Annotated in this window: 58 protein-coding genes and 1 tRNA gene (1 of these 59 cut by a window edge); 24 read left to right on the top strand and 35 right to left on the bottom strand. The window is 62.4% G+C overall.

The features are described from left to right. Positions 1 to 273: 273 nt before the first annotated feature. The 6 genes from gstA to ubiE form a co-directional block, all read right to left on the bottom strand. A complete protein-coding gene (gene gstA / locus AC1DLV_RS01125; protein ID WP_476800390.1) occupies positions 274 to 879 on the bottom strand; it encodes a glutathione transferase GstA in 606 nt (201 codons plus the stop codon). 119 nt (positions 880 to 998) lie between these two features. After that, positions 999 to 2,216, bottom strand: coding sequence for a bifunctional phosphopantothenoylcysteine decarboxylase/phosphopantothenate--cysteine ligase CoaBC (coaBC, locus tag AC1DLV_RS01120; protein WP_476800391.1), 1,218 nt, complete (start codon positions 2,214 to 2,216; stop codon positions 999 to 1,001). Between the two features lie 18 nt (positions 2,217 to 2,234). Then, positions 2,235 to 2,636, bottom strand: coding sequence for a type II toxin-antitoxin system VapC family toxin (locus AC1DLV_RS01115; protein WP_476800392.1), 402 nt, complete (start codon positions 2,634 to 2,636; stop codon positions 2,235 to 2,237). Further along, positions 2,633 to 2,893: a FitA-like ribbon-helix-helix domain-containing protein gene (locus tag AC1DLV_RS01110; RefSeq protein ID WP_476800393.1), complete on the bottom strand. Its 261-nt coding sequence runs from the start codon at positions 2,891 to 2,893 to the stop codon at positions 2,633 to 2,635. The genes AC1DLV_RS01115 and AC1DLV_RS01110 overlap by 4 nt, the downstream gene beginning before the upstream one ends. A gap of 85 nt (positions 2,894 to 2,978) precedes the next feature. Continuing rightward, complete coding sequence (gene ubiB / locus AC1DLV_RS01105; RefSeq protein WP_476800394.1) at positions 2,979 to 4,553, bottom strand: 2-polyprenylphenol 6-hydroxylase; 1,575 nt, start codon at positions 4,551 to 4,553, stop codon at positions 2,979 to 2,981. Between the two features lie 13 nt (positions 4,554 to 4,566). Then, on the bottom strand, positions 4,567 to 5,343 hold the full coding sequence (ubiE, locus tag AC1DLV_RS01100) for a bifunctional demethylmenaquinone methyltransferase/2-methoxy-6-polyprenyl-1,4-benzoquinol methylase UbiE (RefSeq protein ID WP_476800395.1): 777 nt from the start codon (positions 5,341 to 5,343) through the stop codon (positions 4,567 to 4,569). Between the two features lie 110 nt (positions 5,344 to 5,453). Here ubiE and AC1DLV_RS01095 point away from each other — a divergent pair, with 110 nt between their 5' ends. From AC1DLV_RS01095 to AC1DLV_RS01085, 3 genes are all read left to right on the top strand, one after another. Continuing rightward, a complete protein-coding gene (locus tag AC1DLV_RS01095) occupies positions 5,454 to 6,428 on the top strand; it encodes an adenosine deaminase (RefSeq protein ID WP_476800396.1) in 975 nt (324 codons plus the stop codon). 102 nt (positions 6,429 to 6,530) lie between these two features. Further along, positions 6,531 to 7,157 carry a uracil phosphoribosyltransferase gene (upp, locus tag AC1DLV_RS01090; protein WP_476783011.1) on the top strand — a complete coding sequence of 209 codons (627 nt, stop codon included), beginning with the start codon at positions 6,531 to 6,533 and terminating at the stop codon, positions 7,155 to 7,157. A gap of 100 nt (positions 7,158 to 7,257) precedes the next feature. Further along, the gene (locus tag AC1DLV_RS01085; protein ID WP_476800397.1) at positions 7,258 to 7,800 is read left to right on the top strand and encodes a TIGR02281 family clan AA aspartic protease; all 543 of its coding nucleotides are present in this window, start codon (positions 7,258 to 7,260) and stop codon (positions 7,798 to 7,800) included. Positions 7,801 to 7,804: 4 nt separating this feature from the next. On the opposite strand, the gene AC1DLV_RS01080 is transcribed toward AC1DLV_RS01085, so the two are convergent. After that, complete coding sequence (locus tag AC1DLV_RS01080) at positions 7,805 to 8,761, bottom strand: AraC family transcriptional regulator (RefSeq protein WP_476800398.1); 957 nt, start codon at positions 8,759 to 8,761, stop codon at positions 7,805 to 7,807. A gap of 72 nt (positions 8,762 to 8,833) precedes the next feature. Between AC1DLV_RS01080 and AC1DLV_RS01075 the strand changes: the two genes are divergently transcribed. Continuing rightward, complete coding sequence (locus AC1DLV_RS01075) at positions 8,834 to 10,048, top strand: MFS transporter (protein WP_476800399.1); 1,215 nt, start codon at positions 8,834 to 8,836, stop codon at positions 10,046 to 10,048. A 29-nt stretch (positions 10,049 to 10,077) separates the two neighbouring features. Here the strand turns inward: AC1DLV_RS01075 and deoA are convergent, their stop codons facing one another. The 6 genes from deoA to AC1DLV_RS01045 all read right to left on the bottom strand — a co-directional run bounded on the left by deoA (position 10,078) and on the right by AC1DLV_RS01045 (position 16,628). Continuing rightward, positions 10,078 to 11,397 carry a thymidine phosphorylase gene (deoA, locus tag AC1DLV_RS01070; protein ID WP_476800400.1) on the bottom strand — a complete coding sequence of 440 codons (1,320 nt, stop codon included), beginning with the start codon at positions 11,395 to 11,397 and terminating at the stop codon, positions 10,078 to 10,080. 229 nt (positions 11,398 to 11,626) lie between these two features. Further along, a complete protein-coding gene (locus AC1DLV_RS01065; protein WP_476800401.1) occupies positions 11,627 to 12,433 on the bottom strand; it encodes a purine-nucleoside phosphorylase in 807 nt (268 codons plus the stop codon). After that, positions 12,430 to 12,822, bottom strand: coding sequence for a cytidine deaminase (cdd, locus tag AC1DLV_RS01060; protein ID WP_476800402.1), 393 nt, complete (start codon positions 12,820 to 12,822; stop codon positions 12,430 to 12,432). Before cdd ends, AC1DLV_RS01065 begins: the two co-directional genes overlap by 4 nt. A gap of 161 nt (positions 12,823 to 12,983) precedes the next feature. After that, positions 12,984 to 13,955: an ABC transporter permease gene (locus tag AC1DLV_RS01055; RefSeq protein WP_476800403.1), complete on the bottom strand. Its 972-nt coding sequence runs from the start codon at positions 13,953 to 13,955 to the stop codon at positions 12,984 to 12,986. Between the two features lies 1 nt (position 13,956). After that, positions 13,957 to 15,099 carry an ABC transporter permease gene (locus tag AC1DLV_RS01050; protein ID WP_476800404.1) on the bottom strand — a complete coding sequence of 381 codons (1,143 nt, stop codon included), beginning with the start codon at positions 15,097 to 15,099 and terminating at the stop codon, positions 13,957 to 13,959. Continuing rightward, complete coding sequence (locus tag AC1DLV_RS01045) at positions 15,096 to 16,628, bottom strand: ABC transporter ATP-binding protein (RefSeq protein WP_476800405.1); 1,533 nt, start codon at positions 16,626 to 16,628, stop codon at positions 15,096 to 15,098. Before AC1DLV_RS01045 ends, AC1DLV_RS01050 begins: the two co-directional genes overlap by 4 nt. A 166-nt stretch (positions 16,629 to 16,794) precedes the next feature. On the opposite strand from AC1DLV_RS01045, the gene AC1DLV_RS01040 reads away from it, so the two are divergent. After that, the gene (locus AC1DLV_RS01040; protein WP_476800406.1) at positions 16,795 to 17,004 is read left to right on the top strand and encodes a SlyX family protein; all 210 of its coding nucleotides are present in this window, start codon (positions 16,795 to 16,797) and stop codon (positions 17,002 to 17,004) included. A gap of 61 nt (positions 17,005 to 17,065) precedes the next feature. On the opposite strand, the gene AC1DLV_RS01035 is transcribed toward AC1DLV_RS01040, so the two are convergent. The 4 genes from AC1DLV_RS01035 to AC1DLV_RS01020 all read right to left on the bottom strand — a co-directional run bounded on the left by AC1DLV_RS01035 (position 17,066) and on the right by AC1DLV_RS01020 (position 20,082). After that, on the bottom strand, positions 17,066 to 18,055 hold the full coding sequence (locus tag AC1DLV_RS01035; RefSeq protein ID WP_476800407.1) for a BMP family lipoprotein: 990 nt from the start codon (positions 18,053 to 18,055) through the stop codon (positions 17,066 to 17,068). A 197-nt stretch (positions 18,056 to 18,252) separates the two neighbouring features. Further along, positions 18,253 to 18,918, bottom strand: a complete 666-nt coding sequence (gene msrA, locus AC1DLV_RS01030; protein ID WP_476800408.1) for a peptide-methionine (S)-S-oxide reductase MsrA — start codon at positions 18,916 to 18,918, stop codon at positions 18,253 to 18,255. Between the two features lie 59 nt (positions 18,919 to 18,977). Then, positions 18,978 to 19,298 carry a hypothetical protein gene (locus tag AC1DLV_RS01025; protein WP_476784105.1) on the bottom strand — a complete coding sequence of 107 codons (321 nt, stop codon included), beginning with the start codon at positions 19,296 to 19,298 and terminating at the stop codon, positions 18,978 to 18,980. 91 nt (positions 19,299 to 19,389) lie between these two features. After that, the gene (locus tag AC1DLV_RS01020; RefSeq protein WP_476800409.1) at positions 19,390 to 20,082 is read right to left on the bottom strand and encodes a hypothetical protein; all 693 of its coding nucleotides are present in this window, start codon (positions 20,080 to 20,082) and stop codon (positions 19,390 to 19,392) included. A 373-nt stretch (positions 20,083 to 20,455) separates the two neighbouring features. On the opposite strand from AC1DLV_RS01020, the gene AC1DLV_RS01015 reads away from it, so the two are divergent. Together AC1DLV_RS01015 and AC1DLV_RS01010 are read left to right on the top strand one after the other, a co-directional pair. After that, positions 20,456 to 20,545 (top strand) — tRNA-Ser (locus AC1DLV_RS01015). A gap of 204 nt (positions 20,546 to 20,749) precedes the next feature. Then, positions 20,750 to 21,334, top strand: coding sequence for a hypothetical protein (locus tag AC1DLV_RS01010; protein ID WP_476800410.1), 585 nt, complete (start codon positions 20,750 to 20,752; stop codon positions 21,332 to 21,334). Positions 21,335 to 21,465: 131 nt separating this feature from the next. Here the strand turns inward: AC1DLV_RS01010 and AC1DLV_RS01005 are convergent, their stop codons facing one another. Continuing rightward, positions 21,466 to 22,164, bottom strand: coding sequence for a TetR/AcrR family transcriptional regulator (locus tag AC1DLV_RS01005; protein WP_476800411.1), 699 nt, complete (start codon positions 22,162 to 22,164; stop codon positions 21,466 to 21,468). Positions 22,165 to 22,468: 304 nt separating this feature from the next. On the opposite strand from AC1DLV_RS01005, the gene AC1DLV_RS01000 reads away from it, so the two are divergent. The 6 genes from AC1DLV_RS01000 (at position 22,469) to AC1DLV_RS00975 (ending at position 30,786) form a co-directional block, all read left to right on the top strand. After that, positions 22,469 to 24,394 (top strand): alpha/beta hydrolase family protein, encoded by a 1,926-nt coding sequence (locus AC1DLV_RS01000; protein ID WP_476836095.1) that lies wholly within the window; start codon positions 22,469 to 22,471, stop codon positions 24,392 to 24,394. Positions 24,395 to 24,418: 24 nt separating this feature from the next. After that, a complete protein-coding gene (locus AC1DLV_RS00995; protein WP_476800413.1) occupies positions 24,419 to 25,675 on the top strand; it encodes an NAD(P)/FAD-dependent oxidoreductase in 1,257 nt (418 codons plus the stop codon). Between the two features lie 69 nt (positions 25,676 to 25,744). Then, positions 25,745 to 26,746, top strand: a complete 1,002-nt coding sequence (locus tag AC1DLV_RS00990) for an ABC transporter permease (RefSeq protein WP_476800414.1) — start codon at positions 25,745 to 25,747, stop codon at positions 26,744 to 26,746. Beyond that, positions 26,743 to 27,570 carry an ABC transporter permease gene (locus AC1DLV_RS00985; protein ID WP_476800415.1) on the top strand — a complete coding sequence of 276 codons (828 nt, stop codon included), beginning with the start codon at positions 26,743 to 26,745 and terminating at the stop codon, positions 27,568 to 27,570. The genes AC1DLV_RS00990 and AC1DLV_RS00985 overlap by 4 nt, the downstream gene beginning before the upstream one ends. Next, positions 27,563 to 29,188, top strand: coding sequence for an ABC transporter ATP-binding protein (locus AC1DLV_RS00980; protein WP_476800416.1), 1,626 nt, complete (start codon positions 27,563 to 27,565; stop codon positions 29,186 to 29,188). Before AC1DLV_RS00985 ends, AC1DLV_RS00980 begins: the two co-directional genes overlap by 8 nt. A 20-nt stretch (positions 29,189 to 29,208) precedes the next feature. After that, positions 29,209 to 30,786: an ABC transporter substrate-binding protein gene (locus AC1DLV_RS00975; RefSeq protein WP_476800417.1), complete on the top strand. Its 1,578-nt coding sequence runs from the start codon at positions 29,209 to 29,211 to the stop codon at positions 30,784 to 30,786. A gap of 171 nt (positions 30,787 to 30,957) precedes the next feature. On the opposite strand, the gene AC1DLV_RS00970 is transcribed toward AC1DLV_RS00975, so the two are convergent. The 3 genes from AC1DLV_RS00970 to AC1DLV_RS00960 form a co-directional block, all read right to left on the bottom strand. Beyond that, the gene (locus AC1DLV_RS00970) at positions 30,958 to 31,278 is read right to left on the bottom strand and encodes a hypothetical protein (protein WP_476836117.1); all 321 of its coding nucleotides are present in this window, start codon (positions 31,276 to 31,278) and stop codon (positions 30,958 to 30,960) included. Between the two features lie 191 nt (positions 31,279 to 31,469). Then, entirely contained in the window at positions 31,470 to 31,901 is a 432-nt protein-coding gene (locus AC1DLV_RS00965) for an OsmC family protein (RefSeq protein ID WP_476800419.1), read from the bottom strand. Between the two features lie 105 nt (positions 31,902 to 32,006). Continuing rightward, a complete protein-coding gene (locus AC1DLV_RS00960) occupies positions 32,007 to 33,053 on the bottom strand; it encodes an AI-2E family transporter (protein ID WP_476800420.1) in 1,047 nt (348 codons plus the stop codon). Between the two features lie 377 nt (positions 33,054 to 33,430). Here AC1DLV_RS00960 and AC1DLV_RS00955 point away from each other — a divergent pair, with 377 nt between their 5' ends. The 3 genes from AC1DLV_RS00955 to AC1DLV_RS00945 are packed head-to-tail and all read left to right on the top strand — an operon-like array spanning position 33,431 to position 38,285. Beyond that, the gene (locus AC1DLV_RS00955; RefSeq protein WP_476800421.1) at positions 33,431 to 35,380 is read left to right on the top strand and encodes a PrkA family serine protein kinase; all 1,950 of its coding nucleotides are present in this window, start codon (positions 33,431 to 33,433) and stop codon (positions 35,378 to 35,380) included. Positions 35,381 to 35,402: 22 nt separating this feature from the next. Then, on the top strand, positions 35,403 to 36,719 hold the full coding sequence (locus tag AC1DLV_RS00950) for a YeaH/YhbH family protein (protein WP_476800422.1): 1,317 nt from the start codon (positions 35,403 to 35,405) through the stop codon (positions 36,717 to 36,719). 9 nt (positions 36,720 to 36,728) lie between these two features. Next, positions 36,729 to 38,285 carry a SpoVR family protein gene (locus AC1DLV_RS00945; RefSeq protein WP_476836094.1) on the top strand — a complete coding sequence of 519 codons (1,557 nt, stop codon included), beginning with the start codon at positions 36,729 to 36,731 and terminating at the stop codon, positions 38,283 to 38,285. Here AC1DLV_RS00945 and AC1DLV_RS00940 read toward each other — a convergent pair. Beyond that, on the bottom strand, positions 38,282 to 39,007 hold the full coding sequence (locus tag AC1DLV_RS00940) for a copper homeostasis protein CutC (protein WP_476800424.1): 726 nt from the start codon (positions 39,005 to 39,007) through the stop codon (positions 38,282 to 38,284). The two genes, AC1DLV_RS00945 and AC1DLV_RS00940, sit on opposite strands and share 4 nt — an antisense overlap. After that, a complete protein-coding gene (locus AC1DLV_RS00935) occupies positions 39,000 to 39,914 on the bottom strand; it encodes an ROK family protein (RefSeq protein WP_476800425.1) in 915 nt (304 codons plus the stop codon). The genes AC1DLV_RS00940 and AC1DLV_RS00935 overlap by 8 nt, the downstream gene beginning before the upstream one ends. A gap of 84 nt (positions 39,915 to 39,998) precedes the next feature. Between AC1DLV_RS00935 and AC1DLV_RS00930 the strand changes: the two genes are divergently transcribed. Continuing rightward, positions 39,999 to 40,997, top strand: coding sequence for a LacI family DNA-binding transcriptional regulator (locus AC1DLV_RS00930; protein ID WP_476800426.1), 999 nt, complete (start codon positions 39,999 to 40,001; stop codon positions 40,995 to 40,997). A 168-nt stretch (positions 40,998 to 41,165) separates the two neighbouring features. On the opposite strand, the gene AC1DLV_RS00925 is transcribed toward AC1DLV_RS00930, so the two are convergent. Genes AC1DLV_RS00925 through AC1DLV_RS00905 form a run of 5 tightly spaced genes read right to left on the bottom strand, consistent with a single transcriptional unit; the run spans position 41,166 to position 44,982 of the window. Then, complete coding sequence (locus AC1DLV_RS00925) at positions 41,166 to 41,963, bottom strand: transporter substrate-binding domain-containing protein (protein ID WP_476800427.1); 798 nt, start codon at positions 41,961 to 41,963, stop codon at positions 41,166 to 41,168. Positions 41,964 to 41,982: 19 nt separating this feature from the next. Continuing rightward, positions 41,983 to 42,906 carry an isoaspartyl peptidase/L-asparaginase gene (locus AC1DLV_RS00920; RefSeq protein ID WP_476800428.1) on the bottom strand — a complete coding sequence of 308 codons (924 nt, stop codon included), beginning with the start codon at positions 42,904 to 42,906 and terminating at the stop codon, positions 41,983 to 41,985. A 2-nt stretch (positions 42,907 to 42,908) separates the two neighbouring features. Then, entirely contained in the window at positions 42,909 to 43,640 is a 732-nt protein-coding gene (locus AC1DLV_RS00915) for an amino acid ABC transporter ATP-binding protein (protein ID WP_476800429.1), read from the bottom strand. Then, positions 43,640 to 44,311, bottom strand: coding sequence for an amino acid ABC transporter permease (locus AC1DLV_RS00910; RefSeq protein ID WP_476800430.1), 672 nt, complete (start codon positions 44,309 to 44,311; stop codon positions 43,640 to 43,642). Before AC1DLV_RS00910 ends, AC1DLV_RS00915 begins: the two co-directional genes overlap by 1 nt. Continuing rightward, entirely contained in the window at positions 44,311 to 44,982 is a 672-nt protein-coding gene (locus AC1DLV_RS00905) for an amino acid ABC transporter permease (protein ID WP_476800431.1), read from the bottom strand. The genes AC1DLV_RS00910 and AC1DLV_RS00905 overlap by 1 nt, the downstream gene beginning before the upstream one ends. Before the next feature lie 340 nt (positions 44,983 to 45,322). Here AC1DLV_RS00905 and AC1DLV_RS00900 point away from each other — a divergent pair, with 340 nt between their 5' ends. Next, a complete protein-coding gene (locus tag AC1DLV_RS00900; protein WP_476800432.1) occupies positions 45,323 to 45,910 on the top strand; it encodes a transglutaminase-like cysteine peptidase in 588 nt (195 codons plus the stop codon). A gap of 9 nt (positions 45,911 to 45,919) precedes the next feature. Here AC1DLV_RS00900 and AC1DLV_RS00895 read toward each other — a convergent pair whose 3' ends face one another. The 3 genes from AC1DLV_RS00895 to nth all read right to left on the bottom strand — a co-directional run bounded on the left by AC1DLV_RS00895 (position 45,920) and on the right by nth (position 47,642). After that, positions 45,920 to 46,453: a GNAT family N-acetyltransferase gene (locus tag AC1DLV_RS00895; protein WP_476800433.1), complete on the bottom strand. Its 534-nt coding sequence runs from the start codon at positions 46,451 to 46,453 to the stop codon at positions 45,920 to 45,922. A gap of 92 nt (positions 46,454 to 46,545) precedes the next feature. Further along, complete coding sequence (locus AC1DLV_RS00890) at positions 46,546 to 46,773, bottom strand: YdeI/OmpD-associated family protein (protein ID WP_476800434.1); 228 nt, start codon at positions 46,771 to 46,773, stop codon at positions 46,546 to 46,548. Positions 46,774 to 46,847: 74 nt separating this feature from the next. Next, on the bottom strand, positions 46,848 to 47,642 hold the full coding sequence (gene nth, locus AC1DLV_RS00885) for an endonuclease III (protein ID WP_476800435.1): 795 nt from the start codon (positions 47,640 to 47,642) through the stop codon (positions 46,848 to 46,850). A gap of 22 nt (positions 47,643 to 47,664) precedes the next feature. Between nth and AC1DLV_RS00880 the strand changes: the two genes are divergently transcribed. The 4 genes from AC1DLV_RS00880 to AC1DLV_RS00865 all read left to right on the top strand — a co-directional run bounded on the left by AC1DLV_RS00880 (position 47,665) and on the right by AC1DLV_RS00865 (position 50,775). Further along, positions 47,665 to 48,159: a DUF2244 domain-containing protein gene (locus tag AC1DLV_RS00880; RefSeq protein ID WP_476800436.1), complete on the top strand. Its 495-nt coding sequence runs from the start codon at positions 47,665 to 47,667 to the stop codon at positions 48,157 to 48,159. 62 nt (positions 48,160 to 48,221) lie between these two features. Then, a complete protein-coding gene (locus AC1DLV_RS00875) occupies positions 48,222 to 49,115 on the top strand; it encodes a methylated-DNA--[protein]-cysteine S-methyltransferase (RefSeq protein WP_476800437.1) in 894 nt (297 codons plus the stop codon). Positions 49,116 to 49,193: 78 nt separating this feature from the next. Next, entirely contained in the window at positions 49,194 to 50,093 is a 900-nt protein-coding gene (locus AC1DLV_RS00870; protein ID WP_476800438.1) for a ribokinase, read from the top strand. Between the two features lie 67 nt (positions 50,094 to 50,160). Next, on the top strand, positions 50,161 to 50,775 hold the full coding sequence (locus AC1DLV_RS00865; protein WP_476788526.1) for a LysE family translocator: 615 nt from the start codon (positions 50,161 to 50,163) through the stop codon (positions 50,773 to 50,775). Between the two features lie 68 nt (positions 50,776 to 50,843). On the opposite strand, the gene AC1DLV_RS00860 is transcribed toward AC1DLV_RS00865, so the two are convergent. Next, on the bottom strand, positions 50,844 to 51,785 hold the full coding sequence (locus tag AC1DLV_RS00860) for a nucleoside hydrolase (RefSeq protein ID WP_476836093.1): 942 nt from the start codon (positions 51,783 to 51,785) through the stop codon (positions 50,844 to 50,846). A 130-nt stretch (positions 51,786 to 51,915) separates the two neighbouring features. Between AC1DLV_RS00860 and AC1DLV_RS00855 the strand changes: the two genes are divergently transcribed. Both AC1DLV_RS00855 and AC1DLV_RS00850 read left to right on the top strand, forming a co-directional pair. Continuing rightward, entirely contained in the window at positions 51,916 to 52,341 is a 426-nt protein-coding gene (locus tag AC1DLV_RS00855; RefSeq protein ID WP_476800440.1) for an Hsp20 family protein, read from the top strand. A gap of 62 nt (positions 52,342 to 52,403) precedes the next feature. Continuing rightward, positions 52,404 to 52,661, top strand: a complete 258-nt coding sequence (locus AC1DLV_RS00850) for a BQ00720 family protein (protein WP_476782833.1) — start codon at positions 52,404 to 52,406, stop codon at positions 52,659 to 52,661. Positions 52,662 to 52,776: 115 nt separating this feature from the next. On the opposite strand, the gene ptsN is transcribed toward AC1DLV_RS00850, so the two are convergent. From ptsN to rpoN, 3 genes are all read right to left on the bottom strand, one after another. Continuing rightward, positions 52,777 to 53,241 carry a PTS IIA-like nitrogen regulatory protein PtsN gene (ptsN, locus tag AC1DLV_RS00845; RefSeq protein WP_476782832.1) on the bottom strand — a complete coding sequence of 155 codons (465 nt, stop codon included), beginning with the start codon at positions 53,239 to 53,241 and terminating at the stop codon, positions 52,777 to 52,779. A gap of 66 nt (positions 53,242 to 53,307) precedes the next feature. Beyond that, complete coding sequence (gene hpf, locus AC1DLV_RS00840) at positions 53,308 to 53,892, bottom strand: ribosome hibernation-promoting factor, HPF/YfiA family (RefSeq protein ID WP_476782831.1); 585 nt, start codon at positions 53,890 to 53,892, stop codon at positions 53,308 to 53,310. Between the two features lie 280 nt (positions 53,893 to 54,172). Continuing rightward, positions 54,173 to 54,303, bottom strand: the end of a protein-coding gene (gene rpoN, locus AC1DLV_RS00835; RefSeq protein ID WP_476800441.1) for an RNA polymerase factor sigma-54. 1,402 nt of this gene lie beyond the right edge of the window; 131 of the gene's 1,533 nt are visible here — the last part of the coding sequence; its start codon lies off the right edge, out of view; its stop codon occupies positions 54,173 to 54,175.

The following is a 54,303-nucleotide window of genomic DNA, read 5'->3' as shown; positions in this document are numbered from 1 at the left end:
AAGGCTCCTGTTCCGTTGAGACCTTGCACCGAGGGCGCAAGGACCATGGCCACGCGCCAAACGACGGCGTCAGGCATGCTGACGACGTTGGCCGGGCTCTGGATTTCAGGAGGGAATATGGCGTCGAACCGCATTAAGGTTCGAGAGAGCGGGGCATGCAAAGAAATAGGAATTGCATAAAGAAAACGGCCCTCAGGCGGGTGCCTGAGAGCCGTCATGTCGTCAAATTGGTAGCTGCCGGTTCAGTAGCGGCGGCAGCTGTTCAGGCCGGGCTTAGGCCAGGCCTTCGGCGCGCAGGGCCTTCTGCACGGCCGGACGGGCGGCTACGGTGCCGAGATAGCGCTGGATGTTGGCGAAGGACGACAGGTCGATGCGGACATGCTTGGCCCAGCCGAGAACCGTCCAGAGATAGGCGTCAGCGGCGGTGAAGACGTCGCCCATCAGATAGGAGCGGCCGTCGAGCTTGCCGTCGACATAGGCGAGGCGCCTGGCAAGGAGCTCGCGGTTGATCTCCTTGGTGGCCTCGGGCGTGTTGGGCTTGAAGAAGGCGCCAAAAACCTTGTGCAGCTCGGTGGCAACGAAGGCCAGCCACTGCTGGACGCGGTAGCGCGCCATGTCGCCTGCCTTGGGCATCAGGCCGCTCTCCGGCTTCTGGTCGGCGAGGTACTGGACCAGCACCGAGGCTTCGGTCATCAGTTCACCATCGCCGAGCACCAATGCCGGCACGTAGCCATTGGGATTGGTGGCGAGGAAATCCTGCTGGGCTTCGGTGGTCTTGGTCTTGCCGTCGACCTTGACCAGATCGAGGTCGATGCCAACTTCATTGGCGACGATGTGCGGTGCCAGCGAGCAGGCGCCGGGCATGTAGAAAAGCTTCATGTCGTGGGAGACTCCGAATGTTGATGCCTCCCTCTCGCACGCGCGGGCAATGCCTCCAAGCGCCCAATCAGTGAACACTATGTTACCGGTGCCGGATGCTGCCTTGGAACGGCGACGGTTCAGACAGTGATCGTCTTGAGGCGCTCGGCGATCAGGCTTGCCAGCCTGCCAGCGACCTCTTCCTTGGAAAGGTCCGGCCACTCGTCGACACCGCTTTTGCTGACGATGCGGACGCTATTGCGATCGCCGCCCATGACGCCGCCCTCGTGGCTGACGTCATTGGCAACGATGAAATCGGCGCCCTTCCTGGCAAGTTTTGCCTGGGCGTTCTTGAGCACGTCCTGGGTCTCGGCAGCGAAGCCGACGACAAGATAGGGGCGCTGCTTGTGATGGCCGACGCCAGCCAGAATATCGGGATTTTCGACCATCTTCAGGCTCGGCGCGCCCTCGCCCGCCACCTTCTTGATCTTCTCGCCGGCGGCATTGTCGGTGCGCCAGTCGGCGACGGCCGCCACAAACACAGCGGCGTCGGCAGGCAGAAGCTGCTCGACCGCGTCGTGCATCTCGCGCGCGCTTTCGACATGGACCGTCTTGACCCCAGCCGGATCGGCAATGGTGACCGGGCCAGAGACCAGGCGGACATCGGCGCCCAGCCTGGCTAGGGCTGCGGCGATGGCGTGACCCTGCTTGCCCGACGAGCGGTTGGCGATGTAGCGCACCGGGTCGATGGGCTCATGCGTCGGGCCGGAGGTGACGATAATCTTCTTGCCCGACAGCGGCTTGGGCTTGGAATCGAGCAGCGCTTCGATGGCAGCGACAATCTCCAGCGGTTCGGCCATGCGGCCCTCGCCCGCTTCGCCGCTTTCAGCCATCTCGCCGCTCTTTGGGCCGACGAAATGGATGCCGTCTTTTTCCAGCGTCGCGCGATTGCGGCGCGTCGCTGGATGCGCCCACATCTTCGGGTTCATGGCAGGCGCCAGAAGCACCTTCTTGTCAGTGGCGAGCAGCACGGTCGAAGCAAGGTCGTTGGCATGGCCATTGGCAAGCTTGGCCATCAGGTCGGCGGTAGCGGGTGCGACAACCAGAAGATCCGCCTCGCGCGACAGCCTGATGTGGCCGATGTCGTGCTCGTCCTGGCGGTCGAACAGGTCAGAAAAGACGTGGTCAGCGGTCAGCGCGCCCACCGACAAAGGCGTGACGAATTCCTGCGCAGCCGAGGTCATGACCGCGCGCACCGAAGCGCCGCGTTCGCGCAGGCGCCGGATCAGGTCGAGCGACTTGTAGGCCGCGATGCCGCCGCCGATGATGAGCAGGATGCGCTTGCCGTTGAGGATCATGCCTGGTCCGCCGTCTCGTCAGGCCGGCTTCAGCGCCGGCTGGATGTCGGTATGGATGAAATCGTCGCCCTTGAAAAGCAGCGGCAGGTTCCGGGTCTTGGCAAGGGCGTAGGCGAAGCAGTCGCCGAAATTGAGGTTGGCGGGATGCCCGGAGCCTCGGCCGAAGCGACGATGTGCATTGACGGCAGCATCCGCGAGGTCACGGTCGAATGCGACAATGTCGAACTGCAGGGCGCTTGCCAGTTGTTGCAGCCGGTCCAGCCCGTCCAATCCGAGCCCATTCGCAACGACTATGCCGGTTTCGGCCCATGTCGGAGCGCAGACCAATACCGGTTCGCCGTACATACGCCGCGCCACGTCCTCAGCCTCGGGTTCTCCGGCGAGAAATGCGAATATCGCAGAGGTATCGACAGCAATCATGCAGGACGACCATCCTCGTAGAGATAGTCCCAGACCTCTTCTTGCGCCCGCTTCAAATCAAACGGTTCGTCGGGTTTACGCGACAGCCGCATGATTTCGTCAAAGGATGCTTTCGGCCGCCGCCGGTCGCCCTGAAGGACGTCGCGCGTGATCAGGTCCCGAACTTCCTGCTCCATCGACACGCCGCGCGCCGCCGCACGCTTTCGAAGCTCCTGCTTCACGTTGTCGTCGAGGTTGCGGATAGTCATCGCGCTCATGGCTCTGCTCCTATCCCCAAAAGATAGCGCGGCTAAGTCACGCATTCAATGACTGCAATGACAGCATTGCTGTCATTGCATGCACTCAGGTTATTTGCCAGGCAAGGAACACAAGCGTCAGCGCAATGACCCAAATCGCGACCCGGCCGGAGCGGGTGTAGCGGGCTTCGGCCTTGCCGATAGCCCTGGCGGTTTCGGCATCGAAACGCAGCCCGTTTTCCGCCATGAGGTCGATCTGCCGCGACAGGCGCTCGGTGCGGGCGGCGAGATCGGGGGCCTGTCGAATGAGCGACATCAGCGCGCCAAGGCCGTCGCGGGCGTCGATGAGCAGCCCCTGAGGACCAAGATTACCTGCGATCCAGTGGCTGACCACCGGCTCGGCGGTCTTCCACATGTTGAAAGCCGGATCGAGCGTGCGGGCAACGCCTTCGACCACGACCATGGTCTTTTGCAGCAGCACCAGTTCGGGCCGCGTCTGCATGTCGAACAGTTCGGTGACTTCGAACAGCAACGTCAGGAGCTTGGCCATCGAGATGGTTTCGGCCGGCTGGCCGTGGATCGGCTCGCCGATGGCGCGGATCGCCTGGGCAAAGGCCGCGACGTTATGGTGGCGCGGCACGTAGCCGGCTTCGAAATGCACCTCGGCGACACGCATATAGTTGCGGGTGATGAAGCCATAGAGAATCTCGGCGAGGAAGCGCTGCTCCTTCTTGCCGAGCCGGCCCGAAATGCCGAGATCGACGGCGACGATGTCGCCCTTAGCGTCGACGAACATGTTGCCGGGGTGCATGTCGGCGTGGAAGAAGCCGTCGCGCAGCGTGTGACGCAGGAACGACTGGACGAGCGTCGCGGCGATCGCCTTGAGATCGTAGCCGCCGGCGCGAAGCCCGTCGATGTCGTTGAGCTTGACGCCGTCGATCCACTCCATGGTGAGCACGTCGCGGCCGGTGCGTTCCCAGTCGACTGCCGGCACGCGGAAGCCGGGATCGTCCTTGGTGTTTTCGCCAAGCTCGGAATAGGCGGCCGCCTCGAGCCTAAAATCCATCTCGATCTTGGTGGTCTGGGCCATCGTCTCGGTGATCTCGACCGGGCGCAGCCTACGGCTCGACGGGACGAAGCGCTCCTGCAGCCGGGCGGCGAGGAAATAGCTTTCAAGATCCTGGAAAAAGCGTCGGCGCACGCCGGGGCGGATGACCTTGACGGCGACCTTGCGCGGGCCATCCGGTGTGGCGACCTCTGCGGGGTGAACCTGGGCGATGGAGGCAGCAGCCACCGGCTCGCCGATACTGACATAGAGATCGGAAACCTTGCGGCCGAGCGAACCTTCGATGGCTTCGACCGCCTCCGACATCGGAAAGGTCGCCATGCTGTCTTGCAGAAGCGCCAGGTCGAGCGCGATGTCGTCGCCGACGACATCGGGACGTGTCGCCAGGAACTGGCCGAGCTTGACGTAGGACGGCCCGAGCCGGGCAACGGCATTGGCTAAGCGGTCGCTGCGCACGCTTTTCCTTGCACGGCGGCGGGTGAACAGCTTGGCTACGCGCCAGCCGAATTTCGGCAAACCGGTCAGCTGGTCGCCCGGCAAAGCCGCGACCACTCCCTCACGCACCAAGACCCAGCCCGCGCGCGCGAGCCGGAAAGACGCCCCGAGACTGCTCATCGCGCGCCGTCCGTCAAAGCTTCCAGCCCGAGTGAAGGGCTGCGATGCCGCCGGTGTAGTTGCGGAAGGTGACGCGGTCGAAGCCGGCGCGTGTGATCATCGCGGCAAAGTTCTGCTGATTGGGAAACTTGCGGATCGATTCGACGAGATAAGCATAAGGCTCGCCGTCGCCGGTGACGGCCTGGCCGATGCGCGGGATGGCGTTGAACGACCAGGCTTCGTAGACCTTGTCGAGCAGCGGCATGTCGACCTCGGAGAATTCGAGGCACAGGATGCGACCACCGGGCTTCAGCACGCGATAGGCTTCCGACAGCGCAACATCGATGCGCGGCACATTGCGGATGCCGAAAGCGATCGTATAGGCGTCGAAGGTCTCGTCAGCGAAGGGCAGTTCCTCGGCATTGGCTTCGACAAAATCGGTCTTGTCGGCAAGGCCGCGTTTTTCGGCCCGCTCGCGGCCGACGCCGAGCATCGAACCGTTGATGTCGAGCACGGTGGCGTGCGCATTGCCATGCGAGGCATCAATGATGCGGAAGGCGACGTCGCCGGTGCCGCCGGCAACGTCGAGCACTTTCCAGCCCGGACGCCTGGGCGGATTGAGCCAGGCAACCATGGCATCCTTCCACACCCGGTGCAGGCCGCCCGACATCAGGTCGTTCATCATGTCGTAGCGGTTGGCGACCTTGTGGAAGACCTCGTTGACGAGGCCTTGCTTGTCGCCTGCGCCGACATTTCGGAAACCGTATGAAGTTTCCATGCCGCCGACAGCTGTCGTCCGTTGTTCTGACATTTTCTTGTCCAATCAAATCCGGCGGGACCATAGCCGATCACACCAGCGGGCGCTATTGTTTGAGGCGCGGTTTTCGGCCGCGCCCGCGCCGACACGACGAGGAACAGAGAATGCCTTTGAAAGCCGAGCTGCACTGCCACATAGAAGGTGCGGCTGCACCCGAACTCGTCATCCGCCAGGCCCAAAAATACAACAAGGACGTTTCGCCCTTCATCAAGGACGGCTCCTTCGTGTGGAACGATTTCACCTCGTTCCTAGCCGCCTATGACTTTGCCGCCGACCTTTTCCGCACTGAAGAGGACTATGCCAGGCTGTCCGAACACTATCTGACGAGCCTTGCGCGCGACGGCGCGATCTATTCTGAGGTGTTCACCTCGCCCGACCACGCCACGAAAGCTGGCCTGTCGCCCATGGCCTACACCAGTGCGCTCGGCGAAGGCATGGCACGGGCCAAGGCCAAGACCGGCATCGAAGGCCGCATGATCGTGACCGGCGTGCGCCATGTCGGCGTCGAATCGATCGAGGCTGCCGCCCGCTTCGCCGCCAAATGCAACCATCCACTGGTAACCGGCTTCGGTGTTGCCGGCGACGAACGCATGGGCGAGTTCGAAGATTATGTGCGCGCCTTCGAGATCGCGCGCGAAGCCGGCCTCGGCATCACGATCCATGCCGGCGAGCTGATGGGCTGGGAGAGCGTTGCCGCAGCACTCGACCACATCCGCCCAGCGCGCATCGGCCATGGCGTGCGCGCCATCGAAAACCCTGACCTGGTCAAGCGCATCGCCGACGAGGGCGTGGTGCTCGAAATCTGCCCGGGCTCGAACATCGCGCTCAAGGTGTTCGACAGCTTTGGCGACCACCCCTTCCCCAAGCTGCGCGATGCCGGCTGCAAGGTGACGCTCAACTCCGATGATCCGCCCTATTTCTGGACGACGCTGAAGCGCGAATACGACATCGCGGCCGAGCATTTCGGCATGGACGACAAGGCGCTTTTAGCGACCACGAAGACGGCGATCGAGGCGGCCTTTGTCGACAAGAAGACCAAGGCAGCCCTTCTTGCGCGGCTCGACGGCCAAAAACGCTGAATTTCGGCCGACAAAACTGTGGTTCAAGGCGGCAAGTCATTGGTTGGCGGCGGGCCAGCCGATAGAATGCCGCCAATTATCCGAGTTCTAGGAGCGTAAGCCATGACCGTGACCGTCGTCGACCATCCGCTTGTCCAGCACAAGCTGACCATCATGCGCGACAAGGAAACTTCGACGGCCGGCTTCCGGCGCCTGCTGCGCGAGATCTCGCTGTTACTCGGCTATGAGGTGACGCGCGACCTCGAACTGACCACCAAGATGATCGAAACGCCGATCGAGACGATGGAAGCGCCGACGCTCGAAGGCAAGAAGCTGGTGTTCGCTTCGGTGCTGCGCGCCGGCAACGGCCTGCTCGAAGGCCTGCTTGATCTGGTGCCGGCGGCGCGCGTCGCCCATGTCGGACTCTACCGCGACCACGAGACGCTGCAGGCGGTCGAGTATTTCTTCAAGGCGCCGAGCGACCTCGGCGACCGGCTGGTGATCGTCGTCGACCCGATGCTGGCAACCGCCAATTCGGCGATCGCCGCCATCGACATGCTGAAGGGCCGCGGTGCCACCAATTTGCGCTTCCTGTGCCTTTTGGCTTCGCCCGAAGGCATCGAGCGCTTCACCAAGGCGCATCCCGACGTGCCGGTGTTCACGGCCTCGATCGACCGCGAGCTCAACGAGAAGGGCTACATCATCCCCGGCCTCGGCGACGCCGGCGACCGCATGTATGGCACCAAGTAGGCGCTAACCAGCCATTTACCGCCTTTGACAATGGGGCCGCGCCGTTAAAGGCGCGATCACCATCAGCTCCTAGGGTGATGCCTGAATTCGAGGCGTCACCATGTTGCGTAAGATCATCATATTCAGCCTTTGCGCCAGTGCGTCGGCATCGCTGCCGTCGCTGTACGAAAAACACGGTGGCGCCGTGCAGGCACTTCTGGGGACGAGCGTAGACAGCGGTCCAACCGTGCCTCAGGTCATCGAGGCGAGCGCAGCCACAGCATCGACGGCAGGCCGGCGCGTGACGATCGACGCCGATATGCGCGGCCATTTCAGCGCGAGCTTCAAGGTCAATGGGCGCGCAGTCGACGCCATGGTCGACACCGGCGCCACTCTGGTTGCAATCAACATGTCGACGGCGCGGTTGGCCGGGGTGAAGGTTTCGTCCGCCGACTTCACCCAGAAGGTCAATACCGCCAATGGCACCGCCCGCGCCGCACTTGCCCGCATCGACAGGCTGCAGATCGGCCGGATCAGCGTCGACGACGTGCCGGTGGTCGTGCTTGAAGACAAGGCGCTCGACGGCACCTTGATCGGCATGAGCTTCCTGTCGCGGCTGAAGAAATACCAGGTCGAAAACGGCGCGCTGCTTTTGGTGCAGTGATCGCTCAGGAGGTGCTCGCCTGGTCCGCTGTCCTGAAGTGGCCCGGCGGCTGGCCGATGACACGCTTGAAGGCGCGGCTGAAAGCGGCTTCCGAATCGTAGCCCAGCCGCGAGGCAACGACTGAAATCCTCAGGCGATCACGGACAAGCCACTGTCGCGCCTGGTGCATCCTGACCTGTGTGACGTATTTCGCCGGCGTTTCGCCCACAATGGCAGCAAAGCGCTCGGCGAAACCCGAGCGGGAGACGCCCATCATCCGTGCAAGAGCCTCCACCGACCAGTCTCGGCTTGGTTCAAGGTGGATCGCAGCCAGGACCTTGCCGACCTTGGGATCCCTGACAGCGGCAATCCAGCCGCTCGAATCGCCACAACCGCGCTCGACCCATGAGCGGATGATGATGGCGGCGAGCACGTCGGCAAGGCGGGCGACAATGCCGCCGGAGCCGACGCGCTCGAGCTTGACTTCGCGCGCCATGGTTTCGAGCATGTGTGTGATGCCGGGGTCATGGGCCTCGAGCTCGGTGGTGCGCATGACATCGGGCATCATGCCGAGCAGCGGGTGCAGGCCGTCGAGGTTGAAGTACATGCTGCCGCAGAAAAGCAGCGTGCCCGGCCGGCAGCCTTCGGTCGACAGGCAAAAGACCTTCTCGCAGATTTGCTTGATCTCGTAGCCGTTGATCGGCGACGACTTGGCGCCCGGCTCGCTGGCCAGCGCGTGTGCTAAGCCGCGCGGCAGCAGCACGGCGTCGCCGCAGCGAAGCTCGACCCATTCGCCGCTGGGCTGGCGCAGCCAGCACGCCTTTTGGCTGACGAAGTAGAAGCGCGCCGTGGCCTGGGCCGGGAACTCGATGTTCCAAGGCTCCTTCAGCTCCCAGCGACCGTATTCGACGCCTTCGAGGCGCAAGCCGCGCAGGATGTCGGTCAGCGGATCGCCGACAAGTTTGGACGAATGGTCATTCATGATGGCGTTTCTAGCATGGAAACTCCAGACGGTCACTCCCACCTTGCATTGCATTCAAATCGGAGACTGACCATGATCGAACCTGCGACAGCCGTAATGGACGGCGTTCCGCTCGACCGCTCGATACCCCAGGAACGATCCGATCCAGCGTGGGGGGCTGTCGTTTCCCTTGCGCTCGGCGTGTTCGGACTGGTCACGGCGGAGTTTCTGCCGGCGAGCCTGCTGACGCCACTGGCGCAGGATCTCCGCATTAGCGAAGGCACCGCCGGGCAGGCGGTGACGGCAACGGCAATCGTTGCCGCGATCGCCGCGCCCACCATGGCGATCGCCACCAAACGCGTCGACCGCCGGCACGTCATGGTGGGCCTGACGCTCTTGCTGATCGCCTCAAGCATACTTGCCGCCGTTGCCTGGTCCTTGCCCTCGCTTTTGTTTGCGCGGGTCGTGTTGGGCATAGCGCTCGGCGGCTTCTGGTCCATGTCGGCAGCCATCGCGATGCGGCTCGTGCCGAGCGATGTCTTCCCGCGCGCCATGTCCATCATCCTGACCGGCGTATCCGTCGCCACCGTCTGCGCGGCCCCTGTCGGGGCCTATGTCGGCGATGTCTGGGGCTGGCGCACCGCTTTCATGCTTGCGGCCGCAGTCGGCGTCGTGACGCTGATCGTCCAGGTTGCGACCCTTCCGAAGTTGCCGCCTGTGGGCGTCGCCAGCTTCCGCGCCCTGCTGGATGTTTCGAAGAACCCGATGATCAAGGTCGGACTGCTGGTGATCCTTCTGACTGCATCCGGGCACTTTGCCGGCTTCACCTATTTCCGCGCCTTCCTGGAACAGGTGCCGGCATTCGGCATCGAGTCCATCTCGCTGGTGCTGCTGGCCTTTGGCATAGGCGGCTTCTTCGGCAATTTCGCCGGCGGCTTCATGGCCGAACGCAGCCTCAAAGCCGCCGTGACACTCGCTCCCTTGCTTATCGCGATCGCCGCGTTTGCCCTGTTGCTGGACGGGTCATCGCCTGCGGTCTCGACAATTGCGATTGCAGCCTGGGGCTTTGCCTTCGGTGCGGTGCCGGTCGGCGTGCAGACGTGGATGGTGCGCGCCGCGCCCGAACAAGCGGAAAGTGCTGGCGGCCTGATGGTCGCGACCTTCCAGGTGGCGATTGCAATGGGAGCCGTTTTCGGTGGGCTTTTGGTCGACAATTCCGGCGTTGCCAGCGCATTCGCCTACAGCGGCATCGCGACCCTGCTCGCAGCGCTTGCTGTCTTCTGCCTCGGCCCGAAGCGGGTGGCGTAGTCCGCTTCAGTAACCCTCATCGCGCGGCCCTAGCCGCGCGGTGAAATTCGCCTGACGATCGCCTTGGCGGCAGCGGGCTTTGCCTCGCCGATGTTGTATGCGGCGCGTATCACCGCTGCGGCCACTTCCACTTGCGAAGCGTTGCGGGCATGGATCAGCGCGAGCGGCTCGCCCGCTCGCACCTCAGCTCCCACGGGCAACAGCCTGGTGATGCCGACAGCGTGGTCGACCTTGTCTTCCGGCCGCTTCCGCCCGCCGCCAAGGGCTACAACCGCAAGACCGATATCGCGCGTGGAAATGCCTGACACAAAGCCGCCGCGCGGCGCCTTCACGGCAAGCTCGACATCCGCCCGAGGCAGATATGTCTCAGGTCTGGAGACAAAGTCCTTGGGACCGCCAAGCACGGCTACCATGCGGCCGAAGATTTCGGCGGCGCGGCCATCGTCCAGTGCTGCCCGCGCCAAACGAGATGCCTGCTGGTTGGACACAGCGATCCCTGCTGAAACCAGCATCTCGGCGGCGAGCGCCAGCGTGACCTGCTCGAGGCGCGGGTCGCGGAAACGGCCAGTGAGGAAATCAACCGCGCTAGCGACCTCGACAGCGTTGCCGGCGGAGGATGCCAGCGGCTCGTTCATGCCGGTGATCAGGGCGGTGGTCTTGAGACCGGCGCCATTGGCGACCTCGACCAGGCTGGTGGCAAGCGCTGCGGCGTCGCGCGCGCTTTCCATGAAGGCGCCGTTGCCGATCTTGACGTCGAGCACCAGCGATTGCAGCCCGGCGGCGAGCTTCTTGGACAGGATGGAGGCAGTGATCAGCGGCACGGACTCGACGGTCGCGGTGACGTCGCGCACGCCATAGAAACGTTTGTCGGCAGGTGCCAGGTCGGCGGTCTGGCCGATGATGGCGCAGCCTGTCTCGCGCACCGTGCGCCTGAACAGCGCAAGGTCCGGCTGGCTGGCATAGCCAGGGATCGAATCCATCTTATCGAGCGTGCCGCCGGTATGGCCAAGGCCGCGCCCAGAGATCATCGGCACATAGGCGCCGCAAGCAGCAACGATGGGTGCCAGCATCAGCGAGACATTGTCGCCGACGCCGCCGGTGGAGTGCTTGTCAGTGACCGGCCCGGGCAGCTCCGACCAGTCGAGCACGTCGCCTGAATCGCGCATGGCAAGGGTGAGTGCCACCGCTTCGTTGCGGTTCATGCCGTTGAAGAAGATCGCCATGCCGAAAGCCGCGATCTGGCCTTCGGAGACCGTGCCCTTGGCGATGCCCTTGACGAAGGCGGCGATCTCTTCGGAGGCAAGTGGTTTGCCGTCGCGCTTGCGGCGGATGATTTCCTGCGGGAGCATCTAGAGGGTGCTCGCAAGGAGGTGCTGGCGCTCGACGTTGCCCCCCTCTGGCCTGCCGGCCATCTCCCCCACAAGGGGGGAGATCAGCTGCGGGACCGGCGTTCGCCAACCTGCAATGCTGGAAAGAGAGGGATAAGGCCGGAGCTGCCGATCTCCCCCCTTGAGGGGGAGATGGCCGGCAGGCCAAAGGGGGGCGCGAAGGAACGCAGTGCTCACTCCAGCCCACGCCTCACTCATCATTGATGCCTTTTTCGAACATCTTGCGCAGAACAGTCGCGAGGCGCCCGCCGCCGATCGGCGCCATGTCCTTGGTCTCGCGATGCGAAAGCTCGGCCCCGGTCATGCCGGCGGCAAGATTGGTGATGACCGAGCAGGCGAGCACCTTGAGGCCGAGAAACCGCGCTATGATCACTTCGGGCACCGTCGACATGCCGACCGCATTGGCACCGAACATGCGCGCCATGCGGATCTCGGCAGGGGTCTCGAAGGAAGGGCCCGAGAACCACATGTAGACGCCCTTGTGCAGCTCGATGCCGGCGGCAGTGGCAGCAGCCTCGAAGGATTTGCGCAGGCGGGCGTCATAAGCCTCGGTCAGGCCGACGAAACGGCGGTCGGTCGGCTCGCCGAACAAGGGATTGGTCCCGGAGAAATTGATGTGGTCCTCGATCAGCATGACCGAACCGGGCAGCATTTCGGGATCAACGGAGCCGGCGGCATTGGTCAGCACCAGCTGGGTGACGCCGATACCGGCGAGCGTCTCGAGTGCCGGGCGCATCGCCGAAGCGTCGCCTTGTTCGTAGTAGTGTGCGCGGCCGGCCATCATGATCACTGGCTGGCCACCGAAGATACCGGCAACAAGCTCACCGGCATGGCCGGTGACACCGCTTCTCGGGAAGCCCGGCAGGGCGGCATAAGGAATGCGGACAGCGTTTTCGACCTCGTCGACGAGGCCACCGAGACCGGAGCCCAGCACCATGGCGGTGGCGGGTGCCAACCCGTCGAGCTGCTCAACGAGACGGTCGACGGCTTCCTTCATTTGAGCATCTCGCCTTCAAAGCCATAAGGCAGCATCTGGCCCATGGTCACCGTTTCAACGATACCCGCGTCGTCGCAAAGATAAAGCTTGGTGTCGGCACTGGTGAATTCGGCCAGCCTCTGGCGGCAGCCGCCGCAGGGCGTGATGCGGGCCATGCGTTCGGCGACGACGGCGATCTCGGTGATCTTACCGCCGCCTGCCATGATGTAGTGCCCAAGTGCCGTGGTCTCGGCGCACCAGCCTTCCGGATAAGACGCGACCTCGATATTGGCGCCGGCAAAGACCCGGCCGTCATCGGTGCGCAGTGCCGCGCCGACCGGGAATTTCGAATAGGGCGCATAAGCCTTGGCCATGGCGGTGCGGGCGGCAAGGAACAGATCATGAGACATGTTTGCACCCTGAAGTCTGCCCCTCACCCTTACCCTCTCCCCGTGAAGAACGGGGAGAGGGAGGCGTCAGCGTCGCAACTGCCCCCTTCTCCCCGTCATTCACGGGGAGAAGGTGCCGGCAGGCGGATGAGGGGCGATTTGGAAGTTCGATCATCCGACGCTCAACGCTCCTTCACGTAGGGCACGCCACCGGCACGCGGCGGGATGGCCTTGCCGATGAAGCCGGCGAGCAGGATGACGGTGAGGATGTAGGGCAGCGCCTGCATCAGCTGCACCGGCACCTTGCCGATGAGCGGTAGCGGCGTGCCCTGCAGGCGGATCGACAGCGCGTCGAGGAAGCCAAAAAGCAAGCAGGCAAACATCGCTGGCACAGGCTTCCACTTGGCGAAGATCAGGGCTGCCAGCGCGATGTAGCCACGACCGGCGGTCATGTCCTTGACGAAGCCGGCATTCTGGGCGAGCGCCATGTAGGAACCGGCAAGGCCAGTCAGGATACCGGTGCAGATGACGGCACGATAGCGTAGCCAGGCGACCGAGATGCCGGCGGTGTCGACCGCGGCAGGGTTTTCGCCGACAGCACGCAGGCGCAGCCCGAAGCGGGTGCGAAACAGCACCCACCATGTGAAGGGCACGGCGAGGAAGGCGACGTAGGTCAGAAGCGAATGGCCAGACAGCAGGCCGGAATAGAGCTGGCCGATGATCGGCACGTCGCGGAGCGCGTCGGCACCGGGCAAATTGATGGCGCCGAAGCGGGCTTCAGGCGGCAGCGACGGCGTGCGGCCACCCTGCTGGAACCAGGCCTGTCCGAGGATGATGGTCGAGCCGGCGGCGATGAAATTGATCGCCACGCCCGAGACGATCTGGTTGCCACGATGGGTGATCGAGGCAAAGCCATGGACCAGCGCCATGCCGATCGAGACAAGAACCGCAACGAGCAGGCCGATCCAGGCCGAGGCAAAGACGGCCGCCGCCGCAGCCCCGGCAAAGGCACCGGCCAGCATCTTGCCTTCCAGGCCGATGTCGAAGACGCCGGCGCGTTCGGAATAGAGGCCGGCAAGGCAAGCGAGCAGCAGCGGCACCGAAACGCGGATGGTCGAGTTCAAGATGTTGATGAGCGCGTCAACGAATTCCATCTCAGGCACGCTCCCCTTTGGTCGCCGAAATTCCGACCGATCGCGGACTGAAGCTCGCGAAAATGCCCTGGATCGTCGGGCGGAACATGTTTTCCAGCGCACCGGCGAACAGAATTACCAGGCCCTGGATGATGACGATCATGTCGCGGGAGATGTTGGGCATCTCGAAGGCGAGCTCAGCGCCGCCCTGATAGAGCATGCCAAACAGGATCGCCGCCGGCACGATACCGGCGGGATGCGAACGGCCCATCAGCGCCACAGCGATGCCGACGAAACCGGCGCCGGAGACGAAATCCAGCGGCACGTTGTGCTGATCGCCCATGATCGGGTTGAGCGCCATCATGCCGGCCAGTGCTCCTGAGATGACCATGGTGACGATGATGATGCGGGTTTCAGAGATGCCCGCGTAACGCGCTGCCTTTGAGCTGAAGCCGTAGGTGCGGATCTCGTAGCCAAGCTTGGTGCGCCAGATCAGTACCCAGACAAGGAAGGCCATCACAAGCGCGAGCAGGAACGAGATGTTGAGCGGCGCCGATGGCCTGACCTTGAGGCCGAATTCGGCCAAAAGCCAGCCAAGCTTGGGCAATTGTCCGCCTTCGAGGAACTGGCGCGTCTGCGGTGCCATCGAGCCCAGCGGCTTCAGCACGTTGACCAGCATATAGACCATCACGCTGGCGGCGATGAAGTTGAACATGATGGTGGTGATAACGATGTGCGAGCCGCGCTTGGCCTGGAGATAGGCCGGGATCAGCGCCCACAGGCCGCCAAAGAGCGCCGAGGCCACGATCGCCAGCGGAAAGAGCAGCCACCAAGGCAGCGTGCTGTCGAAAGACAGGGCGACGATGGCGATGCCGAGGCCGGCGATATAGGCCTGGCCCTCGCCACCAATGTTGAACAAGCCGCAATGGAAGGCGACAGCCACGGCAAGGCCGGTAAAGATGAAGTTGGTGGCGTAGTACAGCGTGTAGGCAATGCCCTGCCCGCTGCCGAAAGCGCCTTCGACGAGTATGACGGCGGCACGCAGCGGGTTTTCGCCGACGAGCAGCACCACAAGACCAGCTACGGCAAAGGCAACAAGCAGGTTGATGAGTGGGATGAGCCCGTAGTCGGCCCAGGCCGGCAATTTTGCGTAAGGCGTGCTCATTCGGCGGCTTCCTTGTGCTCGACGCCGGCCATCAGCAGACCAAGCTCGCCTTCGCTGGTTTCGGGTCCGCGCTCGCCGACGATGCGGCCGGCGAACATCACCAGGATGCGGTCGGACAGCGAGCGGATTTCGTCGAGCTCGACAGAAATGAGCAGCACCGCCTTGCCCTGGTCGCGCATGTCGATGAGCCGCCTGTGGATGAATTCGATGGCGCCGACATCGACGCCGCGGGTTGGCTGGCCGACGATCAGCACGCCGGGGTCTTGTTCGATTTCGCGTGCGAGCACAATCTTCTGCTGGTTGCCGCCGGAGAAATTGGCGGTCTTGAGCCGGGGATTGGCCGGGCGGATGTCGTATTTCTCGATCTTTTGCTGCGCATCCTTCTGGATCGCATCGAGATTGAGGAACGGGCCTTTGAGATATTGCGGCTTGTCATGATAGCCGAGGATCGAGTTTTCGCTTTCGTCGAAGGCGAGCACCAGCCCGACATGGTGGCGGTCCTCCGGCACATGGGCCAAACCACGATCGCGCAGCTCGCCGGGGTCGGCCTGGCCTGTCAGGTCGATCGGCTGACCGTCGAGCAATACCGTACCGGAGACCGCCTTGCGGATGCCGGAGACGGCTTCCATCAATTCGGACTGGCCGTTGCCGGCAACACCTGCGATGCCGACGATCTCGCCGGCGCGCACATCGAGCGACACATTGTCGACCATGGTGACGCCGCGCGAATCCTTGACCGTCAGGTTTTTCACCAAAAGCTTGACGTCGCCGGGCGAAGCCTCGCCTTTTTCGACCCGCAGCAGCACGCGACGGCCAACCATCAGCTCGGCCAGTTCCTCGACTGTGGTCTCGCTGGTCTTGCGCGTCGCCACCATCGTACCCTGGCGCATGACCGAGACATTGTCGGTGATCGCCATGATCTCGCGCAGCTTGTGCGTGATCAGCACCACCGTCTTGCCCTGCTCCTTGAGCTGCTGGAGGATGCGGAACAAATGGTCGGCCTCGGCGGGCGTCAAAACGCCCGTCGGCTCGTCGAGGATCAAGATCTCAGCACCGCGATAGAGCGCCTTGAGGATCTCGACTCGCTGCTGCAGGCCGACGGGCAGCTCTTCGATGATCGCATCGGGATCGACCTCGAGGCCGTATTCCTGTTCCAGCCGGCGCAGCTCCGAGCGCGCCTTGGCGATGGACTTGTTGAGCAGCGCCTCGCCTTCGGCGCCGAGGATGACGTTTTCCAAAACCGAGAAATTCTCAACCAGCATGAAGTGCTGGTGCACCATGCCGATGCCGGCGGCAATCGCATCGTTGGGCGTCTTGATCGCTGTCGGCTTGCCGTTGACGCGGATTTCGCCGCTGTCGGCCTGGTAGAAGCCGTAGAGGATCGACATCAGCGTTGACTTGCCCGCGCCGTTTTCGCCGATGATGCCGTGAATGGTGCCGCGCGGGATTTCGAGCGCGATGTCGCGGTTGGCGCGGACAGCACCAAAGCTCTTGTTGATGCCGATCAGCTCGATAGCCATTTCCGCCATACGACCGTCCACCTCAGGTTTCTTATGTTCTTGTTATGGCTTGCCGAAAGAGCTAGCACGCCCATACTGACCTGCCAATCGGCTCGGCCAAAGGCCCCCGACAATTGGCAGATACATCGCCCATTTCGACATAACGACCGAAAGTCCGGACCCAAGAGGATAGCCCATGACAACGCCCCAGGACCGGCTGACGACGCTTGAAATCCGCGCCGCCGAACAGGAACATACTATCGAGGAGCTTTCCGGCCAGATCGCCGAACAGTGGAAGGTGATCGACCGCATGCAAAAGAAGCTCGACGCGCTGACCGAGCGTTTTCTCGCGCTCGAAGAGCAGTCGGCGTCCGACACGCCGGTGACCAAGCCGCCCCACTGGTAGCCCTAGCTAACGAAAGCGCCGCCGGACCTTCGCCCGGCGGCGCATTTCATTCAGGCAAGGATCAATAGGGGCACTTGTCGTCCGAGGTGTAGTCATGCACCTGGACAGTGCCGGCGATGATGTCGGCCTTTGCCTTTTCGACTGCAGCCTTCATCTCGTCGGTGACGAGCGCCTTGTTGTTGTCGTCCATGGCATAGTCGACGCCACCTTCCTTGAGACCGAGATTGTTGATGCCGCCTTCGAACTTGTCGTTCTTGGCATCCATGAAGGCGTTGTAGACGGCGACATCGACGCGCTTGAGCATCGAGGTCAGCACCTTGCCCGGCTGCAGGCCGTTCTGGTTGGAATCGACGCCGATGCCGAGCTTGCCGCCATCGGCAGCAGCCTGGAGCACGCCGACGCCGGTGCCGCCGGCCGCGGCGTAGATGACGTCCGCACCCTGCGAGATCTGGGTCTTGGTGATTTCGCCGCCCTTGGTCGGGTCGTTCCAGGCGGCAGGGGTGTCGCCGGTCATGTTCTGGATGACTTCGGTCGCACCGGCTGCCTTGGCGCCGCCGACATAACCGCAGCCGAACTTACGGATCAGCGGAACGTCCATGCCGCCGACAAAGCCGACCTTCTTGGACTTGGAAGCGAGAGCGGCCATGACGCCGACGAGGTAGGAGCCCTCATGTTCCTTGAACACGATCGACTTCACATTGGGCTTTTCGACGACCATGTCGATGATGGCGAACTTGAGGTCCGGATAGTCGACGGCGACCTTGTCGAGTGCTTCGGACCAGGCGAAGCCGGCCATGACGATCGGGTTGCGGCCATCCTCGGCGAAGCGGCGTAGCGCCTGGTCGCGCTGCGAGGCGTTGGAGACTTCGAACTCGACATAAGGAATGCCGGTCTCGGCCTTGAACTTTTCGGCGCCGTTGAAGGACGCTTCGTTGAACGACTTGTCGAACTTGCCGCCGAGATCGTAGAGCAGCGCCGGCTTAACATCAGCGGCAAGCGCCGGAAGGCACATGGCGGTGGCCGCCAGAAGGCCGAGAACGATACGTTTCATGTGATCCACACCCTGTCGGTTGTCTTTTCTTGCGATTGCCGCGCGAGCCGTTCCTCGGGCTCGCGCACAGCACATGGCAGGGTCTTAACTCCCCCCGCGCATCGGCATATCTTGCACGGGCCAAGACAAAATTCACGCGGAATCTTGACCTTTTGGAAAAATGCACAGGCGTTGCAAATGGATCGTGAAACGAATGCCTAAACGGTGGCCTGCTGGGGGATTGCGCAAGCAACGCCGGTGCCCTTGAGGCCACAATAGCCATAGGGATTCTTGGCCAGATATTGCTGGTGGTCTTCTTCGGCGAAATAGAACTCAGGCGCCGGCTCGATCTCGGTGGTGATCCTTTCGCGGCCGGCACCCTTGAGCGCCGCCTGATAGGCATCGCGCGAGGCGACCGCCTCCGCCTGCTGGTCTTGCGAGAACGTGTAGATCACTGAGCGATAGGTCGTGCCGACGTCGTTGCCCTGGCGCATGCCTTGCGTCGGATCATGCGCCTCCCAGAAGATCTTCAGCAATTGGGCATAGGAAACTTCCTTGGGGTCGAACACCACCAGCACCACCTCGGCATGGCCGGTCAGCCCGGTGCAGGTCTCTTGATAGGTCGGGTTGGGTGTGAGGCCGCCGGCATAACCGACCGCTGTCACCCACACGCCCGGCGTCTGCCAGAACAGGCGCTCGGCACCCCAGAAGCAGCCGAGCCCAAACATCGCCGTCTCGAACCCTTCGGGATATGGCCCCTTGAGCGGGCGCTTGGAGACATAATGCTTGGAAGCTGTCGGGATCGGCCGCTCACGGCCGGGCAGCGCTTCGCCAGGGGCTGGCATCTTGAGCTTCTTGTTCAGCATGTCGCTCAGGAAAAACATGGCATGCTCCCTTTTTGTTTTGCCGAATCCGTATCGCGCCGCAGCGTCGCGGCTATCGCTCAGACTTCGGCAGTGAAGCGGCCCGGACGCCGCCTGTGGCCAATCGCATAGAGCAGGAATGCAAGGGCCGCGAAGATCGCGAAGCCCGGTAGGTTGAGCACCGGCATGATGACACTGTCCCAAAGTGCTGGGCTCGCTTTGTCGCTGACAAATGTCTCGGTTGCGGCAAGCGTGGTCGGCGAGGCCGTCGACCAGCTGGTGTCGAGCGGCGTCATCACCAGCCGCGATACGGCGACAGTGCGCGTGGCATCGAGCACCGCCATGATGACGGCCACCGAAAGTGCGATCGCGGCGGCGAGACGGAACACGAAGCGGATCATCAGCGGTCCTGGATATCGGTTTCAAAGCGAGAAATAGGATGGGTGGCGGGCCAGCGCAATCATGGACACGCCGAATTGACAGGCAAATGGCTCAAACGGCAGGCTTCGGCTTGCGGCGATGTATGCGCCAGACAGCGAAGATGCCGCCGCCGATCGCCCCTGCAAGCATGCCGGCAAGGCCGATCAGCACCACGAAGTAGCCGCAGGCGCCTTCAAAGCAGCTCATGTCGGTGGCCTCGGAGATGCCGCTGCCGGCCGCAAGCCCGACACCCGCGCCGACCGCCCCGCCGACGATGACGCCGACAAGCGCTGCGAAGAGCGAGGCCAGCAGGCCAGGACGAGCGCGTTCGTCATTGCTCAACAGGGCCCGCGCCCGATGCGTTCGGCCGACCAGAAAGATGAGGAAGAGGCCAATCGCGATCTCGCCGCCATCCCAGGCAAGTCCCTCGATGGAGAAGGCGAAATCCGGGGCGACCAGAACATAGACCTGCTTGGCAAGCAGGAAGGCGATGATGGCCCACTGCCAGAGGATGAAACTGCGCGGAAACCGAGCCGAGCGATTGAAAGCGAGGCCGAGCAGATAAAGCCCCCAGAGGATCGTCACCACAGCCACGATCATCGAGGCGTAAACTAAATAGAGAGCAGCGTCCGGCAGGGAAAACCCCTGCATGACGACAAGGCTCTGGTCGAAACCGCGCGCGCTGAGCGCCATGACAAGGCAAAGCCACACCACCGGCATCCAGCCCATGACAGCCCTGGCGTTCGATTGCATTTCCGCTGGCATCAAATCCCTCCAGACAGCGCGCCTCGCACGCAAATCCAGTCTGCGGCAAAGCAACGTCACCTGACAAGGAAGCCATGGAAAGAGCGGCTCTATTTCCACGATTGGCGACGGCGAGTAGCGCGCCTGCCGTTTTTTGCCGGCAAGGCAGCGCTTACTGCAAGATTTGCCATGTCAGCGCTTGGCAAGTGCTGCAGGATCGACTAGATGAGCCCGGCAGCCAGACGCACGACATCGTGTTCGGCGGCAGGCGGATGGGTGGCGGCAGGTTGACCGCACCCGATTGCCGGCTCCTTCGGAGCCGCAAACCAACGCCCAGGAGATGCGCGCACTCCCAACCAGCCCGGCGAAACCGGCCGGCGCAAGGCGCGTATGCGGAGAGGTGGCCGAGTGGTTGAAGGCGCACGCCTGGAAAGTGTGTATACGGGGAACCGTATCGCGGGTTCGAATCCCGCTCTCTCCGCCAGCTTTTATGATCAGCTAAACTTCAAATTCTATTGAGCTTTTTCCCCAGGCCTGGCGATCCCCATATGCGTGGCCGGCCTGCCCGTGTTCGCACCGATCCGCCTCGCATCGAACTATTTGCAAAGGAGAGCGAACGGAGCGACATTCAAGGCGTCGTCCAGATTGTCTGTATTGCATATGCGAAACACACATTGGAGGAACTGCCATGAGGACTGCAAGTCTCGTTCAGTGCGCTGTCATTGCTCTGGCTGGTTTTTGGGGTGCCGCTCCGGCCCTGGCGGAAGAACCAAAAAAGGCTGAAATCGACGCTGCACGCAAGGCGCTGGAGAAGTACCAGGATCCCTATGTAGCCGTGCGCGACCTTTATCTCTCGACGGTGGGCTGCGTTCACTACAGTGGCGAGAAGATCCCGGGGGCCATGGAATATCCAAAGGGCGCCATGGGGATTCACTTCGTCAACGTCACGCTGCAGGGCCCGCCCGATCCAAACAAGCCAAACGTGCTGATCTATGAGCCCGACGGCAAGAAACTGCGCCTGGTTGCAGCCGAGTGGCTGGTGCCGCTTGCCGCCGCCAAGGAGCGGCCAAGCCTATTTGGCCAACCCTTCCAGGGGCCCATGGAAGGGCACGAACCGCTTATCCCGAAAGAGTTCGTCCACTATGACCTTCATGCCTGGCTGTTCAAGGACAACCCGTTGGGGATGTTCAGCCCGACCAACCCTGATGTGAAATGCGACGGGTCGGACTTCAGCCTCCTGGAGAAGCCGACCAAAATGGTGCATGCGCAGTAGGTCGACTGCGCATTCCACGCGCGGTCTTCCGACCAGGCCGGCCACCCCTATCGACAGAACGGCTTGGCCGGCCGCTGGTTTGCTAGATCAAGCCGGCGTCGACGCCGTGTCGACGAGCTTGAGGTCGTGCGTCACCTCCTAGCTACGGTGTCCCTGCGCTTGAGGCTACCGATGAACTCGTCGAACGCTGCGATATCGCTGGGCTCGGCTTCCTGGCCGCTAAATGCCAGGAGATAGGCAGGAACGTGTGAGACCCTGACGTCGAGCGCTTCATCGACGTCGAGCGCGTAGTGGCCAATCTGCATGAAATAGAGCACACGGGCGCGTATGAAGGCGTTCTCCTGGTCGTAGCCATAGCGCCGGTACATGGCCGTGATCGCTTCGATGCGACGGCTGTCGGCTTCGTCGATGACCGTGCGGATAGACGTATCGCGGCGGGCCCAGATCCGAACGGCAGTGTCCAGTTGCGGGTCGAAAATGCTATCGTCGATCCAGCACTGGAAAACGTTGAGGATGGCTCGGTTGATGCTGGGCGCCGGCCGAAGCGCGTGGTCGACCACCGGGTCGGTATTCCGGCGCAACCAGTTCTGAAGCAGCTGGTCGTGCAGGTCCTGAAGGCTTTCGAAGAACCAGTAGAAGCTCGACCGGGAAACGTCGAGTTTCTTGGCCATGGCCTGGATCTTGACCTGGTCGATGCCATCTTCGACCAGGGTCCTGATCGCAAGTTCGAGCCAGTCCTGCTTGCTCGTGCGTGACGAGTCCTCAGGTACCGCATCTGCCGGCTTCATGCCCGTTGTAGAAAGGGCTGGCTTTGGTCCTCTTTCTGGCACAGTCGGTCTCCCCCTTTTGACTTCATTCTACACAGCGGACCTGGGCTTGTGGCGCACAATTTTCACCTGCTCGAAGCCACCGCAACTTTATGGCACGGAAATGTACATAGGTGTATAGACAGGCGCCAACTTACCTGTAATGTTACCATCTAACGCAGAGGCAACCTCGCCAGCTCGTTAGAGTTTCTGCCTGCCGCATCTTGTGCGGCAGGGTGGCTAGGTGCGTTCAGCGGGTGCTGATTTGGTCAGTGGGGGGAGCCCGATGGAGCGAGATTTCCGTTCGTCGCCGGAGTTTACGGCGACCTTGAAATTGTACGAAGCCCTGCTTGCACCGGGCGGGCACATATTCAACGGCCGCGCGCTGTGCGGGAACGAGAACGTTCCTTATTTCCACTTCATTGGCCAGAGTTTCGATCGCGGTCTCGAAGATGGCGTGAGCAATAGGCTTTGCCGTGTTGCACGGTACGGCGGCGCGGTCGAGCGCCTGAACGAACGGGAAACCCGCCAGATCAGACTGTCGCCCGAAGGCAACGAGCTGGCGGTGGCTTGCGCCGGCGACGATGCTGGCGCCGACCGGATCGAGATCTGGTCGGATGGCCAATGCCTGAAGGCGCGGACCGTTGCCGGACGGATCGAGCAGATCGCATGGTCGGCGGACGGATCGAAGCTGCTGATGGTGGTGGCGGGCACGGGCGCTGATCTCGCCGGCATTCATGGTGGTTTCGCCCAGAAGCAGAAGTTGAATGCGCCAGCATGGATTCCGGAAGTTCGTTCCGATGAAGGCGGCGAACTGTGGCGCACGATCTGGACCTGGGATGGCGAGGGCGATCCGCGCCAGCTGACGGCGGCACCCCTGAACGTGTGGGAAGCCAGCTGGTGCGGCAACGGTTCGATCGCGGCGATCACCAGCGACCATCACAGCGAGGGCAGCTGGTATCGGGCGGTCCTTTCCTTCGTCGATGCCGCCTCGGGTGTCGCAACGACGAAGTACATCCCCGCCGACCAGATCGGCTGCGTCAGGGCTGCGCCCGATGGCGGCAAGGTCGCATTTATCCGGGCATTCTGCAGCGACCGCGGCGTCGTCTATGGCCAGCTCTGCCTGCTCGACCCACGCGACGGCGCGATCGAGGTGCTGGACAGCGAGGGCGCCGACGTGACCTCGATCGAGTGGCGGTCGCCCTTGGTCATTCACTTTGCCGGTCTCCGCGGCCACGAAACGATTGCTGGTGACTACGACCTCCGTCGCTCGGCTGCGACCGAGAGCTGGGCCTCCAGGGATTTCTCCCATGTCGAATGGGTCCCGACCGCATATCCGATCGGTGAAACCGGTTCCCTGTTTCTAGGGGAAGCCTTTGCGCGGGCGCCGTTCCTGGCAGAATCGTCCGCCGGCGGTTTACGCGAGGTGGCAACGCTGGCCGCGCCCGGCGCAGGGCAGGCAATGTCGTCTTGCGGCATCATCGAGCCATTCAGCTGGACAGCGCCCAATGGGCTGGAGATGCAGGGCTGGGTGATACGCCCCCGCGATATCAACGGGGCGACACCGCTTCTGGTGGATGTTCACGGTGGACCGATTTCCGCTCATGGCAACCACTGGATGGCGCGGACGCGTGCGGCGCCGATGCTGGCTAGCCAGGGTTGGACGATCTTCTTGCCCAATCCGCGTGGCAGCACCGGCAGGGGCGACGCCTTTGCGCGTGCGGTCAAGGGCGACATGGGTGGTGCTGACGTGCTCGACATCGTCAGCGGCGTGGATGCGCTGGTTGCCAAGGGCTGGGCGGATGACGCGAAGGTCGCCGTGACAGGATCGAGCTATGGCGGCTTCATGTCGGCCTGGCTGCCTTCGCAGAGCGAACGTTTCGCCGCGGCGATCCCGCTTTCGCCCGTTGGCAACTGGTACAGCCAGCATCGCACCACGCAGATTCCCGAGTTCGACGAGATCATGCTCGACGCTTCGCCCTGGGCGGAAGCGGGCGCCTATTTCGAGCGCAGTCCGGCCTTCTTCAAGCACAAAAAGAAGGTGCCGACGCTGGTGATGGCAGGCGGTATCGATCGCAGCACGCCGGCAGGCCAGGCGGAGGAATGCTATTTCGCAGCCTTCAGGTCCGGCTCGCCCGCCGAGCTCGTCATCTATCCCAACGCCGGGCACAGCATGCGCAGCTACCCGGAATATCTCGACAGCGCTGCCCGCATCCTGTGGTGGCTCGACAAATACGTGCATCCGGCCGTCTGAGCGCGGCAAGAGGGGGAGAACATCATGACCACGAATGCAAAACGCGAACGGATCGTCGTCGTCGGTGGCGGCATCATCGGCTGCTGCACCGCCTATCATTTGCTGAAGGCAGGCGCTGACGTCACCGTCGTCGAGGCCGGCGAGCTTGCCAAGGCGACCAGCGGCGCGGGCGCAGGCTTCGTGTCGCACTGGTCCGCCGGCATGATCCCGCTTGGCGAAGAGGGGTTCAAGCTCCAGCAATACGGGCTCGACTTCTACAAGGCGCTGAGCGAACTCGGCCAGGAAATCGGCTACCGCCCCAACGGCACGCTCATCATGGCGCTGACGGAAGAAGGCCGCGAAGACTTCGTGCGTCCTGTGCTGGACTCGCCTTACGCGCCGGCCGAGATGCAGGATCTCAACGCCGCCGAGATTGGCAAGAAGATGCAGGGCCTGATCGACTCGTCCAAGGTCCACTCGGGCGCCTACAACCCGCATGGCATCCAGTTCGACACGACGCTGGGCCTGCATGCGCTGGCCGGCGAAATTGCCAGGCTGGGCGGTACGTTCCGGGACCATACGAAGGTCATAGCCATTGAAGACACCGGTAACGGCGTGACGATCGAGACCGACAAGGGCACGTTGCAGGCCGATGGCGTGGTGATCGCAGCGGGCGCATGGAACAACGAGCTGCTTGAGACGCTTGGCTGGAAGCTGCCACTGCTTCGGGTCCTTGCAACCCGCATCGTGACAGATAGCCGTGGTTTGCCGTCGACCATCCCGACTGTCCAATGCCGCGAACTGGGCCTTTGGCTGCGCGAAACCTTTGGCGCCATCATGTGGGGAACGGGCGGGCACTACCACCCCTATCACAAGCTCAGCGACGCATGGATTGCACCCGGCCAGCCGCACAAGGCTGACCTGATGCAGGCAATGGCCGATGGAGATCTCGCGCGTCTGCAAGAAGTGTTCCCGCCGCTGCGCGGATCGAAGATCGCGAGCTGGGCGCAGGGCGTGCCCTGCTACACGCCCGACCGTGGCCTGCTGGTCGGTCGCGTGCCTGGCACGACCAATGTCGTGGCGGTAGGAGGCGACAATGAAAGCGGTGTGAGTCATGGTCCTGGCCTTGGCCGCCTGTCGGCAGAGCTGATCCTCGGCCAGTCGCCTTTCGTCGACCCGACCCGTTTTCGTCTCGAGCGGTTCGAGAAGGACACCTTCGCGACCGAAGCGGAGGTCGAAGCAGCCATGCCGAAATGGGCGCGCAAGCGTGATGGGCATTTTGCGGATGCGCAGCGTGCGTGAAGCGCAAAGCCGCCACCCGGTTGCCTTGAACATGCCCCTCTGCGGTGAAGGGCCGGGAGCGCGGCACGGATGAGCGCGCCGGGCAACGAGATTGCGACCTCCGCAGGGCGCTCGAGCAACCTGCTCGTTAAGCTGATCCTGCGCCGCGTCCTGCTTGGCTTCGGGTTGCTGCTGGCAGCCTCGATGCTGGTCTATGGCGGGGTCGAGATGCTGCCGGGCGATTTCGCCGCGACCTATCTCGGGCGTGACGCGACCCCGGAATCGGTCGAGCATGTGCGCAAGGAACTGGGCCTCGACCGCCCGATGATCCAGCGCTACGGCGAATGGCTGGGGGGCATCGTCCAGGGCGATTTCGGAACCTCGTGGTCCAACCACAACTCGGTCGCCGAGCAGCTCTGGAAACGGTTGGGCAATTCCATGTTGCTTGCCGTTGCTTCAGCAGTAATCGCGGTTCCATTGGCACTGGGCCTTGGCATGATCGCGGTACGCTACCGCAACCGCTTTCCCGACAAGGCCATCAGTATCCTGTCGCTTGCCGCAGTTTCGTTGCCCGAGTTTTTCATCGGCTACCTGCTCATCCAGTTCTTTACCGTCAAGCTCGGGGTCGCGGCCTTTCCGGCGACCGTCTATGACGGAATGAGCCTTGGCGAGCGGCTTTCGGCCATTGCCTTGCCAGTCCTGACGCTTGTCATCGCAGTGCTGGCCCACATGATGCGCATGACGCGCTCGGCGATCCTGAACGTCATGTCGTCACCCTATGTGGAAACCGCCGAACTCAAGGGGCTTTCGGCGCTGCGCATCATCGCCGAACACGCCGCGCCCAACGCCGTGGCGCCCATCGTCACGGTGATTGCACTGAACCTTGCAGCGCTCGTGGTCGGCGTCGTCGTCATCGAAGTGGTGTTCGTCTACCCGGGCATCGGCCAATACATGGTGGATGCCGTGACCGTTCGCGACATGCCGGTGGTCCAGGCCTGCGGACTGATATTCGCGGCCATCTACATTGTGCTCAACCTGTTGGCCGACATCGTTTCGATCCTGGCGAACCCACGCTTGAGGCATCCGCGATGAGATTGAAATCGATGCCTACAAGCGCACGCGTGGGCGCGGCGGGGATCCTGGTCGTTGTGGCCTGCGCACTCTTTGCGCCGCTGATCGCGCCCTACGATCAAAGTGCAATCGTCGGCGAAGTCTGGGCCCCGATGGGGGGGGACTTCCTGCTTGGTACCGACAGCCTCGGTCGCGATCTCCTGTCGCGCCTGATCTATGGCGCACGCGCCACGCTCTTCGTCGCTTTGGCCGCCACCACGCTGTCATTCGCCATCGGCATGCTGCTCAGTTTCACCGCTGTCGTCAGCGGTGGCGTGGTCGATCAGCTTCTGTCGCGGTTCAACGACCTGATGATGTCCGTTCCCGGGCTGATCCTCGCGCTTGTCGTGCTTGCTGTACTGCCGCAAGGCACCCTGATCCTCATACTGGTCATGGCTGCGATCGACTCGACACGAGTCTATCGCATCGGCCGGGCAGTCGCGCTCGACGTCAGCGTGATGGATTTTGTCGAAGCCGCCTGGCTGCGCGGCGAAGGCAAGCTGTGGATCATCTTCCGCGAAATCCTGCCCAATACCCTGGCGCCCCTGCTGGGCGAGTTCGGGCTGCGTTTTGCCTATTCCATCCTGTTCCTGTCGACGCTGTCCTTCCTGGGCCTCGGCATCCAGCCGCCGGCCGCCGACTGGGGCGGCATGGTCAAGGACAACAAGGACGGCATCATTTTCGGCGTTTCGGCCTCGCTCATTCCCGGTGCCGCGATCGCTGCCCTGGTCATCTCGGTCAATCTGGTCGTCGACTGGTTGATCAATACCACGGCGAGCCTCAAGGGAGCGCGTGGCGATGGGTGAAATGCTCTCTGTCCGCAATCTGCGCATCGAGGTGCGCGCGCATCAGGCCGATGGATCGGCCAGCGACCTCGTGCTGGTAGACGACGTCTCCTTCGATGTTGGCAAGGGCAAGGTGCTCGGCCTGATCGGTGAATCCGGTGCCGGCAAGTCGACCATCGGCCTGTCGACGCTGGCCTATGGCCGCGGTGGCGTGCGTATTTCAGGCGGTCAAGTCCTGCTCGACGGTGTCGACGTGACGGCTCTGTCGCCGGGCGGCGTACGCACCATACGCGGCGCGCGCGTGGCCTATGTCGCGCAATCAGCTGCAGCCGCCTTCAACCCCGCTCACAAGCTCGGGCGGCAGGTCATAGAGGCAACCGTGCGACATGGCCTCATGACGCCGGCGGAAGCCAAGAAGCGCGCCCAGTATCTTTTCAAGGTGCTTGGCCTTCCCGAACCGGAGCGCTTTGGCGAACGCTACCCCCACCAGGTCTCGGGTGGCCAGCTGCAGCGTGCCATGACCGCCATGGCGCTTTGTGCCAAACCCGAACTCATCGTCTTCGACGAGCCGACCACAGCACTCGACGTGACCACGCAGATCGAAGTTCTGGCGGCAATCAAGCATGCGATCTCAGAGACGGGAACAGCTGCGCTCTACATCACGCACGACCTTGCTGTCGTCGCCCAGGTTGCCGACCACATCATGGTGCTGAGACACGGCAAGACGGTGGAATATGGCTCGACCCGGCAGATCATCGAGACACCGCACGAAGACTATACCAAGGCGCTGGTGAGCATACGCCAGGCAGTGCGCGAGCCTGTCCACAAGGCCGAGGAAGAGCTGCTGAGAATCGAAGGACTGACGGCTGGCTACTCGAACATGACTGTCCTGCACGACGTGTCGCTGTCGCTGCCGAGAGGCCAGACATTGGCGGTGGTCGGCGAGTCCGGATCGGGAAAATCGACCCTGGCGCGCGTTGTCACAGGCCTGCTCCCGCCGCAGCGGGGCACGGTCACTTTCAAGGGCGAGAGGCTGCCACTCGCCCGCAAGGATCGTACGCTCGACCAACTGCGCCGCGTCCAGATGATCTACCAGATGGCCGATACGGCGATGAACCCGCGCCAGAAAGTCGGCGACATCATTGGCCGGCCGCTCACCCTCTATTTCGGTCTCAGGGGGGCGGAGCGGACCAGACGGGTCACCGAGCTGCTTGGCCAGATCGAGATGGGCCCGCAGTTTCTCGACCGCTATCCGGCAGAACTCTCGGGTGGGCAGAAACAGCGGGTCGCCATCGCCCGAGCATTGGCGGCCGAGCCGGAATTGATCCTGTGCGACGAGCCGACTTCCGCGCTCGATCCGCTGGTGGCCGAAGGCATATTGAAGCTGCTGATGCGGTTGCAGGAGGAGACAGCCGTTTCCTACCTGTTCATCACCCACGACATCGCAATCGTGCGGGCGATCGCCGACCGCGTCGCGGTCATGCATCGCGGCCGCCTGGTTCGTCAGGGCGACAAGGCGTCCGTCCTTGCTCCACCTTATGACGACTACACCGAAAAGCTCTTGAGCTCGGTGCCCGAAATGGAAATCGGCTGGCTGGAGCGCGTCCTTGCCGGGCGCGTGCCGGCTCCGGCTGCCTGACAGATCTCTAAGAGGAGGGAATGGAAATGAAGAAATCGAATTTGATCGGCATGGACCTTGCTGCCAACCGGCGCGACTTCCTGAAGGGCACGATCGGCGCCGGCCTGCTGATCGCCGGACTTGCCAGCACGGCGCATGCGCAAGCGGCGGCAACGCCGAAGAAAGGCGGCACCCTCAAGCTGGGTATCGATGGCGCTGCCACGACCGATACGCTTGACCCTGCAAAAGTGATCGGCGCCTTCGCCTTCCTGCTTGCGCGCACGATCGGCGATACGCTGGTCGCCAGTGACCCTGCCACTGGCAAGGCTCTGCCGGGCATCGCCTCCAGCTGGGAATCCAGCAACCAGTCAAAGGACTGGGTGTTCAAGATCCGCAATGACATTACCTTCCACAATGGCAAGAAACTGACCGCGGAGGATTGCGCCCAGACGATCCGCCGTCACATGAAGGAGGAGTCGGGCTCCGGCGCGCGGGGCATGATCGCCTCTATCGAAACCGTCGAGGCCAAGGGCGAAGAGCTCCACGTCAAGCTCTCGGAGAGCAATGTCGACCTGCCACTGGTCTTCACCATCCACCTCCTGATGATCCAGCCCAATGGCGGCATGGACAATCCTGCCGAAGGCATCGGCACTGGGGCTTACAAGCTCGCCAGCTTCGAGCCGGGCGTGCGCGCCGTATTCGAGAAGAACACAAATGACTGGCAGGACCGCGGCTACGTCGACAGCGTCGAGATGATCGCCATGAACGACGCCACCGCGCGCATAGCGGCGATCTCATCGGGGCGCGTTCACTTCATCAATGCTGTCAGCCCCAAGACAGTGACGCTGCTCAAGCGCGCGCAAAACGTCGAGATCCTCAACGCACCGAGCCGGGGCCACTACACGCTGCCGATGCTCGTGGACACCGCGCCCTTCGACAACAACGACCTGCGCCTAGCGTTGAAATACGCCATCGACCGTGAGGCCATGCTGCAGACAACGCTGGGTGGCTTCGGCACGGTCGGCAACGACTTCCCGATCAACGCCACCTATCCTTACTTCCCGTCCGATATCGAACAGCGGGCATATGATCCCGACAAGGCCGCCTTCCATTTCAAGAAGTCCGGCTATGACGGACCGGTCGTGCTGCGCACGTCCGATGGCACTTTCCCCGGCGCAGTGGATGCGGCCATCCTCTACCAGGAGAACGCCAAGAAGGCCGGCATCCAGATCGAGGTCAAGCGCGAGCCGGCCGACGGTTACTGGAACAACATCTGGCGCAAGGCCCCCTTCTGCATGTCCTACTACGGCAGCCGCCTGACCCAGGACCTGATGTATGCCACCGAGCACCTGTCGGGCTCGCCAGCCAACGAGACCAACTTCAATCGGCCGGACTTCGACAAGCTCATCAAGGAAGCGCGCGTGGTCGAAGACGAGGCAAAGCGCGCGGAACTGTATCATGCCGCCGCAGTGATGGTGCGCGACGAAGGTGGCTCGATCATCCCGGTGTTCAACAACAACATCAACGCCGCGACCGCCGCCCTCAAGGGCTATGCCGACGACGTCGGCAACGACATGTCGAACGGCTACATCGCCTCGCGCGTCTGGCTGGAGGCGTAGGCCAGCCAGCCCAACGTACGGGTGCCTTCGGACCGCCCTCCGTCGGTCGACTGACCGGCAAGTCCGCACAATCCGAGCTCGGCCGTCATGAACAACGGCCGAGCCTATAAAATTGTTACCCAAGCATGGCGGCACGCTTTGCAACGATCTGCGGTGCCTTGCAGCGCACTTTCAATTGCTGGGCGAATCGAACTGCAGTGTGAAGACGCCTCCGGCAATGCCTTGGTCGATGGTGGGAGAAAAACTCAATGGCGTGCAGCGTTGAGCTGCCGCTACCGCCGCATCGACAAAGGCCTTCCGCGCGTTCGCATCGCCTTTGACACTGATCGCTGTCGGCCTCGGTTTGCCCATCAATGAGCCGTCACGCTTGAAGCTGAAGCTCAACGTAACCGACGATCCGTTCGTGCCAGGTGGCGCATTCCAGCACGCCAGGAGTGCTGCATTGACCTCTTCCATGGACTTGAGCGGCTCGGCCCGGGCCTGCCCGAGCATTCCGGCCAAGACCGCCGCAATTGCTACCCACACAATGCGATGTTTCATGACAGGCTCCTACTCGCAGGACGCTGCCCGCATGGTGAGGCTCATCATCTCCAATTTCAGTCAGCCGACAGCATGCGGCAACGCATATCGCCGCATTTAGGGCAGGCCTTGAAGTCGGCTAGCCGACTATCGGTTTGTTGATCTCAAGCCGGCGTCGATGCAGTATCGACGACCTCGAAATCATGGGTCAGCTTAGCCGACATGGCGAGCATGGCGGAGGCCGAGCAGTATTTTTCGATCGACAGATTGACGGCGCGCTCGACCTTGGCAGGTGCGAGGCCGCGGCCCTTGACCACGAAATGCATGTGGATGCGCGTGAAGACCTTGGGGTCGGTCTCGGCGCGGTCGGCATCGAGCTCGACGGTGCAATCCTCGATCGCTTCGCGCCCCTTCTCCAGGATATGGACGACGTCGTAAGCCGAGCAGCCGCCAGCGCCGATCAGCATCAGCTCCATCGGGCTTGGGCCGGGCGTCTGGCCACCTGGTTCCTTGGCGGTTCCGAGCACGATCTTATGCCCGCTGCCGGACTCACCCACGAAGGTGCGATCTTCAACCCATTTGATGCGTGCCTTCATGACAGCCATCCTTCCATGCAAAAATTTCCGCGACCATGCGCTCCTAGGTTCATAGCCGGATGCGGGCCAAGGCGTCGAGTGTCGCGATCTGACGCGGACAGATTTTTAGGAAGTCGAGGGCCCAGTTTGGTCCGAAGGCTTTCCCGACAGCAGCGTCGCCAGCCAGCGCGTCGAGGGCGACTGGCCTGTGTAGACGATGAAGGCGATCAGCACCGGCACGCCGAGGAACGCGCCTGAAATGCCCCACAAGAAGCTGCCGAAGAACACGGCGAAAATGACGGCGAATGGCGAGATCGCTAGCGACGCACCGGTGAGCAAAGGCTCAAGATAGCTGCCGATGATGAACTGGATCAGGTTGAGGCCGAGAAACACGACGGCTGCCATCTGCCAGGATTCGAACTGGGCGATGGCGAACATGGTGGGGAACATCGTCGCCACGAACGGGCCGAGGAACGGGATGTAGTTGAGCGCGAAGGCGATGGCGCCCCATGCGCCGGCAAGCTCCAGCCCGGCAACCAGCGCGAAGCCCCAGACGACGAGCCCGGTGAGAATGCTGGCGAAGGTGCGCACCACCATGAAGCGCCGCAGCTTGGCGCCGATCTCACGGTTGGCCAGCAATATACGTTCGCCCTGGGGCTGGGCGTTTGGTGATTTGAGACGGCAATTGAAGTCCTCGACCTCAAGCAGGCCGAGCATGACGAGAATGAAGACCAGGACGGCGAAACCAGCCAGGCTGTTGAGCCGTCCGGCGATCCCTTGGGTGAAACCGACCAGCCAGGTCACGTCGAAGCGGTCGGCGAGCGGCCCGGCTATGGCGATGCCATGCCCCTCCAGCCAATCGGTCCAGTCGGTATAAACCGCCTGGAAATGTCCGGCATTGGCAAACAGCCACTGGCCGAGCTTGCCGAAGCCCCAGATCACCGAAGAGCCGACGGCGAGAACGATGGTGATGGTGATGCTGACGGTGATGAGCAGCGCCAGGAGCTTGGGCATCAGGCGCTGCAGCGCAAACTGCACCGGCCAGACCAGGGCGATCAGAAACAGTGAAAAGACCAGCGGCACGAAGATCGACTGCGCAAAATGCATGAGCGCCAAGACCAAAATACCTGTCGCCAGGCCGCCAATCATCCGGCCCTCATTTTGAATTGGCATGTCCCCTCCACGCGCTCGCCTGTCACTGGTCTAGCGCAAGTTGATGTACCAGAGAATGTCCCTGCGTCCCGCAATGCAGATTTAGCCGATGCGCAAAACACAGCCCCGTGGTTTGCGCAAACCAAGCCTGGCGAGGCATCGCTCGCCTCCCTATTCCCGCTGAGAATACAGCCGAAGGTTGCTCCATCGGGCGCCTGAAAGCGGCCGCTGTCGACAGTTGGTCGAAGCACGCACCGAACGGCTGATCCACTCGTTCACGGTAAATGTACGATCACGACATTCTGTGCGGAACTTTGGCTGTTCAGGGAAGTTGAGATGAAGGCAAAGAGTCGAAGTGGTGATACACTGAGTTGCGACTTCGGCATTGTGAGGGTGCCATGCAAACACGTGAATCCGACGTCTTCAATCTCTTCTCGGAAATCTACGGCAGTCAGACAACCGAGGAGATGAGCCTTCAGCAATATCTGCTCGCTTGCCGCGACCAGCCAGCAATGTATGCGACTGCGGCCGAGCGAATGGTGGACGCCATTGGCGCCCCCACGCTGGTCGACACCAGCGCCGACGCCCGTCTGGGGCGCATCTTCGCCAACCGAACAATCAAGATTTATCCGGCATTTGCCGAGTTCTACGGCATGGAAGACACGATCGAGCGTATCGTCGGCTACTTCCGCTACGCCGCGCAAGGGCTCGAGGAGCGCAAGCAGATCCTCTATCTGCTCGGCCCCGTCGGTGGCGGCAAGTCGTCGCTCGCCGAACGGCTGAAGAAGCTGATGGAAGAGCGGCCTATCTACACGCTCAAGATCAACGGCCAGGTCAGCCCGATTTTCGAATCACCCCTCGGGCTGTTCCATCCCGAACGCATGGCCGACCTTCTCGAAGACAAATATGGCATCGCCCGGCGCCGGCTCACCGGCCTGATTTCGCCCTGGGCTGCCAAGCGGCTCGAAGAAATCGGCGGCGATGTCGCGAAATTCTCGGTCGTCAAATTGATGCCGTCGCGGCTGCGCCAGATCTGCATCGCCAAGACCGAACCCGGCGACGAAAACAACCAGGACGTGTCGGCGCTTGTCGGCAAGGTCGACATCCGCAAGCTTGAACATTTCAGCCAGTCCGACCCCGACGCCTATTCCTACAGCGGCGGCCTCAACCGCACGACCCAGGGGCTTCTCGAATTCGTCGAGATGTTCAAGGCGCCGATCAAGGTATTGCACCCGCTTTTGACCGCGACCCAGGAAAGCAACTACAACGGCACCGAGAGCTTCGGCGCCTTCCCCTACCAGGGCATCGTGCTGGCGCACTCCAACGAGTCGGAATGGCTGCAGTTCAAGAGCAACAGGAACAACGAGGCGTTCCTCGATCGCATCCTGGTGGTCAAGGTGCCCTATTGCCTGCGCGTCACCGAAGAACGGCAGATCTACGAAAAGCTGCTGCGCGAAAGCGAGCTGGTGAGCAATCCATGCGCACCCGAGGTGCTCGACATATTGAGCCGCTTCACCGTGTCGACACGGCTGGCCGAACACGAGAACTCGCCGCTCTACACCAAGATGCGCGTCTATGACGGCGAGAACCTCAAGGATGTCGACCCCAAGGCCAAGTCGATGCAGGAATATCGCGACGCCGCCGGCGTCGATGAAGGCATGAACGGCGTCAGCACGCGCTTTGCCTTCAAGGTTTTGTCGGAGACGTTCAACTACGACACCAAGGAGATCGCCGCCGACCCGGTGCACCTGATGTATGTTCTGGAGCAGGCGATCAAGCGCGAGCAGTTCCCGGGCGAGATCGAGGCCTCCTATCTCGACTTCATCAAATCGGAAATTGCTACGCGTTATGCCGAGTTCATCGGCCACGAGATCCAGAAGGCCTATCTCGAATCCTACAGCGAATACGGCCAGAACCTGTTTGACCGCTATATCGCTTATGCCGACGCCTGGATCGAGGACCAAGACTACAAGGACCCCGACACCGGCCAGATCCTCAACCGCGGCATCCTCGACTCCGAGCTGTCGCAGATCGAGAAGCCTGCTGGCATCGCCAACCCCAAGGACTTCCGCAACGAGGTGGTGAAGTTCACGCTGAGGGCGCGCGCCAAGAACAATGGCCGCAACCCGTCGTGGACGAGCTACGAGAAGCTGCGCGAGGTGATCGAAAAGCGGATGTTCGGCCAGGTCGAGGACCTGTTGCCGGTGATCAGCTTCGGTGCCAAGCGCGACAGCACCACCGAAAAGCAGCATGCCGAATTCGTCGAGCGCATGACCGAGCGCGGCTACACGCAGCGCCAGGTCCGGCGGCTTGTCGATTGGTACATGCGGGTCAACAAGGCAGGCTGAGCGGGAGCGAACGGGGACCCACATGCCGAACTTCATCGATCGGCGCCTCAATCCCAAGGACAAGAGCCTTGGCAACAGGCAGCGTTTTTTGAGGCGCGCCCGCGAAGAGTTGAAACGGGCGATCAACGACCGGATAAAGTCCGGCAAGATCGGGACCGCCGACCAGGACCAGATCATCCCCATTCCCCGCAAAGGCATTGGCGAGCCGACCTTTCAACGCGCACCGCATTCGGGCCGCCGGGAGGAGGTCCTTCCCGGCAACAAGACCTTCGGCACCGGCGACCGCATCCCGAGACCGGCGGCGGGAAGCGGCAAGGGGTCGGATCCGTCATCGTCGGGAGATGGCGAGGACGATTTCCAGTTCGCCCTATCGCGTGAAGAAGTGCTCGACCTGTTTTTTGAAGACCTTGAGTTGCCCGACCTGGTGAAGCTCAATCTCAAGGAAGTGGTGACGTTCAGGCCACGCCGGGCCGGCTACACGATGAGCGGCAACCCGACCAGCATCAGCGTCGGACGCACCATGTTCAACAGCTTCGGCCGGCGCATCGCGCTGAGAAGGCCCAAACAATCCGAGATCGACGAAATCGCAGCCGAGCTGCTCAAGCTGGAGGGTGAGAGGCGGCCAAGTGCTGCCACCCAGCAACGCATCGCACTGTTGCGCGAACAACATGCGACGCTCGCGCGCCGCCGCAAGCTGATCCCCTATATCGACCCCATCGACATCCGCTTCAACCGCTTCGAGCCGCAGCCGGTGCCCAACGCCAATGCGGTGATGTTCTGCCTGATGGACGTCTCGGGCTCGATGGGCGAGCGCGAGAAGGACCTCGCCAAGCGCTTCTTCGTGCTGCTGCACCTGTTTCTGAAGCGGCGCTACGAAAAGACCGACATCGTCTTCATCCGCCACACCCATGAGGCCTCGGAGGTCGACGAGGACACCTTCTTTTACAGCACTCAAAGCGGCGGCACCGTCGTTTCCACCGCACTCGACGAGATGCTGCGCGTCATACGCGAGCGCTATCCCGCCAAGGAGTGGAACATCTACGCCGCGCAGGCTTCCGACGGCGACAACATCCCCAACGATTCAGACAAGTGCGTGTCGATCCTCGACAACACGCTGATGCGGCTTTGCCAGTACTACGCCTATGTCGAGATCATCGACGAGCGCGAAAGCGAGATGTTCCGCCATGCCGACAACGGCACGTCACTATGGAACGCCTATCGCGAAGTGAGTGCCGCTTGGCCCAACTTCGAGATGACGCGCATCGCCAAGCCGTCCGACATCTATCCCGTCTTCCATGAGCTGTTCGCCAAGGCACCGGCGCCAGCAAAACGCGGTTGAGGATGCAAGGTGGAAAAGCGTTCGAAAACGTCGTCGCTGCTGTTTACGAGTTCGGACTGGAACTTCGACGACCTGGCGCGCGCCTATGACGCGATCAAGGAGATCGCCGTCGATGAGCTGCGCCTCGACTTCTATCCCAACCAGATCGAGGTGATTTCGTCCGAGCAGATGCTCGATGCCTATTCATCCATCGGCATGCCGCTGATGTACCAGCACTGGTCCTTCGGCAAACATTTCGTCCACGAGTCGAATCTCTATCGCAAAGGGCGCATGGGGCTCGCCTACGAACTGGTGATCAACTCCAACCCATGCATCACCTATCTCATGGAAGAAAACACCATGGCGTTGCAGACGTTGGTGATCGCGCACGCCTCGTTCGGCCACAACCACTTCTTCAAGAACAATTACCTGTTCCAGCAATGGACCGATGCAGGCGCCATTCTTGCCTACATGGAGTTTGCCAAGAGCTACATCGCGCGCTGCGAGGAACGATATGGCCCGGTCGCGGTGGAGGCGGTGCTCGATGCCGCGCACGCACTGATGCCGCAAGCCGTTTTCCGTTACCGCCGGCGTCCGCGCCTTTCGGTCGAAAGGGAACAGGCGCGCATCCGCGAGCGGCTGGAGCACGAGGAACGCACCTTCAGCGACCTTTGGCGGACGCTGCCTCAATCGGCCGAGGCCGGAGTGCCGCGCGAGGCCGAGACCGACATTTCGGAACGCCAATCGGCCATCGAATATCCGGAAGAAAACCTGCTCTACTTCCTGGAGAAATACAGTCCCGTGCTCAAGGCCTGGCAAAGGGAGATCCTGCGGATCGTTCGCGTCATTGCGCAATATTTCTACCCGCAGCGCCAGACCAAGGTGATGAACGAAGGCTGTGCCACCTTCGTCCACTACACGATCATGAACAGGCTGTTCGACAAGGGCAAAATCAGCGAAGGGACGATGCTGGAGGTGCTGCAGAACCACTCCAACGTGGTGTTCCAACCGAGCTTCGACGACCCGCGCTACAGCGGCATCAACCCCTACACGCTCGGCTTCAACATGATGCGCGACATCCAGCGCATCTGTAGCGAACCGACGGCCGAAGACCGCGAGTGGTTCCCCGATTTCGCCGGCAATGGCGACTGGTGCGGAACGCTGCTCGACGCATGGGCAACCCACCGCGACGAGTCCTTCATCCGGCAGTTCCTGAGCCCGGCGCTGATCCGCGACATGCGGCTGTTTTCGCTGCAGGAAGAAGCCTCCGACCCGTATTACGAGGTGACGGCCATCCACGACGAGCGCGGCTATGAGCGGGTGCGCTCGCGGCTCGCCGACAATTACGACGTGGGCGTGATCCAGCCCGACATCCAGGCGGTCGACGCCGACCTCAAGGGCGACCGCAAGCTGCGCATCAAGCACACCGTGCACCATGGTGCGACATTGCACGAAGAGACACGCAACGAAACGGTGCGCTACATTCAGCGCCTTTGGGGCCACGAGGTCAGCCTGGTCGGCGTAGACGGCACGACCGAGAAGACGCTCTACGAATTCTCATCGAAGGAACTTGCCGAAAAGGCCTAGCCAAGCGCCACTTTCATTTTCCTGACGATATCGGCATCGGTGTGCTTGGGTCGTGCTGCGACAAAGCCCAGTTCCAACGCCTTCGCGTTCCCCGCATCGGCGGCAACCGAACAGGACGAATGTATCTCGCGCAAAGGCAGCCGTCCCTGAATCGCACCAAGCGTGTCGAGATTGACGCCCGAACCCGGCATGATGGCGATACGGCCACGTGCCTGGTCGAAGCACTTGGCCAGAGCGTTGAGGCCCTTGAGCGCGGACGTCTCGCCACCTGAAGTCAGGATACGCTCGAAGCCCAACTCGACGGCCAGCTCGATGGAAGGTCCGAAGCCCGGACCGGCAAGGTCGAAAGCGCGGTGAAGGGTCATGCCGAGCCCCTTTGCGTGACCTGCCAGGCGCGAGAGGATTTCGCGATCAAGTGTGCCGTCGGGCCTGTTGGCGCCGAGCACGACGCCCTCAAGACCCGCCGCGCGCACCGCATCGATGTCGGCAAGCAGGGTTGCCATATCGGCTTCGTCGAAGACGAAGTCGCCGGGCCGCGTGCGGATCATCGCATAGACCGGGATCGGCGCCTTGGCGGCAAGTGCCATCAGGCCGGGCGATGGCGTGAGACCTCCTGTTTCGAGCGCCGCGCAAAGTTCGATGCGATCGGCGCCGCCTGATATCGCGGCAGCAAGGCTTTGCGGGCTGTCGACGCAGACTTCGAGCAGGATTTTCTCAGACATGGGTCAGCTCCTGAAAACCGAGGGCAGCAGCACCGAGCAGACCCGGCTCGGTGGTCAATGCCGCCTTGACCAGCAGCGGGCTTTGCGAACGCCGGAGCGTACGGCCGCGCACCTCATTGTCGAGGGCAGCGATCAGTTCGGGCACGTTCGACAGACCGCCACCTACGGGAACGACGGACGAGCCAATGATGTTGAGCGTCAGCGCCAGCGGCACGCCGACCAGTTCGAGATAGATGTCCATGGTACGGCGTGCTCGCGCTTCGCCCGCACGCCAGCGGTCGATGACCTCGGTGCTCGACAGCACCTCACCGCACAGGAAGTGGTGCAGTTTCTCTACGCCGCGCGCGCCGCCAATGGTGTCGACACAACCGGCCTGGCCGCAGCCGCAGGCAAAATGCGGAATCTCGACCGGCGGCTTGCCAACTCTTGTGGCAAGCGCCTGGCCATGGCCCCATTCGCCGGCATAACCGCCGGCACCCGTGACAAGGCGACCGTCGATGACGAGGCCGCCGCCGACGCCTGTTCCCAGGATGATGCCGAAGACATTGCGATGGCCGCGCCCTGCCCCGCTCGTCGCTTCGGCCATGGCGAAACAATCGGCATCGTTGGCGATCCACACCGGCAGGCCGATGATGGCTTCGAGATCGGCGGCGATCATCCGGCTATCGATGCAAGGGATGTTGGCGCATTTCAGGCTGCCGGAGGCAGGATCGACAACGCCGGCAATCGAAATAGAAACGCCCTTGGTACTGCCTCGATCCATTGCCACGCGTTCGGCGATGACGGCGGCGAAGGCACCGAAATCGTCGAGCGGCGTTGTCACGCGGTCGATGATCTCGATTTCGCCGGCAGAACGGGCGCGAGCGCTTTTTATCGTTGAACCGCCAATGTCGAAGCAGGTAAGCATGAATTCAGTTCCCGGATGGATGATTGCCGCGGGACGTCTGGCCACGGCGCCCGAATTTCAAGACGACAACTCGCAAAGGCCCTTATGGACAGTTCGCGCAAACGACGCACCTCGCCGACCATCGCCGATGTCGCCGAGCTGGCCGGCGTGTCGCGCGCGATCGCCTCGCGGGCGCTGTCGAGCGAAAGCCGTCCTGTTTCCGCCGACAAGCGCGCGCGTGTGCTTGAAGCAGCAGACAAGCTCGGCTTCAAGCCCAATCTTCTGGCGCGCAGCCTGACCACCAAGACGGTCAACCTGATCGCGGTGATCGTCAACCACATCCACGACTTTTCCGACCTCGACCTGTTCGACCTTTTGATCAGCGACATCCAGTCGATCGGCAAGCAGGTCATCTTCCTGCGTGTCGGCTCGGTCGAGCGGATCGAGGAATTCCTGCGCAACGGCGTCGCCTATCATGTCGATGCGGCACTGGTGTTTTCCGACTTCGCCGACGCCGAAAGCGTGCGCAAGATGTTCCGCAGCGATGACGTGCTGATGCTCAACGGCATGCATGACGGCTCGTCTCCCTCGGTGGTGCCTAACGAGGCGATCGGTATCGCCGAAGCTGTCGCCGACGCGGCCAGCAAGGGCGTTGCAACAGCAGCACTCGTGACCGGACGCGTATCCTCGCCGGTCGAGCGGTCGCGCATCGCCAACTACAAGGCCGAGATGGAACGGTGCGGCATTCGCTTGAGCGCGGAGTTGCGCGGCGACTATTCCTACCAGAGTGGGCGCAAAGTTGCGCAGTCGCCGGAATGGCCTGCGATCGACGCAGTATTCTGCACGTCCGATGCGATGGCGATGGGGATCATGGATGTTCACCGCGATGCCTTTCCCGGCAACAGGCCGGAACGCTTCCGTCTCTATGGCTTCGACAATCTCTCCCTGACCGATTTCGAAGCCTATCCGATCTCGTCGATCGGCTATGACAAGAAGACCTATGTCGGCGAGATCCTGCGTTTCCTTGCGACACCCGAACAGTTCGGCGATGGACATGCGGAGGTGACAGTACCGACCTTCTTCGTGCCGCGCGCGACGTCGTAGGACGGATAGCAGGAGAGCTTCATGCCCCTCACCCTTACCCTCTCCCCGTAAGAACGGGGAGAGGGGGGCGTCAGCGTTGCAGCAGTCTTCATTGGCGCTGGTGCTGCTCCTTCTCCCCGTTCTTGCGGGGAGAAGGTCCGGATGAGGGGCAGCTCAACGCCCCCGCAATTACCAGAGCGGGGTCAGCGCCGGCGGGTTGGCGGTTTCGCCCCACCACTTCTTGTAGTTGGCCTGGTAAGTGCCGCTTTGGATGTAGTCCGACACGAACATGTCGATCCAGCGGACAAAACCGTCGTCGCCCTTGGCGACAGCGATGCCGATCGGGTCATTGGAGTGCAGGCCCGGCAGCGTCACCAGGTTTTCGTTCTTGGTGGCGAGATAGTCGAGCAGCGAGGAGTCCTCGATGGCCGCGTCGACACGCTTCTGCTGCAGCAGCAGCACGCCTTCCGGCGAGAAATTGTCGGTGTAGACGAGCTCGGCCTGAGGTGCTGCGTTCTTGATGAAGGTCTCGCCCGTCGAGCCACGGCCGACGACGATCTTCTTGCCGGCGAGGTCTTCAAGCTTGGCGATGCCGGAGTCCTTCTGGACGATGATACGCAGGCCCGCGCGGTTGTAGGGGATCGAGAAGTCGACCGACTTGGCGCGCTCGAGCGTCGCCGAGGTGTTGGCTACTGCGATGTCGATCTGGCCCGACACCAGCATCGAGATGCGGGCGTCGCCCGACACGTCGACGAATTCGACCGGCACGCCGAGCTTTTCAGCCAGCATGGTGGCGACGTCGACGTCATAGCCAACCGGATTGTTCTGGGCGTCGCGGAAGCCGATCGGCTCGCCGCCGAGCGACACGCCGATGCGCACGGTGCCGCGCTCGCGGATCTCGTCGATCTTGCCGGCCTGGGCAGCGCCCGTTGCGGCAAGGCCTACGGCCAGCGCCATGCCGGCCAGTTTGGTCATCAGGTTCTTCATTTTTCCCTCCCTCGGGTTTCTAGGACGTGAACGGTTCGGCGAAGCGATGTTCCGGCTCTGGCAAGTCAGTGTCCCAGAACCAGTACTTGATCTGCTCTTCGCAATTCAGGCTGACGACCTTGTGGTTGCCCTTGGCGTCGAGCGCATGGATGACGACGCCGGCAAGGAAGCCGCTTTTCAGCTCGCGCAGTTCCTCGATGGCAAGCGTAATGGCAGCGTCGAGCGAGTAGCCCAGCCGCATCGCGAGCACGATGGTGCGCGCGGTGCCGCAGCGCATGGTCATCTCGCCGGTATGGGTGCAGGCGGCAGCACCAAAACGGCTGTCGGCGTAGAAACCGGCACCAGGGATTGGCGAGTCGCCGAGACGGCCGGGATATTTCCAGGCCCAGCCCGAGGTCGAGGTCACGACATTGAGCCCGCCAAATCTGTCCTGCGACAGGAACACGGTGGTATCGCGCACCCGCTCCGGATCGGTGATGGTGCGGCTGAGCGGGGCGAGCGCGATGTCGGGGAACTTCGCCAGCTCTTCCGGTGTCAGCTCCTTTTCCAGCCGCTGCCACCAGACGCGCTTGCTTTCTTCATAGAGCGTCTCGTCATGGGGGAAGCCGATCTCGGTGGCAAAGCGGCGGGCGCCGTCGCCGGTCAGCATGACATGCGGCAGACGCTTCATCACTTCATGGGCGAGCGCCGCCACAGGGATGGTGTCGGGCACCGCGCCGACCGAACCGACTTCGCGCGTCGTGCCGTCCATGACGCCGGCATCGAACTCCATGCGGCCGAGCATGTTCGGCCAGCCACCGAAGCCGACGCTGCGGACCTTGACCTCGCGCTCGACCTCACCGATGCCGGCGACCATGGCGTCGAGGCCATGGCTGCCACCCTTCAGAAGTTCGACGCTTTTGGAGAAACCGGGCCAGGCCTCGGAATTGGCAAGCAGGATCATTTTCAGTCTTTACGCATCTTGGAGAGGAATTGAGCCACGCGCGGCAGGGCCATGCCCTTGGCGGAGAAGAACTCCTCGGTCGGCAGGTCGGCGATGAGCACCCCCTTGTCGAGGAAGGCGATGCGCGAGGAGATGGAGCGCGCGAACTCGATCTCGTGGGTGACGAACACCATTGTCGTGCCAGTCTTGGCAAGCGCGGCCAGGATCGACAGAACCTCCGACGTCATTTCGGGATCGAGCGCGCTCGTTACTTCGTCGAGCAGGAGGTAACTCGGCTTCATGGCCAGCGCCCGGCAGATGCCGACGCGCTGGCGTTGGCCGCCGGAAAGCTGCGAGGGATAGGCGTCGGCGCGGTCGCTCAACCCGACAGAGTGCAGCAGTTCGCGCGCCTCGGCCTCAGCCTGCTTGCGCGGCACCTTGAGCACCTCGACCGGGGCGAGTGCCACGTTCTGCACCGCCGTCATGTGAGGGTAGAGGTTGAACAGCTGGAACACCGTGCCCGAACGCTTGCGCGCCTCGGACAGTTCGCGCGGCTTGGAGACATCGAACCCGTCGACCGTGATCTTGCCGGCGTCGATCTTCTCGAGGCCGTTGATGCAGCGGATTAGCGTCGACTTGCCGGAACCGCTGGAGCCTAGCACCGAGACGACCTCGCCCTGGCGGATTTCGAGATCGACGCCGTTGAGCACTGTCGCCGCGCCGAAGGATTTGCGCAGGCCCGATACGCTGATCATCAGAGACCTCTCCATGCCGTGTGCGCCCTGAGCCGCTTTTCGAAACGGCCTCCGGCGTAGGCGACCAGCTTTGCGGTCAGGTAGTAGAGCAAGCCTACGGCAGTCCAGACGAGGAACGGCTTGAGCGTGCGCAGGTTGAGGATGTTGCCGACCTTGGTCAGGTCCATGACGCCGATCACCGAGATCAGCGACGTGACCTGCAACTGGTTGACCAGGAGGCCCGTCAGCGGGCCGATGGCGAAGGCCGCCGCCTGCGGTGCGATCACCCGGCGCAGGGTCTGCCAGCGGGTCAGGCCAAAGACACGCGCGGCCTCGATCTGGTCGCGGCCGACGGATTCGATCGCCGACACCGCGATCACGTAGATGAAGGCGGCACTGTTGCCGGACAGCGTGATGACGGCGGCTTCGGTCGGCGTGACGTTGATCTTGAAGAAGGCAGGCAGGCCGAAGAACACCAAAAACAGCTGGACCAGCACCGGCGAATTCTTGAGCAGTTCTGCAAGGAAGGTGACGAGCTGCATCAGCACCGGCACCCGGTAGAAACGGATCACCGCCCAGATCGTACCGATGACAAGCCCGATCAGCGTGGTCGAAACGAACAGCGCCAGCGACACGCCAAGCCCTTGCAGCAGCAGGATTATGTCGAACGGCGTGAAATCCCCGTAGCGCATCAGACCGCTCCCTCAGACTGGTTGCGGTTGAGGTAGCGGTGCAGCACGCCGATGAGGATCGAAACGGTATAGGTCAGCGCGGCATAGGCGACCAACAGCACGAAATAGACCTCGAACGGCCTGAAGGTGTTGGACGCGACGATCTTGGCCGAGCCGGTCAGCTCGTTAAGCGTGATGGTCGACAGGATCGACGACGTCAGGATCAAGTTGATGAAGACCGAGCCTAGCGGCCGCACCGAGGCGCGGAGGGCGATCGGCAGAATGATCCGGCGGAAGATGGTGCTTTTCCTGAGACCGCTGACCTGCGCTGCCTCGATGATACCGGGGTCGATGGCCAGGATGCCCGAGCGGATGACATCGGAGGTAAAGGCGCCGCCGGCAACCGAAAGGGCGACCACGCCGGTGGTGAAGGCATCGATATAGATGCCGATCTCGGGCAGGCCGAAATAGAAGAAAAACAGCTGCACGATGAAGGGAATGTTGCGGAAGATATCGACATAGATCGCAGCGACCCTGTTGAGCAGCGGCGAGGCCGAAGTCCGCATAGCGCCAACGGCCAGGCCGAGCACAAGCGAGCCGATGACGGCAAGCGTGCAGGCCTGCAGCGTCAGCCACGCCCCCTCCAGCAAGAAGGGGATATGCTTCGCAAGGATCGACAGGTCGAACTTCAAGCGGCACATTTCCCAAAAGTGAAACCGGTTTCACTCTGCAAAACGACCAAGGCTATGTCAACGGTAGCAAGGCCTGTGTTTGAAGTTTTTCACACGCCGTCCCACATGGAATTCCAGCCTGTGTCAGCCGGTGCGCGCTCGCCCTTCGGGCGCCGCTCACAGTTTCCGAAACGACAACCGGCGCCAGCAAGGGGCACTCTCGCCGCCCTGCTTCAAGTCTTGTTTATGCAAGTTACAATTTGTTAAGCGTTGCGCCGCTTGCCGGTGCGATCACCACTTTAGCAATAGCTCATTTAGCAGTACCCATCATCCTTTAGGTTAAGAGCCGGGGTACAAAACCGTGAAACGTTATGCCGCGCTCATCGCACTTTCGGCCTCGTTCGCCAGCCCGCTTGCCGCCCAGGCTGGCACGACGATGGAAACCAGGGGCAATGCCTTCGCACCGCCCGCCTTTGCCTCGTTCTGCAGCCGCGAGCCCAGGCTATGCAGCACATCTGGCGGCAAAAAGGTCATCGCCTTGCAGCCCAGGCTCAACGCCGAACTGCAACAGGTCAACCGCTCGGTCAATTCACGCATCAAGGAGCGTAGCGACCTTGTCGCTGTCGGCAAGGACGATGACTGGCGCGTGCCAACCGCCTATGGGGATTGCGAAGATTTTGCCATCCTGAAGAAAAAGGAACTGCTGGCCCGTGGCTGGCCAGCATCAGCGCTGCTGCTCACCGTGGCGCGCTATCGCGGCCAAGGTCACACGGTCCTGACTGTGCGCACCAACGAAGGTGACCTCATCCTCGACAACATGACAAGCTCAGTGCGCGACTGGTCGAGCACGCCATACAGCTATTTTGCCCGCCAGGCGCAAGGCAACGGCCACCGCTGGGAACGTATCGGCAACGCCAGGCCGATCGTCTCTACGGCGAGCGGTAACTGATACCAAGACCTAGCTGTGGCGTTCGAGCAGGATCGTCGGCTCGCCATGATAGGTGGTGCGGTCGATCTCGCGGTAGCCATTCTTTTCGGCGACGCGCAGCGAAGCGCCGTTGACCGGATCGATGATGCAGACGGTGCGGCCGCTAAAGCGGCGGTCGCCCCAGGCCACGACGGCGCCCACCACCTCGCTCGCAATGCCTTTGCCATGCATGGCGGCGACAAATCCCCAACCAGCCTCGGGGATGCCTTCGATCGAAGGTTCGATTTCGCGCTTGAGGTCATGGAAGCCAGCCTCGCCGATGAAGCGGCCAGTGGCCTTTTCCTCGACCGCCCAGAAGCCATAGCCGATCAGCGACCAGGAGCCGGCATGGCGCAGGAAGCGCTGCCAGCTTTCCTCGCGCGTCCGCGGCTTGGCAATGAAACGCGTGACCACCGGATCGGCCCACATTTCGGCATAGGCATCGAAATCGGCCAGCCGGTGCGGCCTGAGAATGGTGCGTTCGGTCTCGATGACGGGAATATCAGCAAGGTCAAAAGTGGTCATCGGTCAGGCTCCATCCATCGTTGCCGGGGATGTAGCACAGCGCGACGGCCAAGCAGCAGGCCAGATCGACATTTCGGCATCCGCCAACAGGATCAGGCGCGCCAGACCATCCGCATGTAGACGCCGCCACGTTCAAGCTCGTCGAGCATCTGGTCAAGCCGCTTGCGGCGGGTCGCATCCAGCTTGGCGCGGCTGATCCAGCCGAGATAGTCGTTGCGCTGGTAGTCCGGCCGCGTCTCATAGGCTGCAAGCACGCGGCGCGAGACAAGCTCGCTACGAATCCAATCCGGCATTGAATTGATGTCACGGGTCAGTGCCATGGCTGAAATGTGCTTGGGAGCGGTTTGGCCGTCAATAGTGGCAGCGGCAATCTGCTGACAGGCCTGCCGCGCGACTACTGGGCCGCCACTTCGGCTTCGGCGACCTCGACCGGATCGAGTTCGTCCAACAAAACCAGAGGCGCGGGCTCGCTTGTCGACTTTTCCGGCGACTTGCAGATGTCGGCGATGACGCATCGCCAGCAATCGGGCTTGCGCGCCTTGCAGACATAACGGCCATGCAGGATCAGCCAGTGATGGGCATGCAGCATGAACTCGTCGGGGATGATCTTGACCAGGATCGCCTCGATCTGATCGGGCGTCTTGCCGGGCGCCAGCCCGATCCTGTTGCCGATGCGCAGGATATGGGTGTCGACCGCCATGGTATGGTGGCCGAAGGCCATGTTGAGCACGACATTTGCGGTCTTGCGGCCAACACCGGGCAGCTTGACGAGCATGTCGCGATCGTCGGGCACCTCGCCGCCATGGTCGCGGATCAGCGCCTCCGACAGGGCGATCACGTTCTTGGCCTTGTTGCGCCACAGCCCGATGGTGCGGATATGCTGGCCGACCGCCTCTTCGCCGAGAGCCAGCATCTTTTCAGGCGTATCGGCAATGGCGAAAAGCGCCCGCGTCGCCTTGTTGACGCCGGCGTCGGTCGCTTGCGCCGACAGCGCCACGGCGACCAGCAGCGTGAACGGATTGACGTGTTCCAATTCGCCTTTCGGCGCGGGCCGCTGTACCTGGAACCGGCGAAAGATCTCGCGGACTTCATCCGCAGAGTAAAGCGAACGGCGGCGCGGTGCGGCGCGCAGCTTCGGCTTGGTGGCCTGCGACGTCTTTGACGTATCTTTGGACTTGGGGTTTTTCATCACCTCTCTATAATTATCAGACATGAGCGAGACAAACGCCACTTTTGCTGCCGACGAGCCCTTCTTCAAGGCGCTTTTGCTGCCGCACCGGTCGCTTGGCCGCACCGGCTTCATGATCCTGATGGGCACGTTGATGTTCGGCTGGATCGTCACCGGCATCATCTTCCTGAGCTACGGCGCCTGGCCGATCTTCGGCTTCTTCGGCCTTGACGTCATCGGCCTCTACATCGCCTTCCGGCTCAACTATCGCGCGGCGCGTGCCCGCGAAGAAGTGAGCGTCTCCCGCACGAGCCTCGATATCCTCAAGACCGCGCCTTCCGGCAAATCGGAGCAGTATCATTTCAACCCGTTCTGGGCGCGTTTTGCCGTCTCCCGTCACGACGAGATCGGCATCACCGGCATGGCCGTGGTATCACGCGAAAAAAGCGTTCCCATCGGCAGCTTCCTCAATCCCGACGACCGCGAGAGCTTCGCCAAGGCTTTTTCGCGGGCTCTTGCAACCGCAAGGAGCAGATGAGCAGGAATCGGGTGGGAAATACCCACCGACAGCGCGATATTGGCGTCCAAGGAGACATGACCATGAACGCCCAGACGCAAACGAAGCCCATCGCCACGCTGCATCAGGACATCACGCCCGTCGGCTCGGAATACGAGACCGTGCGCCGGGTGATCGAAAAGATCAGCCTCGACTATCGCGACCAGCCTTCGCTCGAAACCCTGGCCGACGAAGTCGGCGAAACGCCGACCGGCTTGCAGAAGCTGTTCAGCCGCTGGGCCGGCCTGTCGCCAAAGGCCTTCCTGCAGGCGGTGACCCTCGATCACGCCCGCAAGCTGCTCGATGAAGGCCTGCCACTGCTCGAGACCTCCTTCGAGGTCGGCATGTCGGGGCCGGGGCGGCTCCATGACCTGTTCGTCACCCATGAGGCGATGTCGCCGGGCGACTACAAGACCCGAGGTGCCGGCCTTACCATCCGCTACGGCTTCCACATCTCGCCCTTTGGCGTGGCGCTCGTGATGGTCACCGACCGCGGGCTCGCCGGCCTGTCCTTCAACGATGCCGGCGAAGAACGCGCCGCCTTTGCCGACATGTCGGGCCGCTGGCCCAACGCCACCTATGTCGAAGACATGAGCGCGACAGCACCTTATGCCGCGCACATTTTCGATCCGACCCGCTGGCGGCAGGACCAGCCCCTGCGCGTGGTGATGATCGGCACCGACTTCCAGGTGCGGGTCTGGGAGGCGCTGCTCAAGATCCCGATGGGGCGGGCATGCACCTATTCGTCGATCGCCTCGGAAATCGGTTCGCCCAAGGCCAGCCGCGCTGTGGGTGCTGCCGTCGGCGCCAACCCGCTATCCTTCGTCGTGCCCTGCCACCGTGCGCTTGGAAAGTCCGGCGCGCTGACCGGCTACCACTGGGGCCTGACGCGCAAGCGTGCGATCCTGGGTTGGGAGGCCGGACAGGTCGCGGGCTGATGCGTCAAATGACAACGCACCATCTGGCAAGTGGGCGCGACACAGGTTAGTTTCCGGCCGATTTTTCAGGAGACTGCCGTGATCACCGTTGTCGGATCCATCAACCTCGACCTCATCGCAACCGTTGGCCGTCTTCCGGGTCCCGGCGAGACCGTTCCGGGCAGCGACTTCAAATCCGCGCCCGGCGGCAAGGGCGCCAACCAGGCGCTTGCGGCGGCGCGCGCCGGTGTTCCGGTGCGCATGGTGGGTGCGGTCGGCAAGGACGCCTTTGCCAGCGAAGCGACTGCCTATCTCAAGGACGGTGGTGTCGACCTTTCCGGCGTCGCCCATATCCAGGCGGCCACCGGCATCGCGCTGATCCTGGTCGGCGGCGACGGCGAGAACATGATCGCGGTGGTGCCGGGCGCCAATGGCTCGGTGGTGCCGGGCGACCTCGCCAAGGCTCAGTTCAAAAAGGGCGACATCGTCCTTCTCCAGCACGAGATACCGCTCGCGACCGTGGACGCGGCACTCGAGGCGGCACGCAAGGCAGGTGCTGTGACCATGCTCAACACAGCCCCCTTCCGTGCAGAAGCTGCAAGCTTCGTCGGCAAGGCTGACTATGTCGTTGCCAACGAAACCGAATTCGACCTCTACGCCGAGGCCCTGAGCCTTCCTGCCGGCGAGCGGCCGGAGCGCATGGGCGAATTTGCCCGCCGCACCGGCGCTACCGTCATCGTCACGCTCGGTGGCGAAGGCGTTCTGGCGGCAAAGGGCGACGAACTCGTCCATGTCGACGCGCTCAAGATCACGCCGGTCGACACGGTGGGTGCTGGCGACACCTTCTGCGGCTATCTCGCCGCCAGCCTGTCGACTGGGCTCGACCTCAAGGACGCGCTTCGGCGCGCGGCTGTGGCCGGATCGCTTGCTTGCTTGAAGCCCGGCGCACAGCCGGCAATCCCGCTGGCTGGCGAAGTGGACACGGCACTCAAGGGTTGATTTCCACCCTCTGGACACGCAAAAATTCTGCGTGCTTATTGTCGGGTGACCGCCGGAGGAACGGAAGATGTCGCTCGAACTCTACGCCGCCTATGTCGTTGCCTGCATCGTCATCGTGCTGATACCGGGGCCGACCGTCACGTTGATCATCGCTTCGAGCATCCGGCACGGTACGCGCGCCGGACTGCTCAACGCCGCCGGCACGCAGATCGGCGTCGCCATGATGATCGCCATTGTCGGCATCGGCCTCAACCAGATGATCGAGGCTATGGGCCACTGGTTCGAATGGGTCAGGCTTTTGGGCGCGGCCTACCTGATCTGGCTCGGCATCCAGATGTTCCGCTCGGGCGGCGAACTTGCCGCCGACGGTTTGCCCAAGCGGCCACGCGGCGGCTTTTTCCTGCAAGGCTTCCTGGTTGCCATCAGCAACCCCAAGACGCTGATCTTTTTCGGTGCCTTCATTCCGCAATTCATCGACCCGACGGCGAATTACGCCCAGCAGATCGTCATCATGGGTATCACAGCGATGGTGTTTGCCGCCCTGTCGGATTCCACCTATGCGGTGGCCGCCGGCCGTGCCGGAAAATTCCTGTCGGCCAAGCGCCTCAAGCTGATGACCCGTATCAGCGGGACGTTCCTTGTCGGCGGCGGGGTGTGGCTGGCGTTTTCTCGGGCGCGGTAGAACGTTTCGTCCAGCCACAAAACAAAAGGGGCGGCCACGTGCCGCCCCTTTCTGTTCAACACTTGCTCTCAGAGCCGGCCGAGGCGCTCGACCAGCAGCGCGAAGAAGCCGTCATGATCGATGTCGCGCATGACGGTGGCGTTCTTCGGGCGCTTGGTGACACCCCACCAGTCGACCACGGTCATGCCCATTGTCAGCTCCGACGCCGTCTCGACCGTCACGTTGCAGAACCGGCCCTGGAACAGTTCCGGCTTGATAAGGTAAGCAATGACGCACGGATCATGCAGCGGACCGCCGTCGGTACCGTACTTGCCCTCGTCGTAGCGCTCGAAGAATTCCAGCATCTGGGCGGTGGCGAGGCCAACCTTGGTGCCGAGCTGGCGGAAAGCGTCGATGCGCTTGGTCGTGGTCAGCGCCTTATGGGTGACGTCGAGCGGCATCATGACGATCGGCACGCCCGAGCGGAACACCACGTCGGCGGCATGCGGATCGACATAGATGTTGAACTCGGCCGAGGGCGTGACATTGCCGCCTTCAAAGAAACCGCCGCCCATCAGCACGATTTCCTTGATACGCGGCGCAATCTTCGGCTCGCGGATCATGGCGAGTGCGATGTTGGTCAGCGGGCCGAGCGGGCACAGCGTGACGGTGCCGGGTTCCTCGCGCATCAGCGTCTCGACGATGTAGTCGACAGCGTGCTGCTCCTCGAGCTTCATCGTGGGCTCGGGCAGTTCGGGGCCATTGAGGCCGGTCTTGCCGTGGACTTCCTCGGCGGTGACGAGTTCGCGGATCATCGGACGAATGGCGCCTGAGTAAACCTTGATCTCGGGGCGGCCGGCCAGTTCGCAGATCTTGCGGGCATTCTTCTCGGTCAGCTTCAGCGGCACATTGCCGGCGACGGCAGTGATTCCCAGGATATCCAGTTCGGGGCTTCCGAGCGCCAGCAATATGGCGACGGCATCGTCCTGACCGGGGTCGGTGTCGATGATAATCTTGCGCGGTATGGGCATTTTCTTTCCTTGTTGGGCAGGTTTTATGCAGTCTTGAAGTTGCCGACGCGGCGGACCATATCAACAACAGTCGGAAAAATGCCACCCGGGTTTTTCCACTTTATGTCGCTCTCGGAGGACAAGCTGTAACATGAGCCGTATGACGCCCTTTTCGAGCCCGCTTCTCTTGGGTTTCGACACGATGGAAAAGACGCTGGAGCGCCTTGCCAAATCGGGCGACAGCTATCCGCCCTACAACATCGAACGCATCAGAGATGGTGACGAACGAGGCGAAAGGTTGCGGATCACGCTTGCTGTGGCCGGGTTCGCCGAAAGCGATCTGGACGTCACCGTCGAGGAGAACCAGCTCATCGTGCGTGGCCGACAGAGCGACGACAAGGAGCGCGAGTTCCTGCATCGCGGCATCGCATCACGACAGTTCCAACGCTGCTTCGTGCTGGCTGACGGAATGCGGGTGATCGCGGCCGATCTGAAGAACGGTCTGCTCTCGGTCGATCTCGACCGCCCGGAAGCCGAACGGCTGGTACGGAAAATAAACATATCGGTAGCAGACTAAGAGCTACCGATGGCTCTCATGCGGGATGGCCGAATCGGCATCCTGGCTAGAAGGAGGCTGCAATGCCCAGTACTGACCAGAGACACACGATGACCACGGGCGAGCTCGCCCATCTCGGCGAAGGTTCCGTCGCCTATCTCAGGAAGGTATCCAGCGACGACCTGCGCGGCCGTTTCCCAGGCCTGACAGAGATCGATCCCGGCCTTGAGCTGTGGGCTTTGTTTGCCGCCAATGGCGAGCCGATCCTGCTGTCCGACGCTCGTGACCGTGCTCTTGCCGGTGCGATGGAAAACGATCTGACGACCGTCGCCATCCACTAACCCTTTGCGGATATCGGCTCCGATTCAGGCCGATGCGACAGGTGGCGAAACGGAAAAGGGCCGCAAATGCGGCCCTTGCCAAGCTTTTCCAAAAATCCCAAGCATCTACCAAACGTCAAGCGGCGTGCGAAGCTGGCGTCTCCGACAGAAGCGCCAGGATGGCGGACGCGTCGCGCGTGCCGCGAATCTTGGCCACGGTATCGGCATCGCGCAGGACACGCGCGATGCGCGACAGCGCCTTGAGATGATCGGCCCCGGCCCCTTCAGGGGCCAGCAGCAGGAAGACGAGATCGACCGGCTGGTCGTCCAGTGCCTCGAAGTCGACGGGCGTTTCCAAGCGCGCAAAGACGCCTGTGATGCGCTTAACGCCTGCGAGCTTTCCATGCGGGATGGCTATGCCATTGCCGACACCGGTCGAGCCGAGACGCTCGCGCTGAAGTATGGTGTCGAACACCTCCCGCTCGGGGATGCCGGAAATCGATGCGGCCCTTTCGGCGAGAAGTTGCAGAAGCTGCTTCTTCGAATTCGCCTTCAAGGCCGGCATGATCGCCGGTACCTCGATTAGATCACTCAGATCCATGCTGAAATTCCCTGTGCTGTGCTCACCGCCGCATTGCCCCAAAACCCCACATGCGGTCGACGGCGACTATCCCTGGGCGACCTTAGCGGTCGAGGGATCTATCCAGCCGATGTTTCCATCCGGCCGGCGGTAGACGATGTTGAGTTGCTCGTTGCCGGCATTGCGGAAGACGACAACGGGGCTGTCTTTGGTATCGAGCTCGATGACGGCGGACGCCACCGACATGGTTTTCAGCACCATCGTCGATTCAGCAACGATGGCGGGTGCGAAATCCTCGGGCACATCCTCGTCGTCGTCGACAAGCGGTGCGACCACTGAATAGGCGATATCGGTCAATTCACCGTTGCCGGCACCCAGATTGTGCGACTTGAGCCGGCGCTTGTAGCGCCGCAGGCGGGTTTCTAGCTTGTCGGCTGCCGCTTCGAACGCGGCAGTCGGCTCCTGGGCCTCGCCGGTGGCTTGCAACGACATGCCCGAATCGAGCCGCACCACGCAATCGGCGGTGTAGCGCGAGCCGGCCTTCACGACGTTGACGTGTCCTGAGAAGCCGCGATCGAAGTATTTTCCGATCGCTTCGCCGATACGGCCTTCGATACGCGTACGAAACGCATCGCCGACATCCATGTGTTTTCCAGAAATACGCAGGCTCATCTGAAAACTGACCTTTTCTGTTCAGACTTCAAACCAGTCCGAGTTTATACCCGTGGCCGATGCAAACAAGCGTTGGCTCGCCTGTCGCACCGATTTTAAGTCCGAACCTGTCGGCTGATCTTGGGCCACCCACCGGCAGCCTATGGCTCGTATCACAAGCCACCTCGTGCCGCATCTTTCTTTGGCGGGCTTAGCCCTCTTCATGCGGGCGGGCTTCTAGACACTTCATTAGGGATTGTCAATCAAGAGCCAGAAAGGCCACAATTCCGTGGGTTTCGCCCTAGCTGGCGCTGCCCGCGATCGCGCGCTTTTCGCGCCGGCGCTGCACCGACGAGGCGATGTTCATGCCTTCGCGATATTTGGCGACGGTGCGCCGGGCGATGTCGACGCCACTTTTCTTCAGGATATCCA

It is taken from the genome of Aminobacter sp. 01T433, from assembly GCF_056398585.1.
This window is presented reverse-complemented; position numbering and strand designations above follow the sequence as displayed.

Excerpts from the sequence above, each read along its gene's own strand:
- gstA (WP_476800390.1), bottom strand. The coding sequence starts at position 879 with ATGAAGCTTTTCTACATGCCCGGCGCCTGCTCGCTGGCACCGCACATC.
- coaBC (WP_476800391.1), bottom strand. The coding sequence starts at position 2,216 with ATGATCCTCAACGGCAAGCGCATCCTGCTCATCATCGGCGGCGGCATC.
- AC1DLV_RS01115 (WP_476800392.1), bottom strand. The coding sequence starts at position 2,636 with ATGATTGCTGTCGATACCTCTGCGATATTCGCATTTCTCGCCGGAGAA.
- AC1DLV_RS01110 (WP_476800393.1), bottom strand. The coding sequence starts at position 2,893 with ATGAGCGCGATGACTATCCGCAACCTCGACGACAACGTGAAGCAGGAG.
- ubiB (WP_476800394.1), bottom strand. The coding sequence starts at position 4,553 with ATGAGCAGTCTCGGGGCGTCTTTCCGGCTCGCGCGCGCGGGCTGGGTC.
- ubiE (WP_476800395.1), bottom strand. The coding sequence starts at position 5,343 with ATGTCAGAACAACGGACGACAGCTGTCGGCGGCATGGAAACTTCATAC.
- AC1DLV_RS01095 (WP_476800396.1), top strand. The coding sequence starts at position 5,454 with ATGCCTTTGAAAGCCGAGCTGCACTGCCACATAGAAGGTGCGGCTGCA.
- upp (WP_476783011.1), top strand. The coding sequence starts at position 6,531 with ATGACCGTGACCGTCGTCGACCATCCGCTTGTCCAGCACAAGCTGACC.
- AC1DLV_RS01085 (WP_476800397.1), top strand. The coding sequence starts at position 7,258 with ATGTTGCGTAAGATCATCATATTCAGCCTTTGCGCCAGTGCGTCGGCA.
- AC1DLV_RS01080 (WP_476800398.1), bottom strand. The coding sequence starts at position 8,761 with ATGAATGACCATTCGTCCAAACTTGTCGGCGATCCGCTGACCGACATC.
- AC1DLV_RS01075 (WP_476800399.1), top strand. The coding sequence starts at position 8,834 with ATGATCGAACCTGCGACAGCCGTAATGGACGGCGTTCCGCTCGACCGC.
- deoA (WP_476800400.1), bottom strand. The coding sequence starts at position 11,397 with ATGCTCCCGCAGGAAATCATCCGCCGCAAGCGCGACGGCAAACCACTT.
- AC1DLV_RS01065 (WP_476800401.1), bottom strand. The coding sequence starts at position 12,433 with ATGAAGGAAGCCGTCGACCGTCTCGTTGAGCAGCTCGACGGGTTGGCA.
- cdd (WP_476800402.1), bottom strand. The coding sequence starts at position 12,822 with ATGTCTCATGATCTGTTCCTTGCCGCCCGCACCGCCATGGCCAAGGCT.
- AC1DLV_RS01055 (WP_476800403.1), bottom strand. The coding sequence starts at position 13,955 with ATGGAATTCGTTGACGCGCTCATCAACATCTTGAACTCGACCATCCGC.
- AC1DLV_RS01050 (WP_476800404.1), bottom strand. The coding sequence starts at position 15,099 with ATGAGCACGCCTTACGCAAAATTGCCGGCCTGGGCCGACTACGGGCTC.
- AC1DLV_RS01045 (WP_476800405.1), bottom strand. The coding sequence starts at position 16,628 with ATGGCGGAAATGGCTATCGAGCTGATCGGCATCAACAAGAGCTTTGGT.
- AC1DLV_RS01040 (WP_476800406.1), top strand. The coding sequence starts at position 16,795 with ATGACAACGCCCCAGGACCGGCTGACGACGCTTGAAATCCGCGCCGCC.
- AC1DLV_RS01035 (WP_476800407.1), bottom strand. The coding sequence starts at position 18,055 with ATGAAACGTATCGTTCTCGGCCTTCTGGCGGCCACCGCCATGTGCCTT.
- msrA (WP_476800408.1), bottom strand. The coding sequence starts at position 18,918 with ATGTTTTTCCTGAGCGACATGCTGAACAAGAAGCTCAAGATGCCAGCC.
- AC1DLV_RS01025 (WP_476784105.1), bottom strand. The coding sequence starts at position 19,298 with ATGATCCGCTTCGTGTTCCGTCTCGCCGCCGCGATCGCACTTTCGGTG.
- AC1DLV_RS01020 (WP_476800409.1), bottom strand. The coding sequence starts at position 20,082 with ATGCCAGCGGAAATGCAATCGAACGCCAGGGCTGTCATGGGCTGGATG.
- AC1DLV_RS01010 (WP_476800410.1), top strand. The coding sequence starts at position 20,750 with ATGAGGACTGCAAGTCTCGTTCAGTGCGCTGTCATTGCTCTGGCTGGT.
- AC1DLV_RS00995 (WP_476800413.1), top strand. The coding sequence starts at position 24,419 with ATGACCACGAATGCAAAACGCGAACGGATCGTCGTCGTCGGTGGCGGC.
- AC1DLV_RS00990 (WP_476800414.1), top strand. The coding sequence starts at position 25,745 with ATGAGCGCGCCGGGCAACGAGATTGCGACCTCCGCAGGGCGCTCGAGC.
- AC1DLV_RS00985 (WP_476800415.1), top strand. The coding sequence starts at position 26,743 with ATGAGATTGAAATCGATGCCTACAAGCGCACGCGTGGGCGCGGCGGGG.
- AC1DLV_RS00980 (WP_476800416.1), top strand. The coding sequence starts at position 27,563 with ATGGGTGAAATGCTCTCTGTCCGCAATCTGCGCATCGAGGTGCGCGCG.
- AC1DLV_RS00975 (WP_476800417.1), top strand. The coding sequence starts at position 29,209 with ATGGAAATGAAGAAATCGAATTTGATCGGCATGGACCTTGCTGCCAAC.
- AC1DLV_RS00970 (WP_476836117.1), bottom strand. The coding sequence starts at position 31,278 with ATGCTCGGGCAGGCCCGGGCCGAGCCGCTCAAGTCCATGGAAGAGGTC.
- AC1DLV_RS00965 (WP_476800419.1), bottom strand. The coding sequence starts at position 31,901 with ATGAAGGCACGCATCAAATGGGTTGAAGATCGCACCTTCGTGGGTGAG.
- AC1DLV_RS00960 (WP_476800420.1), bottom strand. The coding sequence starts at position 33,053 with ATGCCAATTCAAAATGAGGGCCGGATGATTGGCGGCCTGGCGACAGGT.
- AC1DLV_RS00955 (WP_476800421.1), top strand. The coding sequence starts at position 33,431 with ATGCAAACACGTGAATCCGACGTCTTCAATCTCTTCTCGGAAATCTAC.
- AC1DLV_RS00950 (WP_476800422.1), top strand. The coding sequence starts at position 35,403 with ATGCCGAACTTCATCGATCGGCGCCTCAATCCCAAGGACAAGAGCCTT.
- AC1DLV_RS00940 (WP_476800424.1), bottom strand. The coding sequence starts at position 39,007 with ATGTCTGAGAAAATCCTGCTCGAAGTCTGCGTCGACAGCCCGCAAAGC.
- AC1DLV_RS00935 (WP_476800425.1), bottom strand. The coding sequence starts at position 39,914 with ATGCTTACCTGCTTCGACATTGGCGGTTCAACGATAAAAAGCGCTCGC.
- AC1DLV_RS00930 (WP_476800426.1), top strand. The coding sequence starts at position 39,999 with ATGGACAGTTCGCGCAAACGACGCACCTCGCCGACCATCGCCGATGTC.
- AC1DLV_RS00925 (WP_476800427.1), bottom strand. The coding sequence starts at position 41,963 with ATGAAGAACCTGATGACCAAACTGGCCGGCATGGCGCTGGCCGTAGGC.
- AC1DLV_RS00920 (WP_476800428.1), bottom strand. The coding sequence starts at position 42,906 with ATGATCCTGCTTGCCAATTCCGAGGCCTGGCCCGGTTTCTCCAAAAGC.
- AC1DLV_RS00915 (WP_476800429.1), bottom strand. The coding sequence starts at position 43,640 with ATGATCAGCGTATCGGGCCTGCGCAAATCCTTCGGCGCGGCGACAGTG.
- AC1DLV_RS00910 (WP_476800430.1), bottom strand. The coding sequence starts at position 44,311 with ATGCGCTACGGGGATTTCACGCCGTTCGACATAATCCTGCTGCTGCAA.
- AC1DLV_RS00895 (WP_476800433.1), bottom strand. The coding sequence starts at position 46,453 with ATGACCACTTTTGACCTTGCTGATATTCCCGTCATCGAGACCGAACGC.
- AC1DLV_RS00890 (WP_476800434.1), bottom strand. The coding sequence starts at position 46,773 with ATGGCACTGACCCGTGACATCAATTCAATGCCGGATTGGATTCGTAGC.
- nth (WP_476800435.1), bottom strand. The coding sequence starts at position 47,642 with ATGAAAAACCCCAAGTCCAAAGATACGTCAAAGACGTCGCAGGCCACC.
- AC1DLV_RS00880 (WP_476800436.1), top strand. The coding sequence starts at position 47,665 with ATGAGCGAGACAAACGCCACTTTTGCTGCCGACGAGCCCTTCTTCAAG.
- AC1DLV_RS00875 (WP_476800437.1), top strand. The coding sequence starts at position 48,222 with ATGAACGCCCAGACGCAAACGAAGCCCATCGCCACGCTGCATCAGGAC.
- AC1DLV_RS00865 (WP_476788526.1), top strand. The coding sequence starts at position 50,161 with ATGTCGCTCGAACTCTACGCCGCCTATGTCGTTGCCTGCATCGTCATC.
- AC1DLV_RS00860 (WP_476836093.1), bottom strand. The coding sequence starts at position 51,785 with ATGCCCATACCGCGCAAGATTATCATCGACACCGACCCCGGTCAGGAC.
- AC1DLV_RS00855 (WP_476800440.1), top strand. The coding sequence starts at position 51,916 with ATGAGCCGTATGACGCCCTTTTCGAGCCCGCTTCTCTTGGGTTTCGAC.
- AC1DLV_RS00850 (WP_476782833.1), top strand. The coding sequence starts at position 52,404 with ATGCCCAGTACTGACCAGAGACACACGATGACCACGGGCGAGCTCGCC.
- ptsN (WP_476782832.1), bottom strand. The coding sequence starts at position 53,241 with ATGGATCTGAGTGATCTAATCGAGGTACCGGCGATCATGCCGGCCTTG.
- hpf (WP_476782831.1), bottom strand. The coding sequence starts at position 53,892 with ATGAGCCTGCGTATTTCTGGAAAACACATGGATGTCGGCGATGCGTTT.